Raw genomic sequence first — 57,671 nt, 5'->3', positions numbered from 1 at the left:
TGCTCTTCCAGCGTTTCAACACGATGTGGCAGCTTGCCCAGCAAACCAAAGGCCAGGCGTTCCTCCTGCGTAAAGGCCGTGCTTTTATTCAGCTGAGGCAGGGTAAGCAGGGGTTTGCCTGTAATGGATGTTTCCACGTACAGTTCACCACTTTGTGGGTCACGAATAATATTGAAATCCAGCATGAATAACTCAGAGTCGGGAAAAGCATGCTCCAGGATAGCAAATATAAGCTGTTTTTTCAATGAAAGCTGTGCAAAACTATGATACAATGACGCTCTTTTGTTCGCGCTTCGCTCATATTATTCCAATTTGAGTTAGTTCTTGTAGCTATCGGGGCTCGGATGCACTTTTAAGGAATCTATTATGACGATCACGTTTTCAGATCTAGGTCTGGGCGAACCCATTGTAAAAGCCGTGAGCGAGCAAGGCTATCAACATCCGACCCCCATCCAGGAAAAAGCCATTCCAGTGGTGTTGCGCGGGAATGATCTGCTGGCCTCAGCCCAGACAGGAACCGGAAAAACAGCCGGATTTACCTTGCCCATCTTACACAGACTGACCGGCAGGGAGCGGGCAAAAAATAACAGCGCCCATGTCTTAATCCTGACACCAACCCGTGAACTGGCGGCCCAGATTCAGGAAAGCATCGTTCAGTACAGTAAATACCTTCCCATACGTTCTACCGTTGTTTTTGGCGGTGTAAAAATAAATCCTCAAATGATGGCTCTGCGTTCTGGCGTGGAAATTCTAGTGGCTACACCGGGGCGTTTAATGGACTTGTTTCAGCAGAACGCCATTCGCCTTGACCAGATCAGCATGCTGGTTCTTGACGAGGCCGATCGTATGCTGGACATGGGTTTTATTCACGATATTAAAAGAATTCTCGCCAAACTGCCTAAAAATCGCCAGAACCTGCTGTTTTCGGCCACATTTTCAGATGAAATCCGCAAGCTGGCAAAAGAGCTGCTGGTTAATCCCGTTGAAGTGGATGTAGCACCTCGTAACACCACGGCTGTGAAAGTTGATCAACTGGTTCATCCAGTCGATAAGTCGCGAAAGGCGGCACTGCTGAGTCACTTGATTCGTGAAAAAAGCTGGCATCAGGCTCTGGTTTTTGCACGCACCAAGCACGGAGCCAATAAATTGGTGAAGCTGCTGCTGCAGGATAAAATTGATGCCATGGCTATTCACGGCAACAAAAGTCAGGCGCAACGCACCAAGGCACTGGCTGACTTTAAATCAGGAAAAATTCAGATTCTGGTTGCAACAGATATTGCAGCACGTGGAATTGATATTGATCAATTACCACTCGTCGTTAATTTTGACCTGCCGAATGTGCCGGAGGATTACGTGCATCGTATTGGACGGACAGCGCGCGCCGGAGCCGCAGGCAAAGCCATCTCTCTGGTATGCGCTGACGAAGCAAAACAGTTGCAGGATATTGAGCGACTGATTAAAAATCGTATCAAACGAGAGGAAGTTGACGATTTTGAACCCAGCCACCATGTTCCTGTTACCAGCAGCACCAGCAACACGCACCGGCGTCATAACGCGCCCAGACCTCGACGCCCAGAACAGGCGTCAGCACGACCCGCGCGAAGAAGTGCTCGTTAAATTGCCATAGGCCGGGCCGGGTCCAATCCGCAAGGCCCGGCCTGCACAAACGCTTCTGATCTGCTGATAGCACTCTCTCCCCGACAATGATACTATCTCCGGGTTTATTTCCAACACCACGAGGCAGGTGATGATTAAGTATTTTCTTTCGGGGCTGTTTATCCTGGGGCTGGTATCCTGTACCCCTCATGATGAACAGTATTACCGTACCCATCCAGATCAGTTACAGCAAGCCATAAAAAACTGCCCGGCACAACAGCCCACCGGTATCAGCTGCACGCAGCTTGCTTCGGCCGCGAGAAGTCTGAATCAGCTCGCCCTGGAGTTACAGCTTAGCCCTCAGGCATTTGGCAAAAAAATCATTGCTCTGCAAACCACGCTGAGCGAAGAACAGGCAAAAACAGCGCCAAATCCCGACCTGCTGAAATCTACGCAACAGGAATTACAGCAACGACTGGCTGTCATTAAATGGTTAACCTCACCAACGAGCTAAAACAATGAAAATATTGGTTAGTAATGATGATGGCGTAATGGCGCCAGGCATCCAGGCACTTGCCAGAGAACTGGAAAAAATTGCCGATGTAACGGTCGTTGCACCAGACAGAAACCGCAGCGGCGCCAGCAACTCCCTGACGCTGACAAGTCCTTTGAGTATCAGGCAAATGGACGCTGGACACTATGCCGTTGAAGGTACGCCAACGGACTGCGTCCATCTCGCCTTGACTGGTTTTTTGGAGCCAGGCTTCGACATGGTGGTTTCCGGCATTAATCACGGGGCTAATCTGGGGGATGACATTCTTTATTCCGGCACGGTGGCTGCCGCCATGGAGGGGCGTCACCTCGGGTTGCCGTCGATAGCCTTGTCCATGGTTGGTGAAAATAAAATCAACCATTACGAAACCGGCGCCATCATTGCGCGACAGCTGGTTCTGAAACTGCGTGCCAACCTGCTGCCCTTGCAGACCATTCTGAATGTTAATATTCCCGATGTTCCCTTTGAACAGATAAAAGGCATGGAAGTCACGCGCCTCGGAACACGCCACAGTGCCGAACCTACCATTAAGGATCACGATCCACGTGGCCGGCCTATTTACTGGATTGGTCCACCAGGCCAGGAAGCCGATGCCGGACCCGGCACCGATTTTTTTGCCATCAGCCGTGGTTGTGTTTCCATTACACCATTGAATCTTGATATGACTCACTACAAGGTTTTTGATCAACTTTCCACTTGGGTCAAGGACATTGATCCGGTGTTTTTTCAGGGAAATGGATGATGCGTTTTATCTGTCTATGTGTGTTGATTCTGTCGATTACGGCCTGCGGCGGGCGCAACACGCCGGCACCGGTGGTCGAGTTGAAATGGCATCCTGTGAGCAATCATCAATCCGTGCATCGAGTGCAGCGCGGAGAGACGCTGTTTGCCATTGCCTTCCGTTATGACAAGGATTTCCGGCAACTTGCCGCCTGGAATCACCTGCGCAGTCCCTATGCACTACGAGTGGGACAAATAATCCGCATCCCGCCACGGGCTCGTGCACGTTATTACACCCCAGTCAGCAAGCCGCGTACAAACAGTCGAACCCGGCCTTCAGCCCATACGGCACCTGTACCGAGAGCCCGGTTCACACCGTTTTACCGTTCAAAGGGATCATGGCAATGGCCAGCCAGAGGACGGGTTGTTTCTGGATTTGTTCCCCAGCAGGGAAAAAAAGGCATGGATATTGCTGGTAAGAAAGGTAATAAGGTTTATGCTTCGGCTGCGGGTGTGGTCGCTTATGCTGGAAATGGTCTCAGTGGTTATGGAAATTTGATTATAATAAAACATAATGGACAATTTCTAACGGCTTATGGCAACAACTCCGTCAATCGGGTAAAAGAGGGGCAGGCTGTTAAGGCGGGTCAGATTATTGCCGATATGGGCGTTATGGACAGAAAGTTCTGGGGCGTTCATTTTGAGATTAGAAAAGCCGGGCAGCCGGTCAATCCGGCGGATTATTTACCTAAATAATATGCTTTGAACACGAAAGGTGAAATCATGCAGACAGACGACGAGTTAGCTAACAAACCAGTGATGTCAGGCAGTGATTGGGAAGAGCCCGAGGAAGACGTGTTGCCGCTCGAAGATGACGCAGCGGATGTAGATATGGCCCTGGACGCAGGGATTGATGCCGATGACGAGCCTGACTTTAGTGATGAAGAGGCTTTTCCAACGTATCAGCGAGGCAGGCAGGGCGCAAAAGTTATGGACGCCACACAACTGTATCTCGGTGAAATCGGATTTTCACCTTTGCTTTCTGCGCAGGAGGAGGTTCATTACGCGAGGCTGGCCTTAAAAGGCGATGCGGCTGCGCGCAGGAAAATGATTGAGTCCAATCTTCGTCTCGTAGTAAAAATTTCGCGCAGATACCTCAACAGAGGCCTGCCCCTGCTTGATTTGATTGAAGAGGGCAATCTCGGCCTGATGAAATCCGTCGAGAAATTTGATCCGGACAGAGGGTTCCGCTTCTCAACCTATGCCACCTGGTGGATCAGGCAAACCATCGAACGCGCCATCATGAATCAGACGCGAACCATTCGTCTGCCCATTCATGTTGTGAAAGAATTAAATGTTTATTTGCGTGCAGCCAGACATCTGACTCAAAAACTGGATCATGAGCCATCACCGGAAGAAATAGCTGACATGCTGGACAAGCCATTGGAAGACGTACGTAAGCTGCTCGGGCTGAACGACAAAGTGGCGTCTATTGATACGCCTGTAGGTTATGACGAAAACAAATCTCTGCTCGATACCATCGCCGACGAGAACAGCATGAATCCAGCCGAATTGCTGACGGACGAGGATTTGTGCAATCAGATCGAATCTCTTCTGGACAAACTGACAGAAAACCAGCAGCAGGTTATTGCCAGACGCTTTGGTTTACGCGGGTTTGAGCGTGCCACCCTCGAGGACGTGGGCAAGGAAATTGACCTGACGCGCGAGCGCGTCCGCCAGATCCAGGTTGAAGCACTCAAAACACTGCGCGGCCTGCTGGAGCGTGTGGGACTGAAGCAGGAAGATCTGTTTTAGACAGACTGGGCCAAGGCCCAACAATTGACCTGAGTGCCAGCTCCATGTTGGGCCAAGGCCCAACCTACGGTATATGAGAAACATTCTGGGCCGGGGTCCAGTCTATGATTTTATAAGTAGGTTGGGCCTCGGCCCAACAATTAGCCTGAGTGCCAGCTCCATGTTGGGCCAAGGCCCAACCTACGGTATATGAGAAACATTCTGGGCCGGGGTCCAGTCTATGATTTTATCAGTAGGTTGGGCCTCGGCCCAACAATTAGCCTGGGTGCCAGCTCCATGTTGGGCCAAGGCCCAACCTACGGTATATTAGAAATATTTTGATTTTTATTGGTTCAATTCGGCCTGAATTGGAGTCGTATGTGCAGAGCATCTTCAGCTGCGGCACTCGATTCAAGTACATCTGGGTGCTGTGCATAAAGCACAGCACGCAGGCAAGTAAGACTGTTTTCGTACTCAGAATTTAGATGCGCTTGCCCTCTGGGATACTCGAAGCAGCATAGCTTGAGGTAGCAGATAACGAGTTTACTTCAAGCTTAATAATAGCCGCTAATTTTCGGCCAGTTACACCCATAGTCTTTAAATACTCTGACAACGCCCTGGGCGATTTGCACATGGAAATAATCCGCTCCCGCACTTCAGCAGTTTTGTCCTGTTTTGGATTTGATGTATTTTCAGTTGTCCTGGAATCACCTGTCCCGGCAATTCACCCGTTTTAACCTGGGTCGGTGTACGTTTTGGATCATCGTATACTTCCGTGCTGTCGCAGTACTTTGCATCGCCCGTCAGGATGGTTTTGCTCTTGGAACTTTAGTGCCACCAGCGTTTAATGGCCTGCCAGATGACAAAGCTTACCGCGTCCGTCAGAAGTTCCGCAATTGTTTCGCCCATGTCTGCTCCATTTCCTTTGTTGGCATCCCTGAATAACCCGTGACAATACGCAAGACGTTCATCCCTATCGTCTTGTTTAAAAAATGTATCTTGATTTTTGGATTAATTAACCTGGCTGATTGTCAGGATCTGTTACCAATTCATCAAGAAGGGTGCTGGCACCCAGTCGAAACCAGCTTTTGTCAGGTTCTTGCCGTAGAACTTCACACGCCATATTCATATAAAGATGCGCCTGCTCTGCGGTGCGGATTCCTCCGGATAATTTGATCCCGCAATGACGGGATCCTTCATCCTGAATTGCCCGCAGCATACTATAGGCTGCCAGGGGCGTAGCACCTGTAGCTATCTTACCGGTTGAGGTTTTCAGGAAATCACAGCCAATCTGAATCAGCTCACGGCTTAACTCATACACGGAGTCGGCTGAAGGAAATGCACCGGTCTCCATAATGACTTTAAACAGCATATTGCCCTGTTGTGCCATCATATATGCAGCACGACAATGCTCGATTGCTTCAGGTTGTCTGCCTTGCAGCCAGAGCGACCATGGAAACACGTAGTCAATTTCTTCCGCCTGCTTACTTTCAATAATGCGTTCGATAGCGTGGAGAACTGTACTGATATCCTGATTGCCACCGGGAAAGTTTACTACGGTAGCCCGTCGGTACCCTTGATTGGCTGGAAAATATGGAAGGTGCTGTGGATACACACAGATGGCAGCCACCGGATACTGCCTGCTCTTATCGAGCAGGCCGGTTAACGCAGACTCGCTGGCAGACTCGTCAAGCAGAGTCAAATCCATCAGGGATATGATCTGCCTGGCAGACCAGAGCCGGGGCTTCATCTGATCAAGCAGCGTCCCGTAGTCTGCGTCGAGCTTCATTTCAGTTCCAATACAAAGGCTTTGACCAGCTGGCTGAGTCTTGTCGCGGCCAGACCGGCTGTTTCAACAACCGAATCATGACTGTGGCTGGTGCTGGCCAGTCCGGTTGCGTAATTGGTGATGGTGGCGATGACGGCAACCTTCATCCCGCAATGATTTGCTACCAGAACTTCCGGGACAGTTGACATGCCGACAGCATCGGCACCCCACATACGAAACGCATTAATTTCAGCGGCTGTTTCGTAGTTGGGGCCAGAAACGGCAAGGTAAACCCCCTGATGCAGAGAGATATTTTCCTGATGAGCGGCTTTCAGAAGCGCTTTACGCAGGCTTTTATCGTAAGCGTTGTCGAGAGGGACAAAGCGCGGACCAAATTCGTCGTCATTGGGGCCAATCAGAGGATTACTGCCTTGCATATTGATGTGATCGGTTATCATCATCAACTCACCCGGGCCGACTTCTTCACGCAGCGAACCAGACGCATTGGTTGCCAGAAAATATTCACAACCAAGCAGGCGCAGGGTTCGAACGTAGGTTTTAACCAGCTCATGGCTGGCACCTTCGTAAACGTGCGCGCGGCCTTGCAGACAGATTACGGGAACACCGCCAAGATAACCAAGAATCAGGTTGCCACGATGTCCCTGTACTGTCATATGTGGGAAGCCTGGCAAATCGTCGTAACTGATGACCAGAGGATTTTCCAGCAGCTCAGCAAAACCTCCCAGACCGGAGCCGAGTACGATGCCTATGGTTGGTTTAAACGACGGTAAGCGTTGCTTGATATATGTACTTGCCTGGTGAGCCAGCGTATTGCCTGTTTGAGTCATCTTGTGTCCAGTATGTTAGATTAAAAAATTTTAATTTATGAATTTTTTGGGGCAAAATATACGCATTATTTAACAAGGTTACAAGCCTGAATTTTCAGGGGAGGAGGTGGCGGGGATTGAAATTGGGGATTCCTGGGGGATTGGGGTGTTGAAGCTTGTCAGTTTGTCTGACATTCGTTTTTTGTAGTCTTCATTTTCGGTGCAGTTGCTGATGGCGTATTGGTAGATTGGCAGGCTGCGTCCGAGGTATTGCTGGATCGCGGGGGCGTGTTTTGGGCAGCCGAGAACAAAGGTTGCTTCGATATTGTTCAGCAGGGTGCTGATGACGTCGCAGACGGGGCTGCGGTTTTCGTTGCGCTTACTGATGATGGTGTTGAAGTTAAATTCATCGATAAAACGTAACAGCCTTTCTCTATACTCAATGTTGATAAGCTCGTCCGCTTTCATGAATGCCAGGAACAGGCATTCATAAGCTGTGTGTAAGGATGGATGTGGGAACAGGGGATTTCCACCCTTCAAGGCCAGATTTGCCAGTCGCTCCAGTTGCTGCGATGAGGCTGCCTTGATGCTGGCAAGGGTTACTTCGACCGGATCGCAGGGTTTGGCACCCAGGTTACCAAAAAAACCAAGCAGACCAGAGCGTCTGGTTTCCACTTGTTTTAATGCCTTTTCCAACAGCTCTGCGCCGCCGGGGTTTGTTGGAAAAACAGTCTGCGAATAAATAAACGCATCGCGATAATTCAAAAGATTATCAAGCGTTGTGCGTTCAGGATAGACTGGCAGCTCCCTTTTTATGGCTTCGACATAGGCCAAAATCATGGGTGAATACTGCGTTAGGTTGTCGGGATGAAGAAGGGCGTCGATGTGGCGAACCAGTGGCGAATAAATTTCCAGATATCGCTTTTCATCCTGTTTCGCTTGAAGCAAGGCCTGTCTGTCTTCATCGGCATTACCTTGCGCGTTTGTGAAGGTCGCGAGTGCTGTTCGATAATAATCCAAAGACAAGGCCAGTTCGATGTCGTCTCTCTTTGCCTCGGCCGGAATCATCTGGAATGGTTCGACTGCGACATTGTTGGGAACAGCTGAATATTGCAGGCGACTGTGAATACAATGTAGATGGGGTTTCAGGGGAGAGGAAAAACGATCGTGTGCCTTCTGAACGCCTTTGAGCATTCTGTCCGCATCATCAACAAAGACGAAGCGACTAACCCATTCAGGCAACCGGAGCAAAAGAAGGTGATACAGTGCGCCTTTATTTTTGAAACCAAGGTTTTTCTCGATGGATCCCTCAACTGCGGCAAGTTGATTTCCTTCCCGGCTGATGTTGGTCAATGCCGGTGATTCAGGGATATGATCACTTATGTGAAAAATCTGCAGGTGCATATCTGCCGTGAGCTCAACTGTATTCGGAAACTGCTGGCGCAGTATGTTTTTTGTTTTTTGAAGAAGATCAATCTGGACGGGCTGTATGTCGTCGGGTCCCTGATAATAAATATCATCAGGCGTTAAATAATATCGCCCAGATGCAGGAACCCCGTTGATTGCCTGGAGTTCGTCTTCGCTGCAGTGAATCAGTAGTCTGGCCTCGTATGGGGCAGCTATCGCTCTGATTTGCCGGGAAAATTCCCTGAACGCGATGCCGGGTTCGACGCCTTCTATGTTTAATAAATCCCGGAAAGCGTCGGTAGTTATCAGTTCAGGGGAAGCTCCGGTATTGGTTCTTTGGGCAAACTGTTCTTCCATGAATTGATTTTCAGCTTCAACATAGCTAAGTGCCAGATCTTTTTTAGTCCAGACCAAATCGGCAGGCGTAATGACGCCATGAACGGTAAACCCACGGTCTTGCAGGTGACGGATTCCTGCTTCGCGATCCAGAACATTTCGATAATTCAGCTCAAAGTTAGATAAAATATAAACATCACGAATCCCTTTTTCCCACAGGGCATCGAGCAAGGCGTCGTTAAAGTTAAGCTCATTGGCCTGGCCAAATTTTAACGTGCCGTCGAAATCCAGCAGGGCGCAGGGACGCTGCCCATGATGATTTACCAGTGGGGTGTCTGCCAACACGGGTTCAACGTCAGTGGCTGCCTGCTCACGGCATTGTAAATACTGTCGGAAGGATAAGGGGCTCATGCCTGCAATAGTCCAGCCCGGCTGTTTCACCGGACTGTAAGTATTAAGGTCGATGCCGGCTTCATGCGCCTGCTGGTCTATCTTCTTAATCAGTCTGTCCAGTCGATATTTCCATTCAAAACGCAGGCTATCAGGTGATAGTTTATCCAGACAGAACCGCGCTGCGTGAGCAAAATGGCTGGCCGTCACCAGATCGTGAGGAATCTCTTCCTGACTGTCCTTTTTGAACACTGGGGCATCGGGATTGGACAGGCAGTGTGCCAGCCAGAAGAGTGCAATCGGATTGCCATAGCTGGCAAGGCTTATCAATGCGTCTTGCTGGCTTTTGAGATCGTTTTCGATGTCACTTCGCAGGCGCAGATTGTTTCGGCGGCGAGTGACAGAAGGATAGGTACGGGAAGACAGTAGCTGATTTTGCAGAATCTTTAGATTTTCTTCGATTTGACGGAGGGTTTGCAGGTCTGCTTCGCTGCAGGGGCTTTCCAGCATGGCCAGTTGATTATTAGCGTTCAGAGAGTGAACCAGTGTGTATAAATCCAGTAGTTTTGTCACGGCCAGTTCGTAACCCGGTCTGTCATTTTTTTCTATGGCTGTATACAGGGTGGCAAACGCCTGGTATTCCCGCTTCATCAGCTGATGGACCATGGGCGTCAGCATCGTCTGGGGAATGGTATTGAGACTGCTGAGCATGTTGTCGTAATTCCGGGCGTTATGCACGATGAACGGAATGCAATGATGGTTGCAGACTCTAATGAAGGAGGCGAGAAAGTCCTGGGCATCATCAATCAGGCATGCCTGTCTGATAGCAGGGTTATCTTCCAGAAACAGATCCATTAGTAACCCTTTGTCCCCATCATCGATATTCGTTTTCGAGCTGTATTTCTCCTGAGTAGACAATCGCGCTGCTTCATGAATCAGTCTGTCAATTAAAATCAGTACGGCAGCGCTGTCATCCCATGTCTGCAGGATGCATTCGATAGCACCCCGGATAACCGTTCCCGGCTGCCTGTGCAAAGCATCTTCGAGCAGAATTTTGAATTCCTCCGCACGGACGTTTTTTAATGTATGCGTATCATTAAAGAGAATATGTGTGAGGGGTAAATAGACTTCCTGATAATAACTTCCAGCCTTGTAGCGGCCTTCGTTGTTCTGGTAGTTTACATCGGCACTGGTTAAAACACCGTCAATGAGCTTCCTTTCGTTCAGCAGGGCAAATAGAGCAACGCGATCAGTCTGATTGGCCAGTCTAAGCAGATCCATGCTGGAGAATATATAGATTTTTACGGCGGGATCTGCCTGCCTGATGGCCTGCAGTTGTTGAATCAGGGAATGGTTTACCAGAGACTGGTTGCCATGCAGCAGGGTTCCATCCACATCGACAAAAATACAATTTGAATTTTTTTGTGATGGGCTGGATGAGCTGCCAGGTTGAGGCTGGCTAATCGCTCGGTCAAATATATTGTCGTAGAGTCTTCGCAGCGTGGGTGTATCCATTTGCCTTTTGCCAGACTTCATATCGTTCGTCAGAGAAGAAAAGACGTCACTGCTGGTGGCTGCCATGGACAAGCTCCTGAAATTTATTCGCTGTATTATAGGTGATCAAAAAGTTTTTTTAAAGACCCATCATTGTTCTGCCCCGAGCATAGTATATTGTTAAAAATAATTCTTAATGATTCAAAAACAGTCATTTCATGTTCTATACTAGACAAGGAGCAAACAATCAAATGGAACTGATATGTCAATAATCAACTTGAAACGCTGTATAGCAGGGATTTTTTCGGGGCTGATTTTTTGCATGCCCATTATGAGCTATGCCAATACCTTTATTTTTAATCCCAAAACACACAGCTACGTAGCGATTGACAACAACGGCCGTGTTGTCAAGAGCGGACGGGCTTCAGGTGGGCGCTCTTACTGTCCGGACATTGGCCGTTCCTGCCGCACACCCAGTGGTTCCTACACCATCCAATCCATGCGTGGTGCCGGTTGTCGTTCGTCTCGTTTCCCTGTAGGGCGAGGTGGCTCACCGATGCCGTATTGTAGTTTCTTCAGTAAATACTATGCTGTGCATGGTTCGTACGAAGTACCTAACTACAATGCCAGCCATGGCTGTATCCGTGTAGTACCTTCCGATGCTCAATGGCTGCAACGTAATTTTTTCAGAGTCGGCACTCGAGTAATCGTTAAACCATATTGATTATTCCAACACCCACCCGTCTGCGGTGGGTGTTTATATCTCGGTCGTAAATTCCTTAAACATGGAAACAACCGTGCTTATGGCGCGTACATTTTTACTTTCATAGCGATAAATCAGACAAACTTCGTATTCGCAGGATGGCAGGTCTAAGACCGGTTTGAGTCTGTTCTCATACAACGATTGCGCAAAACACGAAGGGAGGATAGCGATACCGCACCCTGCTGCGGCCATGTTGGCGAGTACATCCAGATTATTGGCCGTAACAACCCGGGCAACAGGCACGCCGGTTTTTTTGAGTCGGCGTAACAGGCCTTGAGCCTGCGGCATATTGGGTTCGCACAGGATAATCGCTTTACCTGAATCAATGCGCTGAATGTCCCTTTCTCCTTCACCAACCCAAAAACTCATCTGCGTGTTGCCGGCTGGATGAATGATCAAATCGTGATGCGGTATGGGGTTGTTTACCACACCTACATCGATAATCGAGTTGATGACCCGCTCACTTGTTTTCAGTGAGCTTTGAAATTTAAAGTCAAGTTTCAGCTGCGGATGCCTCTCCAGAATCCGCATGAACAGCGGTATCAGATACTGTGCTGCTGCCGAACGGCAGCCTATGGTGACCGTTCCCTGCACTTCCTCATGACTTGCCCTTGCGCTGCGCAGGGTATTGTTCCAGTGCTGCAGTAAGGGATCAACCTGACTTAGCAAATGCTCCCCGGCCTGGGTCAGGGTAACCCCGTGTTTATGACGCACGAACAGCTGGGTGTTCATCGTCTGCTCGAGACGCTTAATGGCAAGGCTGATAGAGGGCTGGCTGACGCCCAGACGCTCAGACGCACGAGAGAGATTCAGGCAGCCAGCCACCTCATAAAAATAAGTCAGCTCGGCGGGAGAGGGAAGCATAAATTTCTCCTATCACACTAATATTGTATTTATATTATACATTTGCATTCGTCCATTATAGGCTGTCTTCACCCCGATTAACATGAGTAACATGATGATTTCAGGACGAAAAAAAGTGGTTATTATTGGCGCAGGAGCAGCGGGTCTGTTTGCTGCGAGGGCTCTGAAAAAGCAAGGGATAGATTGTTTGATCCTGGAGCGGGAAGCGCATGCCGGCGGTAAATGTCATACCTGGAGTGATCCGGATATGCCATTGATAAAAACCGAACTGGGCGCTGCCTTGCTGGCACCTAATTATGGTGTGGTGCTGGACGCAGTTCATGAGAAAGGGCTCGCTTTTGAGGAGTCGCTGTCCACCGCCAGAGGAACCATTCCGATGTTTCAGCACATGGACGCGTTATCCTGGCCAGAAAAACTGACATTTACCGCGCGACTGACGTTGCAATGGAGTCGGTTTACCTCTGCCGTCCGGTCTTATCATCAGGCGAGGAATAATCAACAGCCTTTGCCGGAACAGTTCGAAACGCCGTTCACCGAATACGCCAGTCAGAACGGCATGGAGCTGATCTGTGACCTCGTCAGGCCGCTTGTTTCTGGTTTTGGTTATGGGGCAATGGAAGATATTCCGGCGTATTGCGTGATGGAATACATGGGCCTTGGTACCTTACCCGCCATGGCTGCCGGGCCTGTTCTGGGGAAATCCGCCCTGATTGGTATCCGTGGTGGATTCCAGCATTTGATGGAGCGCATCGCCGAAGATTTTCGTATTGTTTACTCAGCCAGAATACAGCATATCGAGCGCTCATCAGAAGGGGTTAACGTGACTTACTGTCTGGGCGAAGAGTCCTGTCTTGTGGAGGCTGACGCTCTCGTGCTGGCGATTCCGCCAATGCAGTGGTCGCGCCTTGGCATGCGTTTGACCGATGTTGAGCAGGCCTGTGTCGATGCCGTGTCTTATTATCGTTACCCGGTTGCCGTCTGCCGAATGGCGGGACTGCCTCCCGAGCATCAGTTTGTGCCAGAGGCGCTGGAAAAAGGGGGCGAGGGGCATCTGGCATTAATCACCACCCGGGATAACCGTCATGATCCCGATGGTGGTCGCCTGGCAACCGCCTATATCAATCTACCCCCGGGTGATAACGCATTTACTCTTGATAAAAAAACAGCCGAACGCCGATTATTAAAAGAGGAGCTGCGTAATCGGGATGGTGTGCAGCGGGTTAAAATTGTGCATACAAAAATATGGGAAGATTATATGCCCACCTTGCCCTGGAGCCACAGATTACGGCTTGAAGCCCGGCAGATGCACCCAGATACAGCAACTTTGTATGTTGGAGCCTGTCCCCTGGGTGGGTTTGAGGACGTTCGCTGTGTAGCGGATCAGGCCACCCGTGCGGTTGAGCGTTATATGTCGGGTCTGAAACCTGTCGCAAAGAGTCGCTTTTCCTACGCGGGAAAAGAATTATCCCGCGCGTATGGATTCTTTTTTTCGATTCCGAGGGTTCAGCCCATGGCTGACGCTGAACTTAACGACGCTGAGGCTTCATTATCACTGTCGTCATGATCCTCGTGCCTGACAGCAGGCTGTCTCTGGCTGAAGAAAAACTGGATGCGCTGCCGCGATGCCATCCCGCGATGCACCACATTTTCTGTTTTCTCCTGTTCATTTCCTGTAGGAGGAAACAGAACCTGGCCGAAATGAGGATGCTCCCCGGTGTGGCGGTGATACAGGCGTACACCAGGCTGGTCTTCACTGCTGTGACCACAGATTTTGGGAGAAAATACAGGCAAATCGTTATCGTCGGTATCTTCAAATACCGACATTTTATGACCGTGATTCACCTGTGCATAAGAAGACTTATCATAAGAAAACCAGCCACGTTTATGAAAAAAGCGCTGCAGACGCAAATGCCAGGACTCATGCAGAGAGGCATAGTGCGCAAGTACGGGATCGTCCTTTGGCGCGTAAAGAGCGCGCATCAGTTTCCCTGACCTGACCACTGAGTAGTCTCTGTTATCCCTGGGTAAGTTACTGAAATGTCCTGCCGTGTCCAGCTGCCAGCGTGTTCCCCACAGCCCAAACACGATGAGGGGCCGCAGCAGAAAGCCCAGAATGCCGCCGACAAAGGGCAGTTTGTGGACATATGACACGGCAACGTTGGTGGTAGACGAAAAGGTTTTTGACAGATACGTTCCTGCCAGCTCTATGCCGCGGGAATGATAATACGATGCCACATGGCTGGCGATACTGCCGCCGAGGGACACGCCATGCAGTCCTATTTTGTGATAAGGAATACCCTGTTGTTTATTCAGGCGTTCAACCTGAGCAATTCCGGCATCAATCAGATCCTGTGCAAATGTCACCTGACCTGTGCTTCGCAAAATCCCGGGGTAATTGAACTGCACCGCTTTAACGGCTTTTCCTTCGTCAGCCCAGGCTTTCAAATCGCCTGCAATGACATGATTGTTTTCTTCATAACAGCCACTGTTGCCATTAAAATAGAGGACATGCAGAGCATTTTCATCTCTGTCTACGCCATTGCTGGCTTCTACGCCATCCAGAACGACACCATGCTTCACGCGAACCTTGAACGGCTTAAATTGAAAGCCTTCGTTTTCAGAATGAAAGGCACGTAATAAACGATGGTGTCTGCCGAGAACGGGGCCAAGGTAGATTCGGCCATCCCGGTGAATTTTTGGCGATTGCAGGCCTGCCGGAAAAATCAGCGTAGCCAGTGTTTTGGTGACCGCCTGAGCTTCGGTGCGATAGTGAGGGTTACCACGGTTAGCGACCACGGCAATCGCATTACCGAGGATAAATTTGCTGATAACACTGTCGAGAATAAACGTGCGGGTCAGCCATTTTAATCCGGCGTTGAGCAGGGAGAAGGGGGTTAGTATGATTTCCAGCCAGGTTTTGGGATGCGCTTTGTGTTCGTAGGTGCCTTTGGGCAGGGTTTCGGTTTCAAGGTTTTTATGCAGCCATTTTTTCGCTTCCTTAAATCCGAACCAGGAGAGCAGGGTGCCTGTTGCACCCGCACCCAAAGCAATCCCAAGCGCAACACCCAGACCAAGCGTCACGCCGCCGCTGAACACAGCCGACGCCACAATTGCTGCAACATATAAACCGAAAGCAACACTGCCTATAATCAAGCCAATTGTTTGTCTACGTCTTATTGAGCGTTCATTGTGTTTTTTTATGGAGTCTGACAGGAGGGCAATGGAAAGATGGTGGCGGTTGAGGCTTTTTTCGTTTAAAAGGGACCATCTCCCCGTCTGATCATCGGCGAACTGAATCCGGTACAGACCTGCATTTGTCCGACGAATTTTTAAAAACAGAGCCGGTTCGCCGCTCTCTGGGTCTAACTGGTCACCATATACCTGAAGCTCTTGCCGGGCTGATTTTTCAAACCACGCATCAAGGATAAGTTTAATTTCACTGTAATGGTACATAGCACGCTCAGAAGGAATTTTTTGCGATTGTAAATCATTAAGGTCTAAAAAACCACAGAATGCATTTATTTGCTCTAGACATGTGTTGTCAGTCGTCGAATGTTTATATGGTACTGGAATCAGGTGTTTGCTTCGGGTTACAGTAAGAGTTGATTCACTTCATAATTTTAAGGGACTAAATAATGAAAAAAACAGTACAGTTAATAGCCGGTTCTCTTTTGGCCATGAGCGCATTTGCGACTGCCCCCGTGGATCCAACCAGCCAGAAAATTGTCGATTTGAATACGCAGATTCAGGCACAGCTGAAACAAATGAACGATAACCAGCAAAAACAATTGAGTGCCTTGAGTGCACAACTGCAGCAACAAATCCAGCAGGTTCAAACGACGCTGCAGGCGCAAATGCAAAAACTGAATCAACAGTCGCAGGAACAGTTAAAGCAGCTGCAGACAACTCTTGAAGCGGAAATCAAGCAGCTTCAGGGGCAGATGACTCCAGCCAAGGGTTGATTATCGGACAGTGCCCCGGATTACGGCTACGCCTAATCCGGGCTACAATTTGGGGTACAATTTGGGTAACGGATCGTAGCCCGGATTAGGCGTAGCCGTAATCCGGGATGGTGCCTCGAAAACCTAACCTTTTTTAACCTGCTGATAAATTTTCTGTATCAACTCACCCACCTTATCGTTTTCGGAGTTTGTCGCGCTGTTGTACAGGGTCACAATGATGATGTTACTGGCTGGCGAGTACATATAGACAGCCCGGTAGCCCAGGGTCTTGCCTTCATAAAACCAATACGTTCCCATCACCTCGTCGTAACCCTGGCTGATACCCAGAGCAAAGGCTTTGGGATCGCTTTTATCCGTCTGCCTGATGGGCTTGCCTGTTGTCAGTGAGATCATGCTTTGCATGGTTTTTTTCTCTTCAGCGGTTAACAGCCGGTCCTTAACAAATAACTCATCAACCCAGCTCAGCACATCACCACTGTTTGCGACGATTGCGCCCGCTGCACCGGCCCAGCTGAGATTATTTTTCGTCACATCCTGCCCTAATAACTCGGGGTTGTCATACACATTCCATGAATAGCCATGGGCCATGCGGGCCAAAACGGACTCTGGATAATCAGGAACCGGATAGAAGGTATTTTTTAAGCCCAGCGGCGTAATAATTTTATCTGTCAGCAGTTTTTTAAACGGTTCCTTGTAAATATCACAGAGAATCATATCCAGCAGGATATAACCGGTATTACTGTAAAAATAACCATCCATAAGGGGCGGGTTGTGTTGCTGGGAGTAAACCAGATTAACTAATTGCTGCGGCTTCCAGAATTGCGTCAGGTTTTTGCTGAACAGATAATTGATGGTGGGAGCATTGGAGTAATTGGGTATACCGGTACTCATGTCAAGCAGCCCCGCCAGGGTCAGGCCTGCCCAGTGAGGATATTGCTTCAGGTAATCACCAACCGTTTTTTTCAATGACAGTCTGCCTTCGCTGTCTGCTTTGATAACCAGCGTCGATGTAAAGGATTTGGTGATACTGCCAATGTCGAAGAGATCATCCGAGGTTAAGGGAGGACTGTCAGGATCAAGAGAACGGGTGCCGGCTGTGTAATGAGTAACCTTGTCGCCAACCTTAACGGAAACCTGAATGGCGGAAAAATGCTCCTGCTGCGCGTATTTCTTCAAATGACTGTTGATTAAATCCTGAACCGGATCAGCGAAGGTGCTGGCGGATGATAAAAAAAGAAGGCTGACCAAGGTACGTTTTAACATAGCTGCTCCGGATAATCCTTTCCAAAAACAGTACGTTAGCATGTATCCCTGTCAGCACTCAACAGGATTTTCAGGAGCGCCCAGAGCGGTTTATCATGCTGCATGCCGCCTGATCGGTGGGGAATATAGTCATTTCAGCGATATCAACATGGGGCGGGCGGGTCAGGCAGTAATGAACGGCGTCTGCGATGTCTTCGGCCAGCAAAGGATTAAAATCCTGATAAAACGCGTTAGCCCGCTCTTCGTCACTCCAGCGTACTTTACTGAACTCGGTTTCCACTGCACCGGGAGCAATCTCTGTAACCCGGATATTTTTCCCGGCCAGATCCATGCGCATGGATTTGGTAATGGCTCTGACGGCATGTTTCGTTGCGGAGTACACATTGCCATTGGGATAGCAGTCCTGACCAGCGACGGATCCAATATTAACCACATGACCGGAATGCCGTTCCAGCATGCCTGGCAGAACCTGACGAGATACATACAGCAGGCCTTTCAGGTTGGTGTCAATCATCGTATCCCACTGCTCAGGTCGTCCCTGCTGCAGCGGATCGGTAGACAATGCCAGCCCGGCATTGTTGATCAGCGCATCAATGGCGTTCCAGTCGGCAGGCAGGCCGTCTATGGTGTGTGCTACAGCCTCCCTGTCACTCACATCCAGCAAGCGTGTCAGACAATCTGTACCATGTGATTTTTTCAGCGCATCAGCCAGTTCATTCAGGCGATCCAGCCGTCTTGCCGTGAGAATTAAACGTGCGCCATCCGCTGCAAGCCGCTTTGCGCAGGCCTCGCCAATACCGCTTGACGCTCCGGTAATCAGGATAATTTTGTTTTTCAGGCTGCTTGTCATGTTGCCTCTCTTATATTCAGGATGGCAAGCGTTGCCATCCTGAATCATGCTGCCTTGTTAGATAATCAAGAGATACAGCGCGCCTGGTCCGCGTAATACCTGAACCAGCAGTTGTTGCTTTTGCTGTGCCGCTATTGCCTGCAGCGACTTGACTGATTTCACTTCCTGCTTGTTGGCACCAACGATGATATCGCCAGGACGTAAACCCGCTCTCCAGCCTGCGCTGTTTTCAGAAGCACCTACTACCTGAACGCCAATCACATTGCCATGCATGGGCGATTCCTGCTCAAAGTTTTTCAGAGCAAGACCATACAGAAATGGGTTGACGGATTGCAGTTGCTGTTCGTGTTTCTTGATGTCCGTTACCACGGCATTCAGGGTCATTTCCTTGCCGTCGCGCTGGATGGTAATTTTAGCATCGCTGCCAACACGCAGCAGGCTGATGGTGATTTTAACCTGTGTCGCCTGGGTAATGTTGGTATTGTTGATCTTCGTGATGATATCACCGGCTTTCAATCCGGCTTTCTCAGCAGGTGAATCTTCGTTGACCTGAGCGACCAGAGCACCCTGAAAATCTTCTGGATACCCCATGGCCTGAGCCAGTTCAGGTGTTAAATGCTGTACAAAAATACCCATCAGACCGCGATGAATGGAGCCAAATTTAACCAGCTGCTGCACTACGTCTTTAGCCATGTTAATGGGAATGGCAAAGCCTATGCCTACGTTTCCACCGTAAGGTGAAATAATGGCCGTGTTTATTCCGATTAGCTCGCCTTTGGTGTTGATCAGGGCACCGCCTGAGTTACCTGGGTTAATGGCTGCGTCGGTCTGGATAAAGTTTTCTACGCCTTCGATGTTCAGATCGCTGCGTTTCAGGGCGCTGATAATACCGAACGTGGCAGACTGGCCGTTGCCGAAACTGTTTAAGCCGAAGGGGTTGCCAATGGCCACAACAAAATCACCCACCTGAGCACTGTCCGAATCGCCAATCGGCAGACTTTTAAGATTGTTGGCATCGATTTTTAATACCGCCACATCCGTCTCGCTGTCGCCGCCTATCAGTTTGGCTTTTAATCGACGGCCATCATTCAGTGTAATCGTAATCAGGTTGGCATTTCGAACAACGTGATCATTGGTTAAAATTAATCCGTTTTTAGGGTCGATGATGACGCCGGAGCCCATGCTTTGGAATTTTTTGGGTTTTTCAGCGGGCGGTTGCTGGTCGCCGCTGTTATTTCCGCTGTTATCATCATCAACAGGGGCTAATATGACGCCCTGCACGGCCACGTTAACAATGGCTGGCATTGTTCGCTTTAAAACTGGTGCCAGAGTTTCAAGGGTCTGTGTGTCTTGTGCGCAGGCCATTCCTGCCAGAAAAAGCATGGCAAAACCGGTTATTATTTTTCGAAGTCTGTTAGGCATAGATTAATCCTGATTTGTAGGGTTGAACCAGATAAGAGTCGCTATTCTACCTGTTTGCACGTCACGGCGCCATGAATAGTAATCAGATTTCTTTTCAAAAGTGCACTCCAGTGACGGATACACAGCGCCAAGACCCAGCTCCAGCAGCACGTTTTTTGCCATACCCGGTAAATCAAGAAGCCACTTACCATCACGTGCCTTAAAATACGGATCAGAGAACTCCCAGGCGTTTAGATAGGCATCACGCACGTCATCGCCTACCTCGTAACAGGCGCCGCAGATGGCGGGGCCAATCCATGCCATCAGTTCGTCACGCGGGCTTTCCATCATGGCGAGCGTGTTTTCGATAATGCCATTCGCCAGACCGCGCCAGCCAGCGTGTATGGCGGCCACTTCATTGCCCTGTTCATTGCAAATCACAATGGGCAGGCAGTCCGCTGTCATAATAGCCAGAACGGTGTCAGCTTTCCGGGTGACCGCGGCATCGGCGTTGCGGTTACTGTCCTGCTCAACCAGCACACAGAGGTTGGTGTGTGTCTGATTCAGCCATTCGGGCTCACCAGGCAGCTGTAAAGATTCCACCAGTGCCTGACGGTTGGTCTGAACGTGCTCAGGGTTATCATTCACATGAAGGGCAAGGTTATTGCCGTCAAAGGGCGGAAGGCTGGCACCCGGGTAACGACGGGTGCTGAGGGCATGAACAGAGGGTGGGGCAGGCCATTCAGAATGTAGAAAGGGCATGATGTTGTTCCAGTGCGTCAATAAGGTGTTGAAAATCATCCGGTAAAGGCGCTTCAAATGTCAAGAGATCATGAGTTTCCGGATGATGGAAGGCCAGTGTTTTGGCATGCAGAGCCTGGCGTTTGAACTGGCGCAGAGTAAGCAACAGATCGTCACTGGCATTTTCGGGAAAGCGGGTTCGTCCACCGTATAGCGGATCACCGACTACGGGGTGGTTAATGTGCGCCATGTGCACACGGATTTGATGGGTTCTGCCGGTTAGCAGTTTTACATCCAGCAGGGTGTAGGTTTGATATTGTCTGCGAATGGAATAGTGGGTTATGGCTTCGCGCCCTTGTTGGCATACGGCCATTTTCAGGCGGTTGCGGGGATGACGGCCATAGCAGGTCTCGATCTCTCCGCCGACGATCAAATGTCCCTGAACCAGGGTGATGTAATTACGCTGGATGCTTCGCTCCTGCATTTGCCGTATCAGGCTGGTATGGGAGGGCAGCGTTTTGGCAATAACCAGCAGCCCTGTTGTTTCTTTATCAAGACGATGAACAATGCCGGCTCTGGGCAACTGCCCGAGGGATGGCGCGTGGTAAAGCAAGGCGTTGACCAGTGTATGCTGAGCATTGCCGGCTCCCGGGTGCACGACCAGCCCGGAGGGTTTGTTGATGACCATCACATGATCGTCTTCGAAAATGATATCCAGGGGAATATTTTCAGCAACGCAGTGTTCAACTTTGTTCTCGAGCGCGTCAAAATCAACACTGACCTGTATGATCTGACCGGCAGATACTTTTTCTTTTGGCTTTAGAATACGATTATCAACGCTGATCTTTCCCTCTTTGAGCCAGGCGGTCAGCTGCGAACGGGAAAACCGGGGTATCAATTGCGCTAAAACGGCATCTACGCGTAAACCGTGTAAATCCACGGGGATGACGAGTGGGGTATTGTCAGTCAAGCGGAATCCTCAAAAAAAAGGCCCGGTCGAACCCGGGCGCAATACGGGGTTATGCCGGGCAGGCATCGGCTACAAGGCGCGCTCGCAGAGAGTTGGGCTGCGCGTCGCTGATGTCAACCAGTATGAATTTTCCGATCAATTCAGCCGGACCTTCGAAGTTGACAACGCGATTACATTCGGTTCGTCCTGCCAGCTGCTGTGCGTCTTTTTTGGATGTGCCGGTTACCAGAATGCGCTGCCTGGTGCCTACCAGTGCCTGGCTGTAACGTGCTGCATTGGTGAGCAGGCGATTCTGCAGAATCTGCAGTCGCTGTTTTTTAACGTCCATCGGCGTTTCATCAGGCAAGTTAGCCGCAGGAGTTCCGGGACGCGGGCTGTAGATAAAGCTGAACGAGGTATCAAAGCCCATTTCATGAACCATATCCATCGTGTCTTGAAAGTCTTTATCCGTTTCGCCAGGAAAGCCAACGATAATGTCTGTGGACAGGCGAATATCAGGGCGAACCTTCAGCAGTTTGCGGATTTTTGATTTAAACTCCAGGCCGGTATAACCGCGTTTCATCAGCGACAGGATACGGTCTGATCCGCTTTGCACCGGAAGGTGCAGGTGATTGGCAAGTTCAGGTACTTCGGCAAAGGCGTTGATCAGATTATCTGAAAAGGCCAGCGGATGTGACGTCGTGAACCGTATGCGACCAATTCCTTCTATGGCGGCGACATAATGAATGAGCAAAGCCAGATCTGCGGTGTCGCCGTTTTCCATGCGACCACGGTAATCATTTACGTTTTGCCCAAGAAGATTAATTTCGCGCACTCCCTGGCTGGCCAGTCTGTAGCATTCAACCAGTACGTCGTCAAAAGGACGGCTGATTTCCTCACCGCGAGTGTAGGGCACAACGCAGTAACTGCAGTATTTGCTGCAGCCTTCCATAATGGAAACAAAGGCAACCGGGCCTTCGGCACGCGGAGCGGGGAGGTGATCGAATTTCTCGATTTCAGGGAAGCTGATATCGACTACCGGCTTTTTCGATGTCATGCGCTCTTCAAGCATGGCGGGCAGGCGATGCAGGGTCTGCGGTCCAAATACCAGATCGACATAAGGCGCGCGTTTGATGATATCACCGCCTTCCTGGCTGGCAACGCAGCCGCCAACACCAATAATCACATGTGGATTTTTTTTCTTATATTCCCGCCATTGCCCTAACTGGGAAAACACCTTGTCCTGAGCTTTTTCGCGGATGGAACAGGTGTTCAGCAGGATAACATCGGCATCTTCAAGCGTATCAGTTTTTTCCATGCCATGAGATTGCAGCAAAACATCAGCCATTTTGGATGAGTCGTACTCATTCATCTGGCAGCCATTCGTTTTAATATAGAGTTTTTTAGTCATTTATTTTTCCACATGATGACACTGGTTTTAAGGCAGAATACAGGATATGGTGCCGAGAATAACCGGGGCACTCAAAATACTCAATCAGATATTATAAAATCAAACGGAAAATAATATCATCCGGGCGACAGCTTGTCTATTATAAGGGCATGTTGCCGGCTCCATTCTGAACCGTGACCGTCAGGGAGCGGAAACTCTGAGTGCGCATGATGCAAATCTTTCTGCCGGGCCCAGAAAGATAATCTGGTATATAATTACCTTTAACTACGTTTTAGCAAAAAGGAATATCGACATGAGTAAAAAATTGATCTACCTGCTTCTTATCCTGAGCACTTTGTTTCTCAGCGGATGCTGGACAACCAAGTCAGGGCAAAAATCAGGTATTATCGTCAAAATTGCCAAGGAAGGTCGTTTCTGGGGAACCTACGAGGGTGAGTTGATTCGCGGCGGGCTTGAAGATGCGAGTGGCGCCACCGGGCGTGAGTTTCACTTTACTCTCGGGCAATTTCATTCTGACATGATAAAGCAGGCTGAAACAGCCATGCAAAACAACAGTCACGTGATTATTTTTTATCATTGCGAAGAATGGACAGCTCCCTGGCGTGGTGAAACAAAGTGTTTCCTCGATGATTTGAAGGTTGTCGAGGTGAAGGGTAAAAAAACAGAACCCAGGTAAGCCCGTCTGCATGATCCTGTAAGTCTGGTATTTTAAGGTTGAAAATCGCAGCAGTGTTTATGTATAGTGCCATGAAAAGACTGGCAACCTTAAACTGACGCAATGAGGTAATTTTGGCAGCATCGTCGAGAGTATTATCTGGTAAAGGGAATCGTTTTTTTTCGCAGCGACCCGTCACTGACCAGCGAGGTGCAGACTATCTCTCAAATTTACCGGATGAATTACTGCTGTACCTTGTTCAGACTATCTCAAATCCGGTCGATCGTATCAGCCTTGCCCTTAGCTCCCGGCATCTTTTTCATGTCGTCAGCCCTGCGCTTTGTGCAAAACCCATAGAATTATCCAGGCTGGTACGAATTCGATATTTTATGGCTAAAAGTGGCTGTCTGACTAAGGCTGATTTATTAAAAATTAAAGAAATACTGAAAGGTTCTGGTCCGCATCTCCGCGCTCACCTTTTGCCAAAAACCGTGGAGTTAGCAAAGAGCTTCTTCCACGTGGATCATCTGCGGAAAAAAAGTGTGTTTGGTAAACTTTTTCTCGGACCAGCTGGTAAAATCAAAAAATACCGAACCAATGATGAGCAGGTTGAGCAGAGGCAGTATGTATTTTTTATGTCTCTTTTACTCCTGCCCGTTCCAGGCTTTTGGTCTCTAATGCTGCTGACCTATCTGAATCTGCTGACTTTCGCTGGTTTTATGGCTTCCATATCAGCCATTGTATTACCGCTTCTATTACTGTCTTATAGTCTTCATATCCGTCTGGCTTATGCCTGTTATACCAATCCGCTGTTATACACGGAAATCTGCTCAGTGGGCGATCTGCGTAGCTGCTGTCGTATTATTTTTCAAGAGCATTTCCCTGATTACGAAGAAACAGACGTGCCCCTCTATCATTTTTTATCAAATTACATAAAGACTAATATGTATACTCTGCTGCTTGAGGAGCCGGCACCATTGCCTTTACTTCCTGACTGGGAGCCTGAACTGGAAATCTGTATTGAAAGCGGTATTGAGCCTGAACTGCAGATTATCAGCAGCGAAGAGAGCTCTGATGACTATGGTCTGTTTGGCGACAGCAGTGACTCTGAGGAACATATGCAGGCCTGCTCTTCCCGGACCTGATGTCAGGAAAAACAGGCGCTCAGGCTTATCTCGTTACTTTTGGGCAGCCAGTGTCCATACTCTTCTCCATGCCACAAGCGGGTTTCATCGCGCTTTTCATCGATAAGTTTTGGAGTAATTCCGTACCGTTCAATCCAGACTGAGCAGCGGCTTTTTACCTGCCGCTTGATTTGCCAGCGCATGAAGCTGTAACGGCAAGGGTTAAATGCTTCATTTAGATGATCTGAAATATACGGCCTGAGCAGCGTGTACCGATTGATATGCGGCGAGAACTGCCATTGATGATCTTTCAATACCAGGATAGGGGCCAATGTCTTATCGCCAATTTTTACGGGGTGAGCCAGGTTCATATAAAATTTCCAGCCGGCATAATTGGCAGATAAATCACCATTTGAATACACCCCGTTTATCAGTGTGCCGAGATAGCTTTGTTCGAGAAGCTGCCCATAGAATACGATCGCATCGTGCGCCTGCTGGGGTGATTTACCATGTGTCCGCCAGTAGCGATACATCTTATAATAGGTATGACCCTGCATAAAAAAATGTCCGAGTTTGTCTGTGCCAAAATAATACCCGTACATATTAACCGTGGGAGCAAGACCCACAACAAACAGTGGCGATTGAGAAAAAACGAGCCAGTACACGGTTTTCCATGGTCGCGATTCCTTATAGTACTTAGGCTGGCTGAAATCAGGTAAACGATTCCAGCGCATCCAGCGTGGAAACCCGGGACCAGTCTTCTGATATAGCTGATCGGCCAGATAAACATCTTTTTGCCGCAGGGCCAGTTGTTCTTTTGTATGGCGGCTTTGGCGGGAGTCTGCCTGAAGGTTACGAATATCCGTATTGGTTTTTGTAATCAGCGCTCCCAGTACATCGTAGAGGCGGCTGCTCGCAGCCGGGCCAATATCTGCCAGTTCGCCCGGGGGAAGGGTGAATTGATCGGTTTCCTCGGCATGACACACACCAATTCCCAGCAACACGGCTAAAAAAAGCACTTTCGTAAACGACATGATATCCCTATCTTAATCTTTGCTTGTTCAAGGCATATCACATCTTTGCGGATTTTATAAAAACTCACAAGGGGTAAAACAGACAGAGGGCGGGAATATCTTCATTCCAAGCCTTATTTCCGGGCAGTCTGTCAGAATCTCGACCGTCAGGAAGCTTTGAAACGTGCGTATCCAGAGTTTCTGCCTCCTGACGGTCGCGGTTTGGTTTGCCCACTTAAAACAGATAAATCCGGGTGCTTTCTGTGCGCCTGTCAGTGATGCCTGGCGCTGAACCAGTAGTTTTCCAGCTCGCTGTTTTTATAATGAGATAAATGGCGCTCAAAAAACAGCCGGGCTTCCTTCTGTTTATTGCAGGCTATAAGGCAAATCAAATACGTCTGAAGGAACAACTCACACTGCGCGTCGCTACCGCCCAGTTGAAAACAATCGGCTATAATGGGCTGTAACAATTGATGTGCATGCACGTAATCCTTATGCACAAAAGCGACCAGCGCGTTACAAAACGGGATAATCACCTCCAGCCATAGTTTTCGGAACTGACCGGGTGTCAGAGACAGGGCGAAGGCTTCAATGTGCGTTAGCGCTTGCTGCAGAGTGCTCCCATCGCCGGCGCGTGCAAGGCAGTATATAAAATGAACCGCGTTAAATCCGGTGAAGCAGTCCATGGGATGACGCGCGATACGTGCGGCAACGTCTTTAAACAGGGTATCCTGAGCTAATCCAGCCAAATCCATGCGCCACAGCATAGAGATCGCGTCCACTTGCTCAAGAATCGTATCGGGCATATTCCCCCATACGTCACTTCGATAAAGGTCCAGTACGGATTGTTCATCGCGACCGGCGAGATAAAACAGAGCCAGGTGCCAGGCATTGTGGCCTCTCATCAAAGGCATGATGTCTTTCCAGGATGGTCTGACCTGATGCATGAAGCGCAGGCCATTTTCACGCTGACCGGTCATCAGATAAATATGTGCCATGCTGTGTTGGGCCCATGGTGTCACGGTTTCAATGCTCATCGCCTTTTCTGCTACGGCCTTTGCCTCGCTGTATTTACCGCTTAACTCGAGGGCAAACGAATAGCAGGAGAGAAACCATGGATCACCCTGATTTTCATGGGCAACTGATTCGCACAAATGCAGATAACGGCGGGCGTTAAACGCCTGTCCACAGCAATAAAACATCCATTCCGCCAGTTTAAGTGCCAGTGTATCGCGAGGGTAGAGCATGGCAATTGCAGAAAACAGAGTCGCAGCGCATTCAAAATCCTTGCGGAACCATGCGTTTATGGCCTGGAAGCTTAGCTTTTCACGTTCGTTGGCTTTAAGCAGATTTTTCTCAGCCTGAAGCAGATAAGTCTGAGCTGTCTGACTGGCCTGATCTTCCTGAGCGAACAGATAAAACGCACCGGCGTAGGTCTGTATCAGCAGACAGTCTGGATGCTGAGCTGCCGCTGCAAGGATCTCTTCAGCACGTGCGCCGGCAGACAGGATTTGATGCTGGAATGCGTTGATGCGCTCAATTGCATCAAATGATGAGGTACTGACCAATAATCCCTGTGCAGTTTCCATGGTGGAGCCTTTTTGACGTAATTTTGTCTGTAATTATAGCAGGCTGTGGCTGTCAGATTATTTTGAAAAAACTGTAACTACTCGGGAACCAGAGTAGTTACAAAAAATTTCTAATTTACTAAATGAGCTCGATAAACTATCATGCTGCAAAAATAATTCACAGGCCTGGAAGTAAAAATGCCATTGACGAAGCAGGATATTTATTCACTATTAGGCTTGGAACTCTCTGCTTTGGATCCTCAGATTTATCATGACAGCAGCGGTCCTGGCTATCTTGATTCATGGCTTTTGCTGGCACGTGATGAGCATATCTGGCAGCATGTCTGCTACAGTTCCGGCAGTAAAAAAAAACAGATTATTGTCTCCGAACCTATACTCGGGCGTGGGCCGGTATCGCTGTTTGAACTGGAGTTTTTTGCGGCACTCATTGCGAATTTTGATGTTTATTTCTGGCCAGATAATAATGGGCCTTTTCGTGAAGCCAGACCGCTGACTGACCCCACCGAGTTCTGGGACAATAAACCGTTTCAGCCTTTTGTTGCCACACAACGTATCATCGAATCACTCGTCACGGAAGGATTGTCTCTGGATAATGTGATGATTATCGATTTTGAAGCGTACAGGCAGATAACGGCAAGAGCACAACATCTTTATGTTAATAATTTTTCGATCCAGAAGCACCTGAAAAATACGGCGCAGGGCACGCTGAATCTGACTCATGTTAAGCCCAGCCAGTACCATGAACTGGCTGACTGTGCAGACCCTTTGACTATCCAGGCAATCACAGTAAACCCTGTGTCTGGCGATGCCTTGAATACGATTGTAAACCTGTTTCCTAATCTTGAGCGCCTGGAAGTACGTTACGCTAATGCCCAATGGGTATTGAACAACATAAAATACCTCAGGAATCTGAACCTGACTTTGTCGCATTTCATGCCGGAACGGATGTTTGAACTGCCGGCATCAACCTCCTTGAATACGCTGGTTATCCGTCTTGCCAAAAACATCATTTGGCGTCGATTCAGCGTTGCCAGCGGGGCGCAGGTTCATACTCTGGAGTTGCAGGGATTTTACGGTACACAACTCTTTCTTGGCGAACTCCATAGCCTGCGTACGTTCATATTGAAAAACAGCAGCATCCTCTGGAGCGAAGAGAGACGCGGAGTTCTGAATTTTATGCCTCACAACGCCACCATTAAGCTTCCTTCAGGGCTTGAGGATCTGCGTCTGGAAGGCGTGTCGATGGGGCACGGCAGTCTCATGCTCAATGACTACATCGCATCCAATCCGTCTCTGAGATCACTGAGCCTGCATTTTGATACGACTAAGTCATTATTGATTTCTCTTGGCCGTGTGAACGTATTCCATAGCTGTCTTTCCAGGGGCAGGACTCGGCATGATCTGCTGCGATCGCTGGAGAATTTTTCTCTGAGCATTAATCGCATCTCGGACGATACTACTCTCGAAATTGATTTATCGAGCGCCACCTCTCTGAAACGGCTCAGTCTGCCAGACAATATGAACCTCGATGCGTTTAATATCCCGCCGGCTCCTGGTTTGAGTGAGGCCGAATATCCTCCTGACAAGGGCCCTCGGCATCGGCGAACAGACGCCCAGGTAGTTCATTACAGAGAGCAACCAGGTCCAGGGAACTGCCGTAATGCCCTCTACTGGAAGGAGAAGTACCAGCTTTACAGGCGGCTCAACCTTATTAATGAACACTTCATGGGTTTTAGTCAGGTAACATATCTGTCGATTGCAAACCTTGTATTTGCAAGTGATGAAAACGATTTTATATTCAGGTTTATCGGACCAAAACTAAGATTTTTGAACCTGTATGACGTCGGCAAAACCACGCCAAAAGGAACCCTGACTCTGGATTTTTCCGCGTGCTCCCAGCTTGAATCACTGGCCATTCGAAAGCTGCGCGTTCCTCTCATTTTAAATTTGACAGGGGCGGGGGCACTGCGTTTTCTTGACATTCAGTCATCAAAGTCAGTGCAGATCAACTATGATCAGGAGCATCTCGTTCTTTTGGAGCATTTGAGGATAAGTGCAGACAATGCCAGTATGTTGCGCGGGATATTGAGCTATGACCTTGCTCCTGACTGTATCAGGTATTTTTCTGATAGTAACAACCATTCCTTCAGCGCATCGTCCAGTGCTGCTCTGGTTTCGCGCTGCCATGTTGACCCGTTGACTTACCGCCTGTTGGCTACTTTCTCATTGAGTGCCGTGCTACTGCTCACGCTTGGTTTATTGCTGGATTACTATTATTTCCTGAATGACCATGCCGACAGCCACAACCACGAACCATCCACGTTACCACAGACAGAAACGTCGACGACAACATCAACCCTGAGCACCACAACTGCCAGCACAACTGCTCAGACCGGCGTCAATGCCTACCGTGCATTGGACGTATGGCATATTGTCCTCGCTTGTGCGGCCGGAGCCGGGCTGATGGCCGGCCTGGCGGGGCTTCTCTATTGCATTCGAGCACGCCTGAATAGTGGCAGCCAGCGATCGGATTTACCCGTGCCTCGATTCGAGGATGTCGGATATCAGGTAGATACTGACACGGCTTTTGTCGAGGACAACATCAATATTTATCCGATGCTGTGCAATGTGTATCCAGATGAAGGACAGATACCCGGGCACGTCAGGATCTTTGTTAAAAACAGAGTGATGTATACGCAGGGAAAGCTTTTTTTTTCGACATCCACCGAAGACATGAGACGGTTTTATCCCTTAAAGCATATCCTGGAGCAGGATGATCAGATTCGGCACCGTCTGATGCAACGGGTTTCGCAGGACAACAACAGCCTGATATACATAAAAGGCTCTTTGGCCCCAGGTGTTTTTTGCCCTCTGCCTGGCTGGTATCCGCTTGAAAGTGAGGAGGATTTTGCCGGTCTGTATGCAGAAGAACCGGATTTGATTGACTGCCATTACCATGAGCGCACCCAGCAGGTTTTTATCACGTGGTCGTCCGCTGTGGTAAAGCCAAAAGAAATACAGCTGTTTTTTGAGGTGCGAAAAAAACCTTTTTATACTGATTTAAAAAACACGGGGCGTCTTCATCAGGTCAACCCACAGTTACTCTTGCCAGAAGCGGTGAGGGAGCGGATTTATGATGAGCTGCATGATCATCCGGTGTTAGGCTTTGTATTTGATGAAACCCATACACTGGAATATAAAATCCGGGAGCTGACCACTTATTTCCGCGCGTTTACTGTTGCTCCCTTAACGGACAACGCTGGCTGTCAGCTGAGTAATCTCCTGACTATCATCAAAGAAGGCAAGGGCGTATGCCGGCATCGAAGCCAGGGATTTATGCTGCTGTCGCATTTTCTCGGTTGTCCGGTTGATGTTGTTGCAAATACCAGCCATATGTTCTGTGCCATACCATGGCAGAACGAAACACATGGCTGGAACTACAAACGTCTGGATTTATCCCTGACATCCGATTCCTTTGGGGACGATAATGTTTTCTGGCAGATTGAAAGGAACATACGCGAAAATCAGAGGATTACGCTGGAATCGATCCGGATTGATGATCCCGAGGATCAGATGTACTTCGAACACTATCAGGATCAATTTAAACAATTCATCCGATTGAGAACCCTGGACTCACTGGCTCCCTTGTTTAACGAAAGACATACGTCCCCCCCTCTGGTTATTCTTAACGCTCTATCGCCTTATGTATTTAATGCCGGTCTGGTCCGATATCTCGAAGCAAATGGGGTAGACACCTTATCCCGGCATCTTTTTATTGACAGTCCAAACGCTTTTTTAAGGTATTTAAAACCCTTCAGAATTAAAGCAGGACAAATAGTTGAAAAGAAAAACGGACCCTTGCGCTCATTATTGCAAACAAAGCATGAACTGACCGTCCTGGTGATTGACTGGACCCCCTTTACCCATGCGCAGAGAGCGGGCTATCAAACCCTGATGGATAGGCCACGCATGTTGTTTATAGACGACGAAAGCTTTTATCTGCCAAAAAATCTGCTGGTTGTGAGCCTGATTGGCGAACAAAGCCTTACGGGAACTGCTTTTTTATCAAGGATGCAGCCATGGGATATCAGCAGCGATTTTGCCCGGCAGCTGCTCAGCGATGTTACGTCAGGCCACGCTGGTTTGCAGGCAAAACCTATAGAAAAATATCTCTTTGCAAGTCCTGGCTGGCGTGAGGTTTTGTTGGGTCGTGTGGATTTGTCCCCGGGTGGACTGGCTGTCGGCGAGGGCGCACTGAGCAAGGCTATACGGCAAGGGCGTGCGCTGCGTGTTTACAGCCCGCCAGAGGATCCTGCTTTTGCCCTATTGCAGCATCAGATCAATGAAGAAAAAAAATATCTGTGTCATGAAACCGGACGCATGAAAGCCGTTTCCGCTTCGGTTCGTATCGACACCTGCGTGGATGATGGCAGGTATCTCTGCGGGATTCTTGCGACCAGCGCGCTGCGTGTCTATGTGGGGGGCATTGACCTGCTTCAGAGAAGAACCCCAATATATATCGGCATGCATAACCTGCATGAACTCTACAATGGGTTGCAGATAGACGGGCAGGGGCAGGTGCACAGTCTGAGAGGTGGGCTATTAGACCGGTATGAAGAGAACAGGGATATTTTTTATCTTGTCGACAGCATGGCAAAATCATACTGGGAATCATTGCTGGAATATTGCGGGAAACAATACCCGGGTAAACCTTTTGAATTTCTGCTGTCGCCGGGATCTCAGATAGAAGGCTATGCGACATCGGCTCGAGCGCATGAGCAAGCACTGCCACCCCAGGATGTTGATTTCGACACGCGCATTTTTTCAAGCTCCGATCCTGATTATCTAGTGCAGCGGCTGGCAGCCTCGCTGACTTCGCCCTGGGTGGTTTATGTGCATAAAGCTACGCATTTCAATGAACTGATAGCCGTTGTGCACAAAGAAAAGGGATCCATTAATCGTTTTGTGTATCAAAGAAAAGCCGTGCTGGAAGCTCTGCTGCAGGGGCAGTCCGTAATTCTGAATGGTGAGCTGTCTCTGGCTTTGTATTTTCAGTTGCTGTCTTTGTGCGCCAGCCAGTCTCATGTCTTCAGTAATGGTCAGCGTCTTGATGTGACCGGGCGTCTGTATCTGGTCTTACCGGCAGATAAATGTCAGCATTGGCCTCACATACAGAGACACGCCCGGTTCACAATGGCCGATTATCAGCAAAACCTGCCTTACCCGGATTCCTTGTATGCACAGCAGATTCAGGCTTTTTATCGGGCTGCAATTATAGTGCCGCACGCTGGACGAGGGCGACCTGAGTCATTGCGGATGAACCATGCGCGCTTCACCGGGTTTCTGGCGGCATTAGAGGAGGGCGGATCCCGGCACAGGCATAACCCTGTCAAGGGCCTGTTTTTATATGACTATCCTCGCCGCAGTGAAGAGCAGGCCTGTTTGAACGTCCTGGGTAAATATTATTTCAGACCGGATGACAGAACGTCTTTGCGTACAGAAAAACTGGCCCAGCTGAGAATCAAAACAATGACTGATTTGCGGCGCAGCCTCTGGACTGTGCTCAACTGCTTTAATGGTCTGGACTTACACTCGTTTCTTGGACCGGATCTGGCCGAGGTGGTTTATCAGGCTGGTATGCCTGGCTTACGTTCTGAAGCGCTGGAGCGCCTGTTTGAGGCCTGTCAGTTACAGCCCACACAGGACAATCTGTCTGAACACAAAGGCGTTGCAAAAAATCAGGAGCAGCTGCGCCATTTTCTTCAGGATCCGCGTCAAAAAATTCTGATGCTCAAAGGTGAGCCCGGCGTTGGGAAAACCTGGTCTGTCAAAAAGCTGATCGGTAACTGTTATATGGGGGACGCAGATATTGGGGCGTGGCTGAGTGACGGGCGCAACAGCGTCTGGCTGTGTGACGAGGCGAATATGTTGCCTCCAGACGCACTGGACGCACTGATCAAGGGTTTGTGCAGCGGCCAGGAGACCATTTTGTACCGAGGTCAGGTCTATCGCCGGGACGGGCATGACAAGAAGATGATTCTAACGGGCAATCCTGAAAGTTTTCCGGGACGTTATTACCATTCCGCCATTCAGGATTATGCGAATACGGTCTATTTTGAAAAGCCAGGTGATGCGTTCCTGACGCGACACGCACAGGGAATATTACCTGAGAACGTGCATGCGTTTATACCCGTTTTGTTAGAGGCCTATCATTTAATCAGCCGTTATAATCCTTATCTGCCAACGTCTATCCGCGACATGGAGAGTCTCGCTCAGCGTTTTGCTCATCTTTACCGTATTGAACCTGCTGCGGTTATGCCGTCACTGTTACGCGCCTGTGTCAGTGAATTTGCCTGTTCCATTAAAGATGAGGCCAAAAGGCGTGCTTTTATCAGCGAGCTGGAAGAAAAAACCGGCCAGCGTTATCAACTGCCTTATCTGCAGGGCGACGCGCTTATTCCTCTCACGCCAACCGTTTCCACCACCCGCGAGAAAGCCTATATCATCGACACCCTGCTGATGAACCTGCACATGCGCTTCGAATCCCTTGTCTGCGAGGCCGCCAGGGCCCGCGCTCAAAGCGTCGCTGACAAAGGGAAGGGGAAAGGGAAAAAGAGCGCTCTCGGTTTTTTCAGTGAGGGGAAGCCTGTAGAACACAAAAGATATCTGATTTTACAAGGCGAACCTGGTCTTGGTAAATCGACATTGTTGCGTGCCGTGTTGACCTTTTATCTTAACCGCCTGTCTGCAGAAGACGGGCAGGGACCTGGTGCGGATATTGTTGAGCGTGAGCTGAATAAAGCCATTTACCTGATCAGCGGCGACAGCTCGAAAGCCCTTGGGGTGCTGACTCGTGCCATGGAGGACGAGGCGTTTGTGATTCTTGATGAATCAAATATCAATCCTTCTCTTGAGGCCTTGTTGTTAGACTATCTGACGGCAACCGACAAGCCAGGTTTTATGGTATTGGGTTCTGAAAACGATGGGGCTCAAGGTGGAAGGCTGGAGCGCTCGCCTGCCGAGTTGAATCGAAGTCAGTTATTTTATTTCCCGGCTTATGGGAAAGCCGAATATATTGCTTTCGCCAAAGCAGCCTGTATTCGCAGGCCCGAGGCGTTTGTAAGAGCCTATATGGATTTATCCAGAGAAACCAGACAGGTTGGCGCGCGCCATTTTTTCAAATGCCTGAAAGCAGAGAAGGAACGGCAAGAGGTATCCATTCCATCGATAGAGTCTGACAGCAGCGATGCCGACGACAGGCCGTTTTTAATGAGCCGCTGACGCGCAGCACTTTTATACTCCTTCATCCATCCCCTCTCCCCACGCTGCGCGCGGGAGAGAGGGGATTTGATCGTTACACTACAGCAAACCTTGTTAAGTGTTTGACAGTTGACGTATTACCTCACTGGGTTCTGCCATTTCTACCGCGCGTTTTTCCCCTTTGCTGAAAAACGAATAATAAAACATTTTTGAATAGCCCGGGTCTTGCTTTTTCTCGTCTATTCGCGCGGGGACGGGTCTTGTATCAGCCGGTTGATCAAATAAGCCAATACCTCTTCGGGGCCGGGGTTCATCCAGCCATCCCTGCAGGTCGTTATCGACATAGTCATGGCCTCGATTTACCAGAGCACCCAGAGACATAAACGCCAGTTGAAAGTAAAGACGGCATTCCTGATAAGACAGGCGGGTCTTTGTAAACTGATGTATGCAGTAGGTTGTCATGCCTATCAAGGCAGCGATGTCCAGCGTTCCGCTGGTATTGCCTATCACACCCCGTGTCCGCCCGTAGCTTCTCAGCCCCTGGAGCAGCTGTAAATGCGCTTGTTTTGTGTAATCAACCGAAGCGATGAGCAGGTCTTTTTGCTTAAAAGGCTCGAGCACGACAAATGATGCTCCGGTCTCGGTAGCGCAACTTTCAGCATAACGCGCTTTAACCTTTCGATCGTCTGCAAGAATGAAACAGACCTGGTACTCTTGCCTGTGCAGGCAGATAGCCAGCTGTCTTATAAATGAATCAGGCAGGTTAAGATGATTGTTGGCCGTGGAGGAATGTCTGACATGCAAAACAATCAGAGGTTGTTCTTCGGATTTTGCCAGCTCGGCTATTTGGCGCATGGCGTGACCTACGTATCTGTCGACAGCGTTTCGGGCGTCAAGAGGAAACCCGCGTGCGTCTCGCCTTGAAAATCCTTGCTGGATAGTATGCGTAACAGGCTCAATCCCGTGTGCTAATATCTCGTGTGATATTAAAGCGGTGGTCGCCATTTGGTCGATATAGCGAATATCCTCAACGCCAGAGCGCTCGGTAAAATGCTTTTCCAGCTGCTTTTGTCTTGTCCCTTCGCGACCGGTCTTATTGTAATCCAGTTTTACTTGCGTAAAATGCCCGGCCATGCCGAGGGTTGCAGCAAAATCGATACTGCGCTTTACCTGATCGCCTACCGTCAATGTGGAATGGGTTGGAGTCTCGTTGGGATCAACATCATAATTTAACTGCACCCTGGGTAATGGCCTGTCTCTGGCCTGCAATATCATTAAATAGGCCAGAATGTGATAAATATCACCTGAACTGTTCAATGGTGCCATGGATATGACCCAGGTTGTTCCTGTCGTGATTTCGGGAAGGTAAAGCGGTGTTTCTGGTGGCGTTGGGTCGGTAGATGAACTGGCGGCAACACCTGGCTCATCTCGATTGATCACGGTCGGCGGGACAGGCGTAACGGCAGGGGGTATGGGTAGATTTGCTGTCAGTTGGGCAATTTTTTTGGCATTGCATAGGACTTTGTCCTTTCCGCTGTAGCCCTCAAGGTGGGTAACCTGGCGGTTAATATGTAACAGCCTGTCCCATTGTTTTCGGGACTTCATGGTAGAAATGTTTGCTCGCAGCCTGCTGAACGCGTCTGTATCTGAGATATCATATGTCGTTTTTGTACCCATGAGCGTTATGATCATAACTTGCCCCTATGTGTTAAAAATGATCAATACTATAGGAATATAGAGTGCTTTTAAAGAGCATAGTGATAATATTATCACCCTGATAACCTTGGTACTTTTACCATTTAATTTTGACATTTGTCGTCCCCGCGCGGGCGGGGAACCATCCACGATTTGCGCACAATGCTACGCTGGAGAATAGATCCCCGCCTGCGCGGGGATGACACTTACATGTCAAAACTAAATGGAAATAGTACTAATCTGATTTACGAGGTAATTGTGGCAGCATCGCCCAGCAGATTGTTTTCGAAGCGCAATCGCTTTTTTTCGCACGAGCCCGAAGCAGATGTTGAACATGGTAGAGACCATCTTTCGAGCCTGCCGTATGAGCTGATTCAGAAAATTATTGATCTCATTGAAGATCCCCTCGACCATATTAATCTGGCTCTTGCATCGCGGTTTTTTTATCATTATGTGATGGATTCACTGTGTTCGATTCCGATGGAGCTGTCTGAAAAAAATCTTTATTGTGTGGCGAAAATCCGCGATTTGATGACTCAGGGCGACGTTTTTACCGAGCTTGATTTGCGCAAAATCAGAGGCATTATTGATCATTTCGATGCCGAGGGAAGACAATCCTTTTTATCCGATCCTGTCAGATTCGTAAGTGACTTTCATTCTGAAAATAGACGCAGAACCTCGACTGCTCTCAATACTGTATTTTTTAAATCAATCGCTGAGGTTCAAAAACAACGAACCCCAAACGAGCAGTTGGCTGAGAAAGAAAATTATTTCCGTTTCGCAATTCTTTCCCTGAGCCTTCCCGGAATACTGGTGTTGATTCTGTCGCCATATTTTGAGATGTTTTCAACGGGTGCGTTTATAATGTTTGGGCTATCTGTTTTTTGCCCAATGATTTTATTGCTTCTTGATATGCATACGCGGCTGGCATACGCCTTTTTTACCGATGTCCTGCTTTACATGGAAATCACCTCCGTCAATGATTTACCCTCAGACAGTCAGGATTTTTTCAACGCTCTATTTCCTGATTACGAAGAATCAGACCAGCCCCTGTATCATATGATATCGAATCATATCCGGGCCAATCTCTATCGTTTGCTATTTGACTACAAAAAACAACAGGAGCCCGAGCACTTGCTGGTCACGCCTTTCGCAGCGGAATTCAGGATTAGTATTGAAGATAATGTGTCATCTATTCTTCATGCGGATAGCGATGGTGACGAGCCTGTCCACTATAATCTGTTTGATGAGCACAGCGACACGGAGGCTTCTTCGCTGATAAATAACACGTACTGAATTTTACAGGCATAAGATAAAAAATCGACCAGGGGCTGTTGACAATTCACCCAGCCGCCTACGTGCCGCGGCTTGTCCGCGGTATCCATACGATCTGATTAACGGCAAATATCTTCCGCCATTCTGCATTCAACTGTTCAATGGTGTTTATTTTCCATTGGCGTGGCTAATTCTTGAAACGTTTTTCACGTCGGGCAGCCTCGATATAGCTCTGATGGATTTCATAATAAACCAGCATATGCGTATTGTAGGTAGCAGTAAACCCCGGAACCACCTTCTGTTTGTGCTCCCAGACACGTTTGATCAAATCCACCGCTGAACCAACGTATAATGTCCCATTGCGCTTGCTCGCCATGATATAAACGTAGAATGATTTCATCCTGCTTCCGTGTTGATATTGGACTCGCAGGAATGCTACCACTTGCAAGCGCCTTGAAAATTTGTATCAATTTATTTTTGAATGACCAACGGTTAAACTGTTGGTAAATTGAATTCCAGCATCCAAATGCTGCCGGCAGGTCTCGCCAAGGGCAACCAACATGCATTCTATACAACATGCCCTCAACGATCATGAAGATTTGGCTTGTCATAAATTCGGTGCCGTAGCATGATTTCCTTCAGCTTTGACCATAGCTCATCACTGAGCATCAGTCCTGGCATTACAACCTCATTTTATATCTGGGTGAGAGCCGATATATTATGAGTTTGCTTTTAGTTATCAATAGAGTACTTGAGCACTCTCGCTATGATATTGCTTTGTACATCAAACTGGATGCCGCGGACAAGCCGCGGCACGTAGGCGGCAAGGTGAATTGTCAACAGGCCCTAATCGATTTACTCGATTGTTGATGCGGGCTATTAACGTTTCCGCTTCCTGACGGTCGCGGCTCGGTTAGATCGTGCTAAATACAAGCACAAGATGCGGCCGTCCTGACTGTAAAAAGAGATGGATTGTATGTTTCAATTTTATACCTTATCATCTTTGATTACGATCTTTTCATTTTGTGCCCAGCCCGGATATTTCCGCATTGATTAAGGATGATTATGCGAACATTAGCAAAGTTGAGTATTTCCCTGCTTTATTTTTCTGTCAGCAGCCAGGCTTTTTCTTTTGCTCTGTCTGAGGGAAAAATGCCTTTGCAAGTGGGTGTGTTTCATGCCTCGCAAGGTGCGGAACAACATATTGATATAAAAGGATTGATTGGCGATCAATACACCTTGACGAAAAAAAACGAGAACAATCTTCTGTTGGGATTGGGGTATTTTATCAACGGCCCGCAACAAGCCTCCTGGGGTTTGTCTTATGGGATTGATGCTTTTTATCTGGCCAGAACAAGCGTTCAGGGTCAAATAATTCAGGAAAACCTGTTTAACAATCTGTCGTATCAGTACAAAATCAGCAACGTTCCCGTCTATGCCGCTGCCAAAGCCGAGATTAAAAACGGCCAGGATAAATACGCGCTGACGCTGGACGCTGGAATTGGGCCCAATTTTATCAATACGTCCTCTTATCATGAAAACTCGCTGGATGGCGGCATCACCATACCTGGCAATGTGTTTAGCGGAAAAAGCCACACAGCCTTCAGTGCCATGGGTGGTGTCGGAATCAAAATAAATAATCTGTTTGGACATCTTCCTTTTGAATGCGGATATCGTTTCTTCTATTTAGGTGAAGGTCGGTTTAATGGACAGAATAGCCAACTGCTCAGCACATTGAAGACGGGCAATAATTATGCACAAGCCCTGGTTTGCGCGGTTACCGCCTTTTAATCGATAGTTTAATGAGGAATGAATTATGAAAAGGATTTTAACAAGTATTGGCTCCCTGCTTTTGCTTTGCCAGGCTGGTTTTGCGGCGTCAGGTTTGTTTTTTGATGTGACCAGCAGCGGAAACATGATCCAGATTCGCACGAACATAACAAATACCTACAGCAATGCCGGCATCAAAATCAACACACCGGGTTATCGAATAAGCAATCCGGGTGTCGATTGCAAGCCGGCAAGTAATGGCTATTGTTTGTTCTCGGTCAATAACGCGACCACAAAATCTATCGCCATCACCGGGAACCCTGGCACCATCAGTCTGACCTTGTGCCTTAATGGCAGCGGCCCCATTTCCTGCCAAAATTATAGTGCCGTTCTGTCGGCAACCCCGCCCACCAGCATGCCTATGGCTTATGTCACCGCCGGAACTACGGATGTTCTGATATGTCCAATAAACAACGGTGGAACATTCGATGCCTGCACCAATGCCAATGTCACGTTTCAGACTCCGCGCGGGATTGCTTTAAATGGCGCTGGGAATAGAGCCTATGTGGTCAATAACGCACCGGATACCGTGTCTCTGTGCCATGTGAACGTCAATGGCAGTTTCGCCTCTTGCGAAGACTCGGGTAACTCTGGTGTTTCATTTTTTGGGGCGGAGGGTATTGCTTTAAATCCAGCGGGAACCTTCGCATATGTGAGCAACGTCAGCTCTCATCAGGTTCTGGTATGCCCGATTGACAACACCGGGCACTTTGGAGCCTGCGTGAATGCAACCGGGGAAGAAGAGGTATTTGCTCAACCCGTTGGCATTGTTCTTAATCAGGCAAACACCTTCGCTTACGTGGCCGATTCATCCGCCAATCTGGTTTATCTATGTCCAATTCTGAACAATGGAAGCTTTGGTACATGCCAGCCAACCGAATCCGATGAATCGTTCAATGGCCCGACAGGTATTGCATTGAATCCTGAAAATACCCGTGCTTACATCAGCAATATTAACAATGACCGTATTTCCGTGTGCCCGATTCTGTCTGATGGGTTGTTTGGTACATGCCAGTTTACTTCAGACCCTGGTGTTTTTAGCAGCCCCATCGGTATCGCCCTGAATGCGGTGGGAAACAGGGCTTACGTTGCAAACGGAGACAGTAGTGTGTCTGAATGTACAATTATACCGCTGAATGGTACGTTTACTAACTGTGTCAGTGCTGGTGGCGGGGTGAGTTTGCCAATATTTCTGGCCCTGCGAGAGCAGGAGGGGTAGGTTAGGTCTTGATCCAATGGCACTACCTTAAGCCAGGGGCTGTTGACATTTGCTCCCCATCCCCCGACCCGTCGTAGCGCGGCGTTGGGGGAGCCTGGTTAAGTAAATGTGTGGATGTGCCAAATGCACGTATTCACACACATCATTAACTTATCACTGTAAACTCTGGCTTGTCAGAGTATAAGATGCGGTCAACTTCTCTTTAATCAAATTGGCAATATCTAAATGCATCTCACTGGCACAGCCAAATAGTTTACGAAATGAACATAGGGCCAGCATCATCATTTGGAATCTCAACCTTGTAAAATTATTGTCGCGTACACATATTAAAACTTCCGCAATAGATGGCTCAGCTTGTTCTATAATTTGCTGAATATTCAGTTTGTATGATTCTCTTTCTTCTTCAGACTTGGACTGTATTTGCTTCTCCATTACATCTAATAAAGACGTAATGCGCAATTCCAGTGTGAGTGGATCTACACCAAAAGTACTTTTTATCTTTTGATTCATTGCTGCAAGCGATTTGATGTTTTAGTAATGATTTAGAGCATCGAGTTCGTAGCTATTCAGTGTAAAATAGAGTGCCTTTTCGGTGCTATTAAAATCGGGGCGTGCATAAAGATCTCTGATCTCCGCTTCGGATAGCAAGTAAAGACGGTTAGTATTGGGCATATGTTGATTTCAATGATGGTTACAGTAATTTCTTTCTCTTTCTGCCTAAGTGTCCATAAAAACGATGGTTTAAAAGGGACGAATAGCGTATATTAATTGATATTAAAATACTACGACTATCGTCCAATTAAATTGGTTTTTAGGTTTTATTCATATACGGCAGAAAATATGACGAATTTTGCCTATCTACGCGTCTCAACTGATCATCAAGATGCTAATAATCAAAAACTAAGCGTGTTAGATTATTGTAATAGTCACGGCATTAATTCTTTAACATTTATTGAAGATGTTGTCAGTGGTAAAACCACCTGGCGTGATCGAGCCATAGGCGGTGTTCTTGAAAAAGCAGAAAAAGGTGACGCCATCATTGCATCTGAAATTTCCAGATTGGGTCGCTCGACACTTCAAGTGCTGGAAATAATGGAGATGGCGGCTCAGAAAAGTGTATCGGTGCACATCGCAAAAAATAATATGGTGTTGGATGGATCTATGCAATCCACCATAACCGCAACCATTTTAGGATTGGCTGCGCAAATTCAACGGGAATTTATATCAGCTCGGACGAAAGAAGCTCTATCAAAGCGAACAAGTGACGGGGTAATACAACGACGGCATATTTATATGAAATAAAAATAGACCACAGGCATCTCATGATTAATTTTAATTGGTATAAATTTTCTGAATTAACTGTTGAACAGCTCTATGCTGTTCTTGCATTACGTGCCGATGTATTTGTAGTGGAACAGAACGGTGCTTATCTTGATCCAGATGGAAAAGATGCTGTTGCATTGCATTTATTAGGTATGAAGAATGATCAATTGGTAGCTTATCTTCGTCTATTTCCTCCTGATAGTATTGAAAATTATATTGTATTTGGTCGGGTAGCTACTGGACGAACTGTTCGTGCCAAAGGATATGGAAAAAAATTGATCGGAGAATTATTAGCTTACTGTGATATTAATTTTCCAGGAATTAGCATTCAATGTTCTGCGCGGGCTTATTTAAAGCAATTTTATGAAAACTTTGGGTTTAAAGTGCATGGAGAGATCTATGAAGAAGATGGCTTTCCACATTTAGCAATGCAAATAGATAAATAATAAAAAATTTGATCATCTTTCCATTGATTTAGGTCGTTATCTCAGATTAGGCACTTTTGGCGTTTCTTCCACAGAACCCGCATTAGATATTAGAAAAGACAGGATCAAAGAGGGAGGTAAAGTGTAATTCTGTTTATTGCAATAATATAACGTGGTTGCTAAGCAAACCAAAGGGGTCTATGAATCTGGTCAATAGATCATGCTTAATAACAAGCTTATCCCCAAAATCTGTGGATAAGCTTGTGCACCAGATAAAAAAATATTTGTTTCCTTTCGTCAGATAGGTTTGAGCAAAGAATGAAATTATTTTAACCATCGGGTGATGCATGCAGTCGTTTCATCAATGACTCTGATTGCCTGATGATAAAGAGGCGCAAACAATTCACGCTCGCCAGATTTCCAGTAACGCTCCAGATATTGGCAGGCAAACTTCATTCGGACGGTACCAATATATACAGCGCCACCCTTTATTTTATGAGCCAGATTTTCAACTTCCGCGAAATTTTGTTGGTTAAAAGCATGCTGCATCTTTTGGCTATCAATGGGTAGTTCAGATGTAACCAACATTTCCAGTAACTCTCTTAAAGATTCGCGTCCACCACAACTATTTATACCGAGTTCCTCATCAAAGAGAGCAAATTGCTCAAGTTCAAATAGCTCACTGTCGTTTTCTGGTAAATCTCTTTTTACTACGGATGAGAGGGATGATTGTGTATCTTTATTGCTGGCAGGGTTAGCTGCATGTAGTTCGTAATTTTTTATCAAATCCTGAACATGATCGGGGCGAAGAGGTTTGCTGATTACCTGATTCATGCCGGATTCAAGCGCCTCATGTTCGGTGTCCATGATTGAGTGCGCTGTCAACCCAATCACGGGAACCTTCATTCTTTTATGCTCGTTTTCTATTTTTCTGAAATGTCGTGCCACATCAAATCCTGATATGTCCGGCAATCCTATGTCTGATAATACAAGATGAAATGTATTGTTTTTGAAAAGTTCAATAGCCATGGCTCCATTTGTGGCAGATTTAAAGCCAATGTTGAATTTGCCAAGGATGTTCTCAGCGGTTTTGAGTGCGATCGCATTATCTTCAATTAATAAAATTTGTATACCAGAATCAGATGAGCAGCTGTTCTTGATGGTAGTCGTTGCAGGGAAGGGGAGGGTTGATTCAGGTAAATCAGGCTTACATTTAATCAATTTAACTGGAATTGATACTGTAAAAATTGTTCCTTCGTTTGGTGCAGATTCGACGTTAATTTTACCTTTCAATATTTGTATATACCTTTTTACGATATGCAGGCCGACACCATGCCCTGCGTATATGCCCTGATAAGAGGACGTTCCTCTGAAAAATTTTTTAAAAATCTTGTCCTTATCTTCCTCGTTAATTCCTAAACCAGTATCCCTGATATAAAACTCAATTCGATGTTCATGCGTTTTGTGGCTTATGTATTTTGCTCCGATTTCAATATAACCTTTTTCAGTGAATTTAACGGCATTTCCCAAAATATTAAGCAATATACGATGAATTTTTATCTCATCGGTTTCGATTATCTCAGGTAAATCGTCAGCCAACGTAACTCGCAGGTCAAGGTTTTTCAGTTTTATGGTGGGCAATTCAAGATCAGCAATACTTTGAATGAGTGTCCGTATTTTAACAGGAGACTTATTAACCTGATTTTCTTTTTTGCTTCCAGTCGCGATGATATCAAGAACGCTGTTCAGTAAGGTCAAAAGTTGTTCGCCGCTGATGTTAACCATATGTGCGCGCTCTTTTTCCTCCAAAGTCATGGCTTCATTTTCAAGAATTGATGACATCCCAATAATGCCAGCCAGCGGAGTACGAATGTCATGGCTCATGTTACGGATAAATTCATCTTTTGCTTTGTTAGCCGCTTCGGCGGCCTCTTTAGCCATCTTTAGTGTGTCTGCTCGGTTGTATTCTTCCGTAACATCGATTGCCACTCCAGTTACTCCATAACAAACACCTTCATTATTTATCAAAGGAAAGCCACTATCTTTTATCCAGCGAATCTCTCCATTTGGCCTTATAATTCGATAACTTGTGGAGTATCTGGCCTTTTCACCGCAGCGATCAATTTCTTCAGCCATTTTTTCAAGAGGGTTGTGATTTGTTACATCATCGGGGTGAAAATAAGTAAGCCACTTTTCAGGTGCGTTGTATAACTCTTCCCGTGAGCGCCCCCAGACCTTTTCATAAGATGGACTAATATACTGAATTTTTGAAAAATCAGGGCTACTAATCCAGTAGACTTGCTCGCTATGTTCCGAGAATTTTGCAAGAAAATCACCCATTTCTTCCAGGGTTAAGCGAAATCCGCGGTTTTTTCTGTGCATTAGACGTCCATAATCTCGATCGTGTATAATCAAAATATTAGCAGAGAAACCATAAAGTAGTCACAGGAAGGTTTATAATGTTGACACCAGAAGGCCAGTCCGCTGACAAAATGGACAAAATCATGTTGTTATCAACATGGACAAGGACTTTAATAGAGGAATCTATACAGGAAGGTTCATCATTAGAAGCTGGTGTATTTATTTCTGCAGGAATGGGGAAACCTACCTATCCTATTGATCTCAATACTATTGCATTTTTTTTGGCATATTGGCAGAAAATAGAGGAAATAGCCAAAGTTGCCATGCAAAATCTTAACGTAGTAAAAGAAGGGGCTGCTGTAGATTATGGGGATCCAAAAGGGGACGATGAAGCAAGAGCGATAATGGCTCAAGCCATGTCATCCTGGTATCAGGCAGAAATTAATCCTGAGAATGTGCTTTTTACAGCAGGAGGTGCGGGAGCCATTCGAACCATATTTGAAATGCTAAACGAGCGCTACAGAGACACACCAGGATATCGCATCATCACACCTTTTCCTCATTACACGTTGTATTCAGACAATCCAATGCACAGACTTCATCCGGTGGATGTGATGAAGGAGCCAGGATATAGATTGACCGCAGAGGCAATAGACTCAAGCATTAAATCAGCTATGGAACTTGCAAAAAATGATAATGGTTATCCAAAGGCCATATTGATTTGCAATCCTTCCAATCCACTTGGAACCGTCATTAATGAAGAAGAGCTTCTTAACATAGCTGAAGTTCTCCGTAAATATCCTGACATGCACATCATTTTGGATGAAGCATATGCCGAGATGTGTTATGCAGAAATGCCATCCTTACTTAAGATGGCACCTGATTTGAAAGAAAGAATTATCATGATGCGTTCTGCAACCAAGGGACTCTCAGCAGCTGGCGAACGTATGGCTTTACTGATGTCATTCGATGCTAAAATATCCAGTGAGTTGTTAACCAAAAACATAAGTTTGATGGGGCATGCCCCGCGTTCTTCACAAATTGTATATGCACGCACTATGGCTGTATTCGGTAGTGACGAAAGAGAAAAACGTCTGGATTTTTATAGAAAAAAAGTTGATTACGTGTCAATGCGTTTGAAGGCCATGGGGGCAACCATGCCCGATTCCAACTACAAAACAGAAGCAACTTTTTACGTGTTAACTGATTTAAGCGATTTATTTGGCCTTGACCTACCGGAAGATTCAAAACGTGCTTTAGGTAAGACTGGAGCAGTCCATACAGATGAAGAACTTGCCTATTATTTGTTGTTTAAAGATAAAATTATGACAGCGCCTTTGTCGTATTTTGGTATGAAAGGCAACAAAGGGTATATGCGCATAACTTGCAGTAGTGAGGAAAGCGAATTAAAAGAAATGATGGATAGATTGGAAAACCGTCTTCTGGATGCAAGATTAAGCCGTCAATCCACGCTTATCGAAAGAATACAGAAACTTTTACCTGAACTTGAAGCCATAAATACGATTCTATATCAGGAGGTTTTGGAAAATATGGTTGTCATATCAAGCAAAGAAAAAAATACATTATCTATCAAAGGTGATAATCAGATCCTTATGGAGATATTATCTTCTGTGCAAGTTGCTATTCATAAGTCTTCACTAGAGGGGCAAGTAAAGGCCACGACAACCATACAATCATTTTTTCGTGGGCACTTGGCAAGACAAAAAGCAGATAAGGTAAGAAGGGATCTGGAAGGTGAGTGGGTCAGATTTGTTGATACAATGTTTACTGAACCATGTTTTATGAAAACCATGTTATTGAATGCATCCGACTCTGACAGGCTTAAATTTGCACCATGGACTGAACATTTAAAAACGCTTAGATGTGGCAATCAGGACGGTGCCAACCCTTAAGTTGAATTAGTTTCGACTTAATCTGACACAACCCATTGAAAAGTTGAGGGTTTCCGGTTTTGATAGAAGTGCGAACTTTAAACAAAACCGTGAGTTTTCGAGTTAGATAGAGGGAAGCTCGTGCTTCCGGCCGTTGCAACGGCGGCTTGAAGTTTTCAATTGGCTGTTGTCGAAGGAGTGAAGATGGCTACTGAAATTAGCCTGGTTAGAAGTCGATTGCACAAGTGAGATTATATGCGGCTTGGCAGTGAAGTGAATCCCAAAGAATCCAGCAACACATAAAACCCTCTCTTTTTTTATATCGTTTTGTGAAACACGGCCTATTTAGATCGGGCCGTGCATACCATAATGGACAGTTAGGGATTATCAGGATAAAGATTTTAAAAAAACTCAATATTATTGTTAATGCTATTCAGGCATTAACAAGGAAAAATTTTTATAAATCAATGCCACCTTACAATTTAAAGTTTTCTGCGTGGCAAGATGTATATCGCTCGCGATTTCAAGGTTTTGATTTATATATTAAATTCCAAATTAATGAAAATAATGAACTACTTCTTTCATTTAAGGAGTCACAAAATGACTAAAAAAAAGTGCATGGTATGCGGGGAAAATACTTGCGAATATAAAACAAAAAAAATCCCCTTTACGTACAAAGGAGAAACAACCTTTATAAATCAACCAGGAGAATGGTGTGATACCTGTGGAGAAGGCGTATTAACAGATAAAGATACCCATATCACGATGAAGGAAATGCAAACGCATAAGGCCAAAGTTGATCATTTGCTTACCCCTGATGATATTCGTCGCATAAGAAAAAAATTACATATTAATCAAAAAGAAGCCGCCGAATATTTCGGTGGTGGTGTTAATGGATTCAGTCGTTATGAAAGAGGAGAGTGTCCTCCACCAAAATCGTTGAGTAGCTTATTTGTTCTTTTAGATAAAGATCCCAGGCAAATTGAGGAGTTGATTAATTGTTTTGAACAGAGAGTCTGATTTGTTAAAAATGGGGGCATTGCTATGAGTCGTAGTCACAGAAAAAATCCCATTATGGGGATAACTACTTGTGCCAGCGAGCGGCAAGATAAAAAAATATGGCATCAACGCTGGCGAGCACGTGAACGTACTTCATTGAATCGCATCTCCTTTGAGGATCTGGATTCATATTTACCTTTGTCAGAAAAAGAGGTTAGTAATGTATGGCAGATGGGTAAAGATGGTAAACAGTATTGGTCTATTCAAAGTCAGGTCATCGCTGCAATGGGAACTGCCCAAAATAAAGGCCGGACTCCGGAAGAGAAATTGTATATAGAACAAAGACAATTACATAAAGCAATGAGCAAATAATTATTTCGGCTTATGGTAGGGGTGCACCCACGCTAAGTCTGATTAATTGTAAAATCTGGCTTAACTGGTGTGTCTTAAATTACTTGACCACGTCACGAACGATATGAATTAGTTTCGACTTAATGGAGCCAGTTTGGTGGCCTCTCAATAAAGTTTCGGAGCGCCAGACCTTGTAGGAATTTTTCTGACCCGGATTGCTTCCGGGTCGAATGATTTTGACTATGCTGTTTAGTTCTGGTTTTTATTGAGAACACAAGAGTAGTTCTGTAGTCCGTCAAGCTGCTCCATATCCAGCAGACTTAACATTCGCCCATTCATGAGCAGCTGTCCATTGTCTAAAGACAAAGTGCTTTGAGAGATGTATGTCACTATTGGACTGGAGGTATTATAGGGATAGGAAGTATGCCCTTTCATCAATGTCACGCTTTTTATTGTTAGGGTAGACATGTCTTCGCTCCATTCAAGCGACCTATGTTCAACATTCGAATATATTTGTTCTGATGTTGATTTAGTATTGAGGGAACCTATTTGCATTTCATCACCCTCAAAATTAAAACTTAATTCATCATTTGATACAGTGAAGTTTATTGGAACATCTTTACCATCAACCGAGCAGCTACCAGCCCAGCTCCCTGAAAAATCAGTGTGGTTTTGCCCCGGTTTATTAGCGGTCGATTTTGTAGCCGCATGCACAGGCAGCTTGTCAAGCCTTAATTTATGCAAAAAATTTGCAGCAAACAGGGGCGCTGTGAAAATACTTCCTGCGACAACAAAAGTAACCAAAGCTTTTTTATTCATTATATCCCTCTAAATAATAAGAAAAAATAGTTTCCGAGCTGTGACCGTCAGATGGTGGTAAAGTTGGCTAACGTTAAGTGAATCATTCAGCTTAACGTTTTGACGGTCACGGCTCGGTTAGCGCGGACAAGTTCCGGGTGTTCAGGATTTTGTTGCCTGGGAACTATAACACAGGACGGCTTTGTTTCTTAACCCAATAATTGACCGTATCCACGTGTTGTTAACTCTAATCTGTGGATGTATTTTTTGTAAAAAGTTGATTGCGTCAAAGGGTTAAGGATAGGAGAGCCCACGAAAGCTAATCCTTTAGGTCTGATTACTGTGACAATCAGACCTTAATGGATTTTCGTTCACAACGTTCACAAAGGTAGTTCTGGGGTCTTAATCGTCTGTTGTTGAGGTTTTATCTGGATTTACAAATTGGTCGAGTGCGGAATTGAGAATAGCCATCCTGGCAAAATCATCGTCCTTGATTTCTTCTCAATTGCTCGCCTCGTAATGATAGATTATCAACCGATTGGTTTTCAGTAAACGGCAAGAGGATTTTGTTTATGTAAGAAATATCTCAAAATGCCACTCATATTGGTTGATCCGGCATTAGCCCGAAATAAAGAAGATATTGCCGTAAGTCAATCCTGATAATTAATTGTTACTGAAGCTTTGACTCGCGCCAGACGGTATTTTCAAATCATCACTCAGTCTTGTTGCTGCTGTATCCGATGCATTGAAAACAAGAAAAGAAGCGTGCGGTGTCGGGTATTTGTCGCCGAAAGAGGCAACCGGTCCAACACAAAAGAGGCTGCGTTGAACCTTCCCATTCAGATTTATGGGCTGACCTGCGTCATTTATTTCAATACCACCAAACGGTTTTGGAACCAGCAGGCCTTTGGCTACAGCCCCTTTAAGCAATGGCAAGTCCGTATTGCAATGACGGATGTCATAACTATAGCCTGACGTGTCAATAAGGTATTTCGCCTTTTCTGTCTCACCTGCTGCAAAATAAAGGAGAAACTCCTGACTTTGCTCATCATAGCCAACAGAGGTCAATCCCGATTTTTCCATAACTTGACCGCTATTGTACAATTCCAACAGTAATTGCGTATTGACGGGGGTAATACCTGTTAAATAAGCCATGATTTGCGTGAACATTAATCTGTTAAAAGACTCTTTTCCCTCATAGGTTAACGCTGTCCAAAATGCTTCATAGGTGCCATTAAAATAGAAGGTCTTAACAAATGATCGTAATTCATCGATGTTTCCGCAAGGCGTGAGTTCCGGCAGCACAGCGCGTTTTTCATATTTAGCCAGTTGATAAGATAAAGCCATGGAAGTTGAGGGTTGTGCCAGAGGATCAACAGGATCTTTGGCAGCAGCCTTATATGTTCGCCAAAAGGAATCCCTTGCAGATGAAAAGGGTAAGCTACAGGGCGTCAGACGGAGGAGTGATTGCTTCAATGCTTCCAAAGGTGCCGTGTCACAGGTGTCCGGGTTGCCTTTTGTTGTAATGATGGATGGATTTCTGGTTAAAGAGGTCATCGTTCCCTGATGATTTTTGGTTACCGCCAGCCAGACAGCATAATCAACAAAACTGGCTTGCCCACCCAATATGTGAATCGGCGCATCTGACGGGATATCATCAAAAGCTGCGAGTGGCGTTGTTACTGAAAAATAACCGGGCTTTGATTCCAGATCGGGGTAATGATGTGCAGGTATATGTCCGAAACACAAAAACAAAAAGTCGGATTCCATTTGTAATGTCTGGGTTTTGAGCCCCCATCTATCTGCGTCCAGTGCGTCAAACTCAAGTACTTGCTCAAAATGCTCGATTACCTTTATACCATGAGCTTCCGCTTTGCTTTTGTGACTTGCATAGTGCGCCTTCAGGAAATGCCCGACTACCGCGCGAGGACAAAATTCTTCATTCATATCCGGAAATTGCCTGCGCAACTCTGCGCGATTTTCTGCAATCCAGACGTTTAAGGGATGTATATCTGGAATAAATTTGAAATCCTTTGCTGGATTGTTTAACGTCCAGATAGCTGGCGCGTCGATCCGATAGGCGGCGCCTGTAGCAAAATGATCTTCCCGGGTTTCAAAAAGATGAATCGTTATGTCGGGATCAGGCCGTGGCTCCATGGATAACAAATGGTTTACGACCTGGCAAAAGCTTGCTGTTCCGCTGATTCCCATGCCGATAATAGTAATTGTTTTCATCGTTCAACGTGCCTCATTCAATACAGCATCAAAAAAATCAGGCATATCCTGCAGGGATTTCTGTCTTGCCGTCTCATTAAAACCGATATGATAAAGCTCACCCTGTTCATCAACAATTTCTTTGGACTCAGGGAATTCAAAGTTATCAAATCCATGCAATGCATTTGGATAAATCAAAATGGACACGGAATTCTCTGAGGATTGACTGTCTTTTAATAAACGGATGCAATCGGATGTGGGCGCTCTGTCGTCATCCTCGCCAATAAAAAGTCTGCTGTTTTTTCGTAGTCGTGTACTCTCGGCCATACGATGACATACGGGGTAAAAGGAGGCGGCCGCTTTAAAGGGCAGATTATGCCAGCTTTGCACTGGCTCCGGGTTTGCTTCCATGACCTTCAATACATCAAATCCTCCCATGGAAAAACCAAGGATGCCGATGCGTGACGCGTCAACATAGGGAAGCTGACGAAGATATTCAAAGGCTGGTAATACATCCTCTAGTTGTGCCTGGGTTGCTTTCTCCCAACCAACGGAACGCCTGTCTTCCCAGCCGCGAGGCTTGAAGCTGTCAATAATATAGACAACATAGCCACGATCCTTGAGACGCGTTGCCCAATCGTAATTCACTTTTTCAATACCCGTACTGGCATGCAGCATCAGAATTGCCGGGGCAGGGGTGTTATTCTCAGGAACATAAAGTACATGTCTTTGATCCAGAGGATCAAAGACATAATCGATGGGATCGGCAGAAAAAACAGCGCTCGAAAACAAGATGCTGCCGGACATCAATAACACGCGTATCTGCATGAACATTAATTGGCACTCCCAAAGTATGGGTAAAAGAAATCAAACCGCGATTCATTGAATACTCTGGTTACCGCATCCTTATCAAAGGAGTGGGCTGTCTGGAGCGCATTTTGCAGCAGCAACCCCGTTGTGGTGGCCTGCGCTGACCAGGATGATGGTTTGAAATTGTATTGTGCGATATAACCCTGCTCATAGAGATGCGTTGTTATAAAATAATCGCGCCCTCTGGCCAGATCGTCAGGCTGCCATGGCATGGCCTCCGCGAGTTTTGGCGTAATCAACATATGCGCCGACTCGGCTTGTTTTTGTTCAAGTGCATACGCCGCATCACCGTAAGTGGAGAGCAGGGCCTGCACTTTGTATTGGCTAATCAACTCTTTGGTCAGGGACGTCTGTTTTTCCGGTTGCGATTCCGTATCCAGATAAACGATGCTCACATCATAAGCCTGATCATCAATAACCAGTCCACCTGCTTTCGTCAAGGTGCTGCGCCAGTATTCGTAACCGCGCATCATTTCACGTCCCTTGAGGCCATCCGGGCCGGTGAAGGGGAGTGCCACACCCAATGTCAGGGTTTTATGCGCCTTATTCTCAAATGAGGGAATAAAGGCCAACCCATTTGGCCCTTCATGCGTTCGGAAGGCTGTTACCTCAAACGTATTAAGGTCAATTTTTGAGATATGTTTATCCGTAGCATTGGATATATAGGCAAACTGGCCATCAGGGCTTATAAGGACATTGATAGGATTCAATCCGGTAACCAGTCGTTTAATGACCTTGCCGGCTGCCACATCAATAACAATAACCTGATGATCAAAGGCAGCGGGCGCAATGATATAGCGTTGATCAGGAGTTATATCGGAATAAAGAATGGGACCAACGCCCAGGGCGTCGAACTGCCTTTGAATGGTCATGCTGTCCGGATCGATAAAAACGATTTGATTAACGGCTGAGGCCATCAAATAGCGATTGTCGGGGGTATATTTCAGCCCACGTACAGCACCAGGAAGTGTTACTGAACCGGTAACCTGACCCGAGTCGGCATCAACACGAATGACGCCATCCTTGCCAGCCATCAACCACAGCGTTTTGCCATCCGGAGAAAAAAACAGATTATGCGTGTTGGGGCTTACAGGGATCTGTTTAACCAGCGTTTTCTCATTCACGTCAAAAACCAAAACCTTATTGCCTTTTTCGACGTTCACGAACAACTGGTTTTCATAGGGAGGACGTAATTTGACACCGTGCGGTGCACTGTCAATTTGCCCATAATCCTTATAATCCGCCGGATCGAACGTATACAAACGGTATTTTTCACTCAGGCCTTGTAAATCGATGACGGAAATTGACGCACCAGGCGTACCCGAGCCACTGTCATAATCTCTGATTCCGAAATTGGTGACATAGGCCGTTTTTCCATCGCTGGTTACTGCAATTTCATGCGGTAAAAAGCCAACCTGCAGACTGCCAAGCTTTTTGCCAGAGTCAGGATTGTAGATACTGACATGGTTGGCATTTTCTTCAACGACAGCAAGCAAGGGGGCATGAGTGCCTGAACTGGCGGATCCGGCGAACAGTAGTGAAGCCAGGGAAATAAAACGCAAATTATTAATTAACATCTGATATCCTTTCAAAATGTTGAACAAGGGAGTCTGTTCTCGAAAGGCAGATTAACCGGAGACAATAAGTCTGTCAATATATATAGCCACCTATTTAATTTACCGGATCTACTAGAGCGTGTTGACAATTCAGATCCCTGCGCCCCGCGACTCGTTCGCGGGGTCCAGGTTTGCAATAAGATTCCGGGAATTGCTCAATATTGTCTGGATACCGCGCATAAAGCGCGATGGGCAGGCTGATGGAGAGCAATTATCAACAGCCCCTGAAATGAGGAAGAAATGACATTTAATCTTGATGAACACACAGGCGTATTAATAAAAAAGGCAGCGCGCCTGTTCGAACGCGTGGCCAATATCAATCTGGAAGAACTGGGTGTAACCTATAGCCAGACTATTTTTCTGGTCAGGCTATGGGAGAAAGACGGCCAGAATCAAAAAGAGCTTACCAAAAGCGCCGGATTGAAGCAGCCAACCGTTGTCGGTATTTTGGAACGAATGGAGCGTGATGGATTAATCCTGCGAAGGCAAAATACCAAAGACAAGCGCTGTTACCACTTTTTTCTGACGGAAAAAGCTAAAAAGGCCTGCATGGAGCTGGAAAAGCAGGGATATATGATGCAATCAATCGCAACCAGAGATTTTAAGGCTGACGAAACCAGCCAGTTAAATCAATCTCTTCTGGCTGTCATTCGCAATTTAGAACAGTTTATTGAAAAGTTATAATGAACCCACGTTGAGCATTATGGTTCTTTTCCCTGCGAGCTGATATTGCTTGTTCACGAAGAAGATGGAGTTTAAGTGACCAATAAAAATAAAGATAATGTTTATCAGGTTTATGATGAAATTATTGACTGGTTTGATAATGCCCGCAATAAAGATCTCAAAATGGAGCGGTATTATTTAAATTTCATTCAAAAACATCTTCCACCTGACTGTAAAATCCTGGATGTGGGGTGTGGGACGGGAGAGCCTATAGCAGAGTTTTTAATTAATTCCGGTTATACAGTGACTGGAATAGATGCCAGTAAAAAAATGATTGATCGGTGTAAGCAAAGATTTCCGCAGGAAAGATGGTTGCAGGCTGATATGCGCACGCTGGATTTAAATGAAAAATTTCATGCCGTAATCGCCTGGCATAGTTTTTTTCACTTACCTCATGAAGATCAGCGCAGCACCTTAAAATTACTGGCATCTTATGTGTATCAAAATGGTTTGTTAATTTTTACATCGGGACCAGAATATGGAGAGGTCTGGAGTGACAATGGAGGCCATGATCTATATCACGCATCGCTTTCTACGGAAGAATATGAACAAATCCTTAACGATAATAATTTTAAAGTATTAGCACATAAGATTAGAGATCCAGAATGTGGAGAAGCAACCGTCTGGGTTGCGCAAAAAACGGGAATTTGAATCCGTCCTGATGCTGGATTTCGTTACTATAAAAGGCCAGGACTGCTCGAGCATGATGGTGTTGGTTCGGCTGGCGCATCAGCTGTATCTCCGTCATGAGCAAATAAGTGGTTGCGGTTAAGCCTTGCTGAATATGATTTGCCTGATGAGCCTGGTCGCTGTGCATATAGATCAAGCATTACCTCGCTCCCGGCATAGCGATGAGTACAGCGTTCTGCTATTTCTTCACGAGTTATGTATGGAGAACATAGCTCTGGAAAGCTCCTTAGAAAATAGCGATATGCGGTAGAATCCCTCAATAAATACGGCCAAAAATTATCAATTATATATTTTGCAGGGAGATCAAATGGCGAATCAATGGACTTATCCTGCGCATCTGTATCTTTGTCATTAATCACTACTCTAACGGAATATTTGTCCAGAGGGCTGTCAGGATGTTCAATCAAAGCCTGTTCTTTGCCAGATTGAAATACTCTGAACTTAAACTCGCCAGTAACGAATACATGTTTTATTGGTTTTGATTTTGTAATAGCTTCAAATTCCGCAAGATCTTTTGCAGTTGGCATTATGCTGCCTCAATAGTTAATTTCAAGTTAATCATAATGTACTTTTATTTTAATTCTGGAGCAATAAACCTTCGACTTTATGTGTATCGCTAGATCAATCTGCACCCCAAAAGCTCTGGACACATGGCGTTTGCAGGGGGTAAAACCCGAGACGGGGATGCTTCGGCAACAGGACTGACAAAAAATAACACAGGGTTCTCCCTGCGGGATACAGTTAACTAACAGTTAAATTAATTTTTTTGTAACTCCCCATGTCATCCCGAACCCGAGCGCAGCGAGGGTGGGGGATGACTTGAGCAATTACTTTTTTTATTTAAATCACGTGAGTTAAAGTCGCTTGATTTAAATGAACTACATCAAAAAATTTCGCAATACCGGATGAATGCTGTCAATAGTAGCAACTGTTTCACCAGGCTCAAGAATGGTAAAAAAACGTGGAAACCGCTTTTGCAGCCGAGGTAAACACTGTGCCGCACCTTCAGGAACTACTATATTGGACAATTTCAGTGGAAAGCCAACTTCCGACACTAAAGCGCCAGATAACAGCTCATCAACTTGAGTGGTTGTAAGTTCTAAAGTTTTACTCTCTTCCAGGGTTTGCCATACCAAAGTTAGATTATTCGGCTCCGTGCTCTTACGCAAAAACCATTGCGTAGGAGCGATCACTGGTCTTGCAGCGTATTCAAATAAAAGAAAGTTGAGATACTGCGAATCAATAATTTTTGATAACTCTTCGGGTGTAAGCGTGTAAGTTTTATCACGAGGATGCGTGGCTGCGACAGATTTTAGCTCATCACTCGAGCAAATCAACTGTTGCGCTCTTTCAGGAAGTACAAGATGTGATAGCTTTAGCGTTCCACCATCAACCCCCAACCACGAGGAGTTACCGCCCAAAACCTCATACAACTCATCAAGAGTTATTCTTATCCAGCGACGCTCTCCATTGATTAGTACTCCTAAAGTAACTTGATTAGGCTCACTGCTTTTTCTTATAAACCAATAATCACCACCAATAGAAAAATCTGCGGTTGATTCAAAAATAAAACAATTTATATGACCTAAACCAATGAGTTCAAAAATTCGCTTTGCCGTATAAGGGGTGTTGTTCTCGGAATGAGAGGCACTTGTTACAGAAGACTTAGAGCGAAGAAACTCTTGCGCTTTTTCAGGAAGAACAAGTTGTGATAACTCGGGTTTTAAATTAAATTCCTCTAAACACTTGAAATTGCCATTTAAAATTTCATCCAGCTGACTATCAGTTCTTCTAATCCAGCTCGCCTTCCCATCAACGTGTACTCCTAAAGTAACGTAGCCAGACATACTGCTTTTTCGTATAAACCATTGTTCAATATGGACTGGGGGATTTGCGGTTGATTCAAAAATTAAATCATCTCTACGGCCTGATTTGATTAAATCCGAAATCTGATCTTCTATAAGTTTTTCTTTAATCTCGGAATGGAAAGCGCTCATTATGAAACACCTGGTGATAAAAAGAAAATAATTGTATCAATAGAAATCACAATGATCAATATTGGACAAACCGAAATCAGCGGGGAACAACCTGTAATTTTCGTAATACTCCGGATAGAACAGCCTGAATGCTTCTTTATATGCATCTAATTCACAAGGTTATCCCCAAAAAATGTGAATAACCTGGTAATGAATCAATGCAGAGTATTTATCCTTATTTTTTGTCCCGCAGATCGGCTTTGCGTGCATTGCTAGATCAATCTGCACCCCAAAAGATCTGGGCACATAGCGTTTGCAGGGTGTAAAACCCGAGACGGGGATGCTTCGGCAACAGGACTGACAAAAAATAACGCCGGATTCTCCCTGATAACAGGCAAAGAGCATGTAGACAATGAGGCGTCATGTAACCTGGGCTGCATATCACGATAACGTATCTTTTTTATCTTGTTGCAACCACGTATCTCCAGAGGAAAATCCCTGGATAAATTTGACATGTATTTCTTCAGACATTCAACCGGTGTATCCCGTCCATTGATGATTGCCAGGATATCCGCCTTCATATCGGCGGATGTGGCCAAAGATAACAACCTGCTGGCGAACGATTTTTCTTGTAACATTGCGGGATATAACAAAACGGCAGCCAAAGCAAAGTCAATATCGTAC

46 protein-coding genes and 2 pseudogenes (2 of these 48 running past the window's edge) are annotated in these 57,671 nt (G+C 46.6%); 22 read left to right on the top strand and 26 right to left on the bottom strand.

Annotated elements, in window-relative coordinates; genetic code table 11:
* Positions 1-185, bottom strand: the start of a protein-coding gene (locus ACQUTA_RS04465; RefSeq protein ID WP_444987009.1) for an NAD-dependent malic enzyme. 1,573 nt of this gene lie to the left of the window's left edge; the window shows 185 of its 1,758 coding nt (coding positions 1-185); its start codon is at positions 183-185; the stop codon falls past the left edge of the window.
* A 187-nt stretch (positions 186-372) separates the two neighbouring features.
* Here ACQUTA_RS04465 and ACQUTA_RS04460 point away from each other — a divergent pair, with 187 nt between their 5' ends.
* The 5 genes from ACQUTA_RS04460 to rpoS all read left to right on the top strand — a co-directional run bounded on the left by ACQUTA_RS04460 (position 373) and on the right by rpoS (position 4,684).
* Entirely contained in the window at positions 373-1,617 is a 1,245-nt protein-coding gene (locus ACQUTA_RS04460; protein WP_444987008.1) for a DEAD/DEAH box helicase, read from the top strand.
* A 130-nt stretch (positions 1,618-1,747) separates the two neighbouring features.
* Positions 1,748-2,110, top strand: a complete 363-nt coding sequence (locus ACQUTA_RS04455; protein WP_444986996.1) for a hypothetical protein — start codon at positions 1,748-1,750, stop codon at positions 2,108-2,110.
* Positions 2,111-2,114: 4 nt separating this feature from the next.
* Positions 2,115-2,891, top strand: a complete 777-nt coding sequence (gene surE, locus ACQUTA_RS04450; RefSeq protein ID WP_444986995.1) for a 5'/3'-nucleotidase SurE — start codon at positions 2,115-2,117, stop codon at positions 2,889-2,891.
* A complete protein-coding gene (locus ACQUTA_RS04445) occupies positions 2,888-3,625 on the top strand; it encodes a peptidoglycan DD-metalloendopeptidase family protein (protein WP_444986994.1) in 738 nt (245 codons plus the stop codon). The genes surE and ACQUTA_RS04445 overlap by 4 nt, the downstream gene beginning before the upstream one ends.
* A 27-nt stretch (positions 3,626-3,652) precedes the next feature.
* Positions 3,653-4,684: an RNA polymerase sigma factor RpoS gene (gene rpoS / locus ACQUTA_RS04440; protein WP_444986993.1), complete on the top strand. Its 1,032-nt coding sequence runs from the start codon at positions 3,653-3,655 to the stop codon at positions 4,682-4,684.
* A 994-nt stretch (positions 4,685-5,678) separates the two neighbouring features.
* Here rpoS and deoC read toward each other — a convergent pair.
* The 3 genes from deoC to ACQUTA_RS04425 form a co-directional block, all read right to left on the bottom strand.
* Complete coding sequence (deoC, locus tag ACQUTA_RS04435; protein WP_444986992.1) at positions 5,679-6,452, bottom strand: 2-deoxyribose-5-phosphate aldolase; 774 nt, start codon at positions 6,450-6,452, stop codon at positions 5,679-5,681.
* The gene (locus ACQUTA_RS04430) at positions 6,449-7,279 is read right to left on the bottom strand and encodes a purine-nucleoside phosphorylase (RefSeq protein ID WP_444986991.1); all 831 of its coding nucleotides are present in this window, start codon (positions 7,277-7,279) and stop codon (positions 6,449-6,451) included. The genes deoC and ACQUTA_RS04430 overlap by 4 nt, the downstream gene beginning before the upstream one ends.
* A 78-nt stretch (positions 7,280-7,357) precedes the next feature.
* Positions 7,358-10,972: a hypothetical protein gene (locus tag ACQUTA_RS04425; RefSeq protein ID WP_444986990.1), complete on the bottom strand. Its 3,615-nt coding sequence runs from the start codon at positions 10,970-10,972 to the stop codon at positions 7,358-7,360.
* Between the two features lie 235 nt (positions 10,973-11,207).
* On the opposite strand from ACQUTA_RS04425, the gene ACQUTA_RS04420 reads away from it, so the two are divergent.
* A complete protein-coding gene (locus ACQUTA_RS04420; RefSeq protein WP_444987007.1) occupies positions 11,208-11,609 on the top strand; it encodes a L,D-transpeptidase in 402 nt (133 codons plus the stop codon).
* A gap of 33 nt (positions 11,610-11,642) precedes the next feature.
* On the opposite strand, the gene ACQUTA_RS04415 is transcribed toward ACQUTA_RS04420, so the two are convergent.
* Entirely contained in the window at positions 11,643-12,512 is an 870-nt protein-coding gene (locus ACQUTA_RS04415) for a LysR family transcriptional regulator (protein ID WP_444986989.1), read from the bottom strand.
* 91 nt (positions 12,513-12,603) lie between these two features.
* On the opposite strand from ACQUTA_RS04415, the gene ACQUTA_RS04410 reads away from it, so the two are divergent.
* Entirely contained in the window at positions 12,604-14,076 is a 1,473-nt protein-coding gene (locus tag ACQUTA_RS04410) for an FAD-dependent oxidoreductase (protein ID WP_444986988.1), read from the top strand.
* Here ACQUTA_RS04410 and ACQUTA_RS04405 read toward each other — a convergent pair.
* Entirely contained in the window at positions 14,016-15,965 is a 1,950-nt protein-coding gene (locus ACQUTA_RS04405; protein ID WP_444986987.1) for a hypothetical protein, read from the bottom strand. The genes ACQUTA_RS04410 and ACQUTA_RS04405 overlap by 61 nt on opposite strands.
* 182 nt (positions 15,966-16,147) lie before the next feature.
* On the opposite strand from ACQUTA_RS04405, the gene ACQUTA_RS04400 reads away from it, so the two are divergent.
* A complete protein-coding gene (locus ACQUTA_RS04400) occupies positions 16,148-16,474 on the top strand; it encodes a hypothetical protein (protein WP_444986986.1) in 327 nt (108 codons plus the stop codon).
* A 123-nt stretch (positions 16,475-16,597) separates the two neighbouring features.
* Here ACQUTA_RS04400 and ACQUTA_RS04395 read toward each other — a convergent pair whose 3' ends face one another.
* From ACQUTA_RS04395 to miaB, 6 genes are all read right to left on the bottom strand, one after another.
* A complete protein-coding gene (locus ACQUTA_RS04395) occupies positions 16,598-17,737 on the bottom strand; it encodes a serine hydrolase domain-containing protein (protein ID WP_444986985.1) in 1,140 nt (379 codons plus the stop codon).
* A 70-nt stretch (positions 17,738-17,807) separates the two neighbouring features.
* Positions 17,808-18,587, bottom strand: a complete 780-nt coding sequence (locus tag ACQUTA_RS04390) for an SDR family NAD(P)-dependent oxidoreductase (protein ID WP_444986984.1) — start codon at positions 18,585-18,587, stop codon at positions 17,808-17,810.
* Between the two features lie 57 nt (positions 18,588-18,644).
* Positions 18,645-19,970 carry a Do family serine endopeptidase gene (locus tag ACQUTA_RS04385; protein ID WP_444987006.1) on the bottom strand — a complete coding sequence of 442 codons (1,326 nt, stop codon included), beginning with the start codon at positions 19,968-19,970 and terminating at the stop codon, positions 18,645-18,647.
* Positions 19,971-20,012: 42 nt separating this feature from the next.
* On the bottom strand, positions 20,013-20,750 hold the full coding sequence (gene pgeF / locus ACQUTA_RS04380; RefSeq protein ID WP_444986983.1) for a peptidoglycan editing factor PgeF: 738 nt from the start codon (positions 20,748-20,750) through the stop codon (positions 20,013-20,015).
* Positions 20,731-21,699: a 23S rRNA pseudouridine(1911/1915/1917) synthase RluD gene (gene rluD / locus ACQUTA_RS04375; RefSeq protein WP_444986982.1), complete on the bottom strand. Its 969-nt coding sequence runs from the start codon at positions 21,697-21,699 to the stop codon at positions 20,731-20,733. Before rluD ends, pgeF begins: the two co-directional genes overlap by 20 nt.
* Positions 21,700-21,748: 49 nt before the next feature.
* On the bottom strand, positions 21,749-23,089 hold the full coding sequence (gene miaB, locus ACQUTA_RS04370; RefSeq protein ID WP_444986981.1) for a tRNA (N6-isopentenyl adenosine(37)-C2)-methylthiotransferase MiaB: 1,341 nt from the start codon (positions 23,087-23,089) through the stop codon (positions 21,749-21,751).
* Positions 23,090-23,381: 292 nt separating this feature from the next.
* Here miaB and ACQUTA_RS04365 point away from each other — a divergent pair, with 292 nt between their 5' ends.
* On the top strand, positions 23,382-23,765 hold the full coding sequence (locus ACQUTA_RS04365; RefSeq protein ID WP_444986980.1) for a hypothetical protein: 384 nt from the start codon (positions 23,382-23,384) through the stop codon (positions 23,763-23,765).
* Between the two features lie 113 nt (positions 23,766-23,878).
* A complete protein-coding gene (locus ACQUTA_RS04360; RefSeq protein ID WP_444986979.1) occupies positions 23,879-24,889 on the top strand; it encodes a hypothetical protein in 1,011 nt (336 codons plus the stop codon).
* Positions 24,890-24,891: 2 nt separating this feature from the next.
* Here the strand turns inward: ACQUTA_RS04360 and ACQUTA_RS04355 are convergent, their stop codons facing one another.
* Positions 24,892-25,902: a hypothetical protein gene (locus ACQUTA_RS04355; protein ID WP_444986978.1), complete on the bottom strand. Its 1,011-nt coding sequence runs from the start codon at positions 25,900-25,902 to the stop codon at positions 24,892-24,894.
* 251 nt (positions 25,903-26,153) lie between these two features.
* A complete protein-coding gene (locus tag ACQUTA_RS04350) occupies positions 26,154-27,470 on the bottom strand; it encodes a tetratricopeptide repeat protein (protein ID WP_444986977.1) in 1,317 nt (438 codons plus the stop codon).
* A gap of 177 nt (positions 27,471-27,647) precedes the next feature.
* On the opposite strand from ACQUTA_RS04350, the gene ACQUTA_RS04345 reads away from it, so the two are divergent.
* On the top strand, positions 27,648-34,751 hold the full coding sequence (locus ACQUTA_RS04345) for a hypothetical protein (RefSeq protein ID WP_444986976.1): 7,104 nt from the start codon (positions 27,648-27,650) through the stop codon (positions 34,749-34,751).
* A 93-nt stretch (positions 34,752-34,844) separates the two neighbouring features.
* Here the strand turns inward: ACQUTA_RS04345 and ACQUTA_RS04340 are convergent, their stop codons facing one another.
* Positions 34,845-36,335, bottom strand: coding sequence for a hypothetical protein (locus tag ACQUTA_RS04340; protein ID WP_444986975.1), 1,491 nt, complete (start codon positions 36,333-36,335; stop codon positions 34,845-34,847).
* 300 nt (positions 36,336-36,635) lie between these two features.
* Here ACQUTA_RS04340 and ACQUTA_RS04335 point away from each other — a divergent pair, with 300 nt between their 5' ends.
* Entirely contained in the window at positions 36,636-37,721 is a 1,086-nt protein-coding gene (locus tag ACQUTA_RS04335; protein ID WP_444986974.1) for a hypothetical protein, read from the top strand.
* 58 nt (positions 37,722-37,779) lie between these two features.
* Here ACQUTA_RS04335 and ACQUTA_RS04330 read toward each other — a convergent pair.
* Positions 37,780-38,100, bottom strand: a pseudogene (locus tag ACQUTA_RS04330) (GIY-YIG nuclease family protein).
* A gap of 46 nt (positions 38,101-38,146) precedes the next feature.
* A pseudogene (locus ACQUTA_RS04325) lies at positions 38,147-38,381 on the bottom strand (transposase); the annotation flags it as partial.
* A 384-nt stretch (positions 38,382-38,765) separates the two neighbouring features.
* Here ACQUTA_RS04325 and ACQUTA_RS04320 point away from each other — a divergent pair.
* Positions 38,766-39,491 carry a hypothetical protein gene (locus tag ACQUTA_RS04320; RefSeq protein ID WP_444986973.1) on the top strand — a complete coding sequence of 242 codons (726 nt, stop codon included), beginning with the start codon at positions 38,766-38,768 and terminating at the stop codon, positions 39,489-39,491.
* A gap of 25 nt (positions 39,492-39,516) precedes the next feature.
* The gene (locus ACQUTA_RS04315; protein WP_444986972.1) at positions 39,517-40,749 is read left to right on the top strand and encodes a beta-propeller fold lactonase family protein; all 1,233 of its coding nucleotides are present in this window, start codon (positions 39,517-39,519) and stop codon (positions 40,747-40,749) included.
* Positions 40,750-40,902: 153 nt separating this feature from the next.
* Here ACQUTA_RS04315 and ACQUTA_RS04310 read toward each other — a convergent pair whose 3' ends face one another.
* Complete coding sequence (locus tag ACQUTA_RS04310; protein ID WP_444986971.1) at positions 40,903-41,259, bottom strand: hypothetical protein; 357 nt, start codon at positions 41,257-41,259, stop codon at positions 40,903-40,905.
* A gap of 330 nt (positions 41,260-41,589) precedes the next feature.
* On the opposite strand from ACQUTA_RS04310, the gene ACQUTA_RS04305 reads away from it, so the two are divergent.
* Positions 41,590-42,051, top strand: a complete 462-nt coding sequence (locus ACQUTA_RS04305; RefSeq protein WP_444986970.1) for a recombinase family protein — start codon at positions 41,590-41,592, stop codon at positions 42,049-42,051.
* A 20-nt stretch (positions 42,052-42,071) separates the two neighbouring features.
* Positions 42,072-42,518: a GNAT family N-acetyltransferase gene (locus tag ACQUTA_RS04300; protein WP_444986969.1), complete on the top strand. Its 447-nt coding sequence runs from the start codon at positions 42,072-42,074 to the stop codon at positions 42,516-42,518.
* A 303-nt stretch (positions 42,519-42,821) separates the two neighbouring features.
* On the opposite strand, the gene ACQUTA_RS04295 is transcribed toward ACQUTA_RS04300, so the two are convergent.
* Entirely contained in the window at positions 42,822-44,879 is a 2,058-nt protein-coding gene (locus ACQUTA_RS04295; RefSeq protein ID WP_444986968.1) for an ATP-binding protein, read from the bottom strand.
* A 77-nt stretch (positions 44,880-44,956) separates the two neighbouring features.
* Between ACQUTA_RS04295 and ACQUTA_RS04290 the strand changes: the two genes are divergently transcribed.
* The 4 genes from ACQUTA_RS04290 to ACQUTA_RS04275 all read left to right on the top strand — a co-directional run bounded on the left by ACQUTA_RS04290 (position 44,957) and on the right by ACQUTA_RS04275 (position 48,121).
* Positions 44,957-46,771, top strand: coding sequence for an aminotransferase class I/II-fold pyridoxal phosphate-dependent enzyme (locus ACQUTA_RS04290; RefSeq protein ID WP_444986967.1), 1,815 nt, complete (start codon positions 44,957-44,959; stop codon positions 46,769-46,771).
* A gap of 308 nt (positions 46,772-47,079) precedes the next feature.
* Complete coding sequence (locus ACQUTA_RS04285; protein WP_444986966.1) at positions 47,080-47,358, top strand: type II toxin-antitoxin system MqsR family toxin; 279 nt, start codon at positions 47,080-47,082, stop codon at positions 47,356-47,358.
* On the top strand, positions 47,351-47,770 hold the full coding sequence (locus ACQUTA_RS04280; RefSeq protein WP_444986965.1) for a type II toxin-antitoxin system MqsA family antitoxin: 420 nt from the start codon (positions 47,351-47,353) through the stop codon (positions 47,768-47,770). Before ACQUTA_RS04285 ends, ACQUTA_RS04280 begins: the two co-directional genes overlap by 8 nt.
* Positions 47,771-47,794: 24 nt before the next feature.
* Entirely contained in the window at positions 47,795-48,121 is a 327-nt protein-coding gene (locus tag ACQUTA_RS04275; RefSeq protein ID WP_444986964.1) for a hypothetical protein, read from the top strand.
* Positions 48,122-48,349: 228 nt separating this feature from the next.
* Here the strand turns inward: ACQUTA_RS04275 and ACQUTA_RS04270 are convergent, their stop codons facing one another.
* From ACQUTA_RS04270 to ACQUTA_RS04255, 4 genes are all read right to left on the bottom strand, one after another.
* The gene (locus ACQUTA_RS04270; protein ID WP_444986963.1) at positions 48,350-48,919 is read right to left on the bottom strand and encodes a hypothetical protein; all 570 of its coding nucleotides are present in this window, start codon (positions 48,917-48,919) and stop codon (positions 48,350-48,352) included.
* A gap of 642 nt (positions 48,920-49,561) precedes the next feature.
* A complete protein-coding gene (locus tag ACQUTA_RS04265; protein ID WP_444987005.1) occupies positions 49,562-51,109 on the bottom strand; it encodes an FAD/NAD(P)-binding protein in 1,548 nt (515 codons plus the stop codon).
* 27 nt (positions 51,110-51,136) lie between these two features.
* Positions 51,137-51,946 carry a dienelactone hydrolase family protein gene (locus ACQUTA_RS04260; protein ID WP_444986962.1) on the bottom strand — a complete coding sequence of 270 codons (810 nt, stop codon included), beginning with the start codon at positions 51,944-51,946 and terminating at the stop codon, positions 51,137-51,139.
* A complete protein-coding gene (locus tag ACQUTA_RS04255; protein WP_444986961.1) occupies positions 51,946-53,559 on the bottom strand; it encodes a YncE family protein in 1,614 nt (537 codons plus the stop codon). Before ACQUTA_RS04255 ends, ACQUTA_RS04260 begins: the two co-directional genes overlap by 1 nt.
* Before the next feature lie 279 nt (positions 53,560-53,838).
* On the opposite strand from ACQUTA_RS04255, the gene ACQUTA_RS04250 reads away from it, so the two are divergent.
* Together ACQUTA_RS04250 and ACQUTA_RS04245 are read left to right on the top strand one after the other, a co-directional pair.
* The gene (locus tag ACQUTA_RS04250; RefSeq protein WP_444986960.1) at positions 53,839-54,282 is read left to right on the top strand and encodes a MarR family winged helix-turn-helix transcriptional regulator; all 444 of its coding nucleotides are present in this window, start codon (positions 53,839-53,841) and stop codon (positions 54,280-54,282) included.
* Between the two features lie 75 nt (positions 54,283-54,357).
* Entirely contained in the window at positions 54,358-54,972 is a 615-nt protein-coding gene (locus ACQUTA_RS04245) for a class I SAM-dependent DNA methyltransferase (protein WP_444986959.1), read from the top strand.
* 26 nt (positions 54,973-54,998) lie between these two features.
* On the opposite strand, the gene ACQUTA_RS04240 is transcribed toward ACQUTA_RS04245, so the two are convergent.
* The 3 genes from ACQUTA_RS04240 to ACQUTA_RS04230 form a co-directional block, all read right to left on the bottom strand.
* On the bottom strand, positions 54,999-55,538 hold the full coding sequence (locus ACQUTA_RS04240; RefSeq protein WP_444986958.1) for a hypothetical protein: 540 nt from the start codon (positions 55,536-55,538) through the stop codon (positions 54,999-55,001).
* Positions 55,539-55,889: 351 nt separating this feature from the next.
* A complete protein-coding gene (locus tag ACQUTA_RS04235; RefSeq protein WP_444986957.1) occupies positions 55,890-57,008 on the bottom strand; it encodes a hypothetical protein in 1,119 nt (372 codons plus the stop codon).
* A gap of 251 nt (positions 57,009-57,259) precedes the next feature.
* Positions 57,260-57,671, bottom strand: partial view of a hypothetical protein gene (locus ACQUTA_RS04230; protein ID WP_444986956.1) — the 3' end only. Its footprint extends 2,453 nt past the window's final position; only the last 412 of its 2,865 coding nucleotides appear in the window; its start codon lies beyond the right edge, outside the window — the gene reads right to left on this strand; it ends in the stop codon at positions 57,260-57,262.

The sequence above is a fragment of the Legionella navarrensis genome, from assembly GCF_052527415.1.
Note: the sequence above shows the minus strand (reverse complement) of the source record. Positions and strands in the feature narration are given on the sequence as shown.

Excerpts from the sequence above, each read along its gene's own strand:
- ACQUTA_RS04455 (WP_444986996.1), top strand. The coding sequence starts at position 1,748 with ATGATTAAGTATTTTCTTTCGGGGCTGTTTATCCTGGGGCTGGTATCC.
- surE (WP_444986995.1), top strand. The coding sequence starts at position 2,115 with ATGAAAATATTGGTTAGTAATGATGATGGCGTAATGGCGCCAGGCATC.
- ACQUTA_RS04445 (WP_444986994.1), top strand. The coding sequence starts at position 2,888 with ATGATGCGTTTTATCTGTCTATGTGTGTTGATTCTGTCGATTACGGCC.
- rpoS (WP_444986993.1), top strand. The coding sequence starts at position 3,653 with ATGCAGACAGACGACGAGTTAGCTAACAAACCAGTGATGTCAGGCAGT.
- deoC (WP_444986992.1), bottom strand. The coding sequence starts at position 6,452 with ATGAAGCTCGACGCAGACTACGGGACGCTGCTTGATCAGATGAAGCCC.
- ACQUTA_RS04430 (WP_444986991.1), bottom strand. The coding sequence starts at position 7,279 with ATGACTCAAACAGGCAATACGCTGGCTCACCAGGCAAGTACATATATC.
- ACQUTA_RS04425 (WP_444986990.1), bottom strand. The coding sequence starts at position 10,972 with ATGGCAGCCACCAGCAGTGACGTCTTTTCTTCTCTGACGAACGATATG.
- ACQUTA_RS04420 (WP_444987007.1), top strand. The coding sequence starts at position 11,208 with ATGCCCATTATGAGCTATGCCAATACCTTTATTTTTAATCCCAAAACA.
- ACQUTA_RS04415 (WP_444986989.1), bottom strand. The coding sequence starts at position 12,512 with ATGCTTCCCTCTCCCGCCGAGCTGACTTATTTTTATGAGGTGGCTGGC.
- ACQUTA_RS04410 (WP_444986988.1), top strand. The coding sequence starts at position 12,604 with ATGATGATTTCAGGACGAAAAAAAGTGGTTATTATTGGCGCAGGAGCA.
- ACQUTA_RS04405 (WP_444986987.1), bottom strand. The coding sequence starts at position 15,965 with ATGTACCATTACAGTGAAATTAAACTTATCCTTGATGCGTGGTTTGAA.
- ACQUTA_RS04400 (WP_444986986.1), top strand. The coding sequence starts at position 16,148 with ATGAAAAAAACAGTACAGTTAATAGCCGGTTCTCTTTTGGCCATGAGC.
- ACQUTA_RS04395 (WP_444986985.1), bottom strand. The coding sequence starts at position 17,737 with ATGTTAAAACGTACCTTGGTCAGCCTTCTTTTTTTATCATCCGCCAGC.
- ACQUTA_RS04390 (WP_444986984.1), bottom strand. The coding sequence starts at position 18,587 with ATGACAAGCAGCCTGAAAAACAAAATTATCCTGATTACCGGAGCGTCA.
- ACQUTA_RS04385 (WP_444987006.1), bottom strand. The coding sequence starts at position 19,970 with ATGCTTTTTCTGGCAGGAATGGCCTGCGCACAAGACACACAGACCCTT.
- pgeF (WP_444986983.1), bottom strand. The coding sequence starts at position 20,750 with ATGCCCTTTCTACATTCTGAATGGCCTGCCCCACCCTCTGTTCATGCC.
- miaB (WP_444986981.1), bottom strand. The coding sequence starts at position 23,089 with ATGACTAAAAAACTCTATATTAAAACGAATGGCTGCCAGATGAATGAG.
- ACQUTA_RS04365 (WP_444986980.1), top strand. The coding sequence starts at position 23,382 with ATGAGTAAAAAATTGATCTACCTGCTTCTTATCCTGAGCACTTTGTTT.
- ACQUTA_RS04355 (WP_444986978.1), bottom strand. The coding sequence starts at position 25,902 with ATGTCGTTTACGAAAGTGCTTTTTTTAGCCGTGTTGCTGGGAATTGGT.
- ACQUTA_RS04350 (WP_444986977.1), bottom strand. The coding sequence starts at position 27,470 with ATGGAAACTGCACAGGGATTATTGGTCAGTACCTCATCATTTGATGCA.
- ACQUTA_RS04345 (WP_444986976.1), top strand. The coding sequence starts at position 27,648 with ATGCCATTGACGAAGCAGGATATTTATTCACTATTAGGCTTGGAACTC.
- ACQUTA_RS04340 (WP_444986975.1), bottom strand. The coding sequence starts at position 36,335 with ATGAAGTCCCGAAAACAATGGGACAGGCTGTTACATATTAACCGCCAG.
- ACQUTA_RS04335 (WP_444986974.1), top strand. The coding sequence starts at position 36,636 with ATGTCAAAACTAAATGGAAATAGTACTAATCTGATTTACGAGGTAATT.
- ACQUTA_RS04320 (WP_444986973.1), top strand. The coding sequence starts at position 38,766 with ATGCGAACATTAGCAAAGTTGAGTATTTCCCTGCTTTATTTTTCTGTC.
- ACQUTA_RS04315 (WP_444986972.1), top strand. The coding sequence starts at position 39,517 with ATGAAAAGGATTTTAACAAGTATTGGCTCCCTGCTTTTGCTTTGCCAG.
- ACQUTA_RS04310 (WP_444986971.1), bottom strand. The coding sequence starts at position 41,259 with ATGAATCAAAAGATAAAAAGTACTTTTGGTGTAGATCCACTCACACTG.
- ACQUTA_RS04305 (WP_444986970.1), top strand. The coding sequence starts at position 41,590 with ATGACGAATTTTGCCTATCTACGCGTCTCAACTGATCATCAAGATGCT.
- ACQUTA_RS04300 (WP_444986969.1), top strand. The coding sequence starts at position 42,072 with ATGATTAATTTTAATTGGTATAAATTTTCTGAATTAACTGTTGAACAG.
- ACQUTA_RS04295 (WP_444986968.1), bottom strand. The coding sequence starts at position 44,879 with ATGCACAGAAAAAACCGCGGATTTCGCTTAACCCTGGAAGAAATGGGT.
- ACQUTA_RS04290 (WP_444986967.1), top strand. The coding sequence starts at position 44,957 with ATGTTGACACCAGAAGGCCAGTCCGCTGACAAAATGGACAAAATCATG.
- ACQUTA_RS04280 (WP_444986965.1), top strand. The coding sequence starts at position 47,351 with ATGACTAAAAAAAAGTGCATGGTATGCGGGGAAAATACTTGCGAATAT.
- ACQUTA_RS04275 (WP_444986964.1), top strand. The coding sequence starts at position 47,795 with ATGAGTCGTAGTCACAGAAAAAATCCCATTATGGGGATAACTACTTGT.
- ACQUTA_RS04270 (WP_444986963.1), bottom strand. The coding sequence starts at position 48,919 with ATGAATAAAAAAGCTTTGGTTACTTTTGTTGTCGCAGGAAGTATTTTC.
- ACQUTA_RS04265 (WP_444987005.1), bottom strand. The coding sequence starts at position 51,109 with ATGGGAATCAGCGGAACAGCAAGCTTTTGCCAGGTCGTAAACCATTTG.
- ACQUTA_RS04260 (WP_444986962.1), bottom strand. The coding sequence starts at position 51,946 with ATGTTCATGCAGATACGCGTGTTATTGATGTCCGGCAGCATCTTGTTT.
- ACQUTA_RS04255 (WP_444986961.1), bottom strand. The coding sequence starts at position 53,559 with ATGTTAATTAATAATTTGCGTTTTATTTCCCTGGCTTCACTACTGTTC.
- ACQUTA_RS04250 (WP_444986960.1), top strand. The coding sequence starts at position 53,839 with ATGACATTTAATCTTGATGAACACACAGGCGTATTAATAAAAAAGGCA.
- ACQUTA_RS04240 (WP_444986958.1), bottom strand. The coding sequence starts at position 55,538 with ATGCCAACTGCAAAAGATCTTGCGGAATTTGAAGCTATTACAAAATCA.
- ACQUTA_RS04235 (WP_444986957.1), bottom strand. The coding sequence starts at position 57,008 with ATGAGCGCTTTCCATTCCGAGATTAAAGAAAAACTTATAGAAGATCAG.